49 protein-coding genes, 1 tRNA gene and 1 pseudogene (2 of these 51 only partly in view) are annotated in these 57,223 nt (G+C 72.9%); 34 read left to right on the forward strand and 17 right to left on the reverse strand.

Annotated elements, in window-relative coordinates:
• Together ACWDD7_RS09510 and tsaE are read left to right on the forward strand one after the other, a co-directional pair.
• On the forward strand, positions 1-41 hold the end of the coding sequence (locus ACWDD7_RS09510; protein WP_450456933.1) for an alpha/beta fold hydrolase. It extends 1,210 nt beyond the left edge of the window; 41 of the gene's 1,251 nt are visible here — the last part of the coding sequence; its start codon lies off the left edge, out of view; its stop codon occupies positions 39-41.
• On the forward strand, positions 4-534 hold the full coding sequence (gene tsaE, locus ACWDD7_RS09515) for a tRNA (adenosine(37)-N6)-threonylcarbamoyltransferase complex ATPase subunit type 1 TsaE (RefSeq protein ID WP_392218445.1): 531 nt from the start codon (positions 4-6) through the stop codon (positions 532-534). The genes ACWDD7_RS09510 and tsaE overlap by 38 nt, the downstream gene beginning before the upstream one ends.
• A gap of 420 nt (positions 535-954) precedes the next feature.
• Here tsaE and ACWDD7_RS09520 read toward each other — a convergent pair whose 3' ends face one another.
• Positions 955-1,515, reverse strand: a complete 561-nt coding sequence (locus ACWDD7_RS09520) for a hypothetical protein (RefSeq protein ID WP_351880231.1) — start codon at positions 1,513-1,515, stop codon at positions 955-957.
• 113 nt (positions 1,516-1,628) lie between these two features.
• On the opposite strand from ACWDD7_RS09520, the gene tsaB reads away from it, so the two are divergent.
• From tsaB to ACWDD7_RS09545, 5 genes are all read left to right on the forward strand, one after another.
• Positions 1,629-2,285, forward strand: coding sequence for a tRNA (adenosine(37)-N6)-threonylcarbamoyltransferase complex dimerization subunit type 1 TsaB (gene tsaB, locus ACWDD7_RS09525; protein ID WP_285561803.1), 657 nt, complete (start codon positions 1,629-1,631; stop codon positions 2,283-2,285).
• Positions 2,286-2,302: 17 nt separating this feature from the next.
• Positions 2,303-2,779, forward strand: a complete 477-nt coding sequence (gene rimI, locus ACWDD7_RS09530) for a ribosomal protein S18-alanine N-acetyltransferase (RefSeq protein WP_351881672.1) — start codon at positions 2,303-2,305, stop codon at positions 2,777-2,779.
• Complete coding sequence (gene tsaD / locus ACWDD7_RS09535; protein ID WP_450456934.1) at positions 2,772-3,860, forward strand: tRNA (adenosine(37)-N6)-threonylcarbamoyltransferase complex transferase subunit TsaD; 1,089 nt, start codon at positions 2,772-2,774, stop codon at positions 3,858-3,860. Before rimI ends, tsaD begins: the two co-directional genes overlap by 8 nt.
• Complete coding sequence (locus tag ACWDD7_RS09540) at positions 3,857-4,114, forward strand: hypothetical protein (protein ID WP_351881669.1); 258 nt, start codon at positions 3,857-3,859, stop codon at positions 4,112-4,114. Before tsaD ends, ACWDD7_RS09540 begins: the two co-directional genes overlap by 4 nt.
• 104 nt (positions 4,115-4,218) lie before the next feature.
• Positions 4,219-4,291: transfer RNA gene (locus tag ACWDD7_RS09545), tRNA-Arg, on the forward strand.
• Positions 4,292-4,476: 185 nt separating this feature from the next.
• Here ACWDD7_RS09545 and ACWDD7_RS09550 read toward each other — a convergent pair.
• The 4 genes from ACWDD7_RS09550 to ACWDD7_RS09565 form a co-directional block, all read right to left on the reverse strand.
• Positions 4,477-6,780, reverse strand: a complete 2,304-nt coding sequence (locus tag ACWDD7_RS09550) for a beta-xylosidase/alpha-l-arabinosidase (protein WP_450456935.1) — start codon at positions 6,778-6,780, stop codon at positions 4,477-4,479.
• 34 nt (positions 6,781-6,814) lie between these two features.
• On the reverse strand, positions 6,815-7,714 hold the full coding sequence (locus tag ACWDD7_RS09555; RefSeq protein WP_450456936.1) for a carbohydrate ABC transporter permease: 900 nt from the start codon (positions 7,712-7,714) through the stop codon (positions 6,815-6,817).
• Between the two features lie 4 nt (positions 7,715-7,718).
• The gene (locus ACWDD7_RS09560; protein WP_450457053.1) at positions 7,719-8,534 is read right to left on the reverse strand and encodes a carbohydrate ABC transporter permease; all 816 of its coding nucleotides are present in this window, start codon (positions 8,532-8,534) and stop codon (positions 7,719-7,721) included.
• Positions 8,535-8,629: 95 nt separating this feature from the next.
• Positions 8,630-9,967 carry an ABC transporter substrate-binding protein gene (locus tag ACWDD7_RS09565; protein ID WP_450456937.1) on the reverse strand — a complete coding sequence of 446 codons (1,338 nt, stop codon included), beginning with the start codon at positions 9,965-9,967 and terminating at the stop codon, positions 8,630-8,632.
• Positions 9,968-10,072: 105 nt separating this feature from the next.
• Between ACWDD7_RS09565 and ACWDD7_RS09570 the strand changes: the two genes are divergently transcribed.
• On the forward strand, positions 10,073-11,110 hold the full coding sequence (locus tag ACWDD7_RS09570) for a LacI family DNA-binding transcriptional regulator (protein ID WP_351879188.1): 1,038 nt from the start codon (positions 10,073-10,075) through the stop codon (positions 11,108-11,110).
• Positions 11,111-11,224: 114 nt separating this feature from the next.
• A complete protein-coding gene (locus ACWDD7_RS09575) occupies positions 11,225-12,262 on the forward strand; it encodes an LCP family protein (RefSeq protein WP_450456938.1) in 1,038 nt (345 codons plus the stop codon).
• A gap of 27 nt (positions 12,263-12,289) precedes the next feature.
• Here ACWDD7_RS09575 and ACWDD7_RS09580 read toward each other — a convergent pair whose 3' ends face one another.
• Complete coding sequence (locus tag ACWDD7_RS09580) at positions 12,290-13,471, reverse strand: THUMP-like domain-containing protein (protein WP_450457054.1); 1,182 nt, start codon at positions 13,469-13,471, stop codon at positions 12,290-12,292.
• A 91-nt stretch (positions 13,472-13,562) separates the two neighbouring features.
• Between ACWDD7_RS09580 and ACWDD7_RS09585 the strand changes: the two genes are divergently transcribed.
• The 4 genes from ACWDD7_RS09585 to groL all read left to right on the forward strand — a co-directional run bounded on the left by ACWDD7_RS09585 (position 13,563) and on the right by groL (position 17,575).
• Entirely contained in the window at positions 13,563-14,465 is a 903-nt protein-coding gene (locus tag ACWDD7_RS09585; protein ID WP_450456939.1) for a polysaccharide deacetylase family protein, read from the forward strand.
• 122 nt (positions 14,466-14,587) lie between these two features.
• Complete coding sequence (locus ACWDD7_RS09590; RefSeq protein WP_450456940.1) at positions 14,588-15,181, forward strand: hypothetical protein; 594 nt, start codon at positions 14,588-14,590, stop codon at positions 15,179-15,181.
• Between the two features lie 332 nt (positions 15,182-15,513).
• Positions 15,514-15,822, forward strand: coding sequence for a co-chaperone GroES (groES, locus tag ACWDD7_RS09595; protein WP_070026284.1), 309 nt, complete (start codon positions 15,514-15,516; stop codon positions 15,820-15,822).
• 124 nt (positions 15,823-15,946) lie between these two features.
• Positions 15,947-17,575, forward strand: coding sequence for a chaperonin GroEL (gene groL / locus ACWDD7_RS09600; protein ID WP_450456941.1), 1,629 nt, complete (start codon positions 15,947-15,949; stop codon positions 17,573-17,575).
• A 60-nt stretch (positions 17,576-17,635) separates the two neighbouring features.
• On the opposite strand, the gene ACWDD7_RS09605 is transcribed toward groL, so the two are convergent.
• The 3 genes from ACWDD7_RS09605 to ACWDD7_RS09615 all read right to left on the reverse strand — a co-directional run bounded on the left by ACWDD7_RS09605 (position 17,636) and on the right by ACWDD7_RS09615 (position 19,932).
• Positions 17,636-18,343 carry an ester cyclase gene (locus tag ACWDD7_RS09605; RefSeq protein ID WP_351880320.1) on the reverse strand — a complete coding sequence of 236 codons (708 nt, stop codon included), beginning with the start codon at positions 18,341-18,343 and terminating at the stop codon, positions 17,636-17,638.
• A gap of 83 nt (positions 18,344-18,426) precedes the next feature.
• Positions 18,427-19,200, reverse strand: a complete 774-nt coding sequence (locus ACWDD7_RS09610) for an SDR family NAD(P)-dependent oxidoreductase (protein WP_450456942.1) — start codon at positions 19,198-19,200, stop codon at positions 18,427-18,429.
• 63 nt (positions 19,201-19,263) lie between these two features.
• Positions 19,264-19,932 carry an MOSC domain-containing protein gene (locus tag ACWDD7_RS09615; protein WP_351880326.1) on the reverse strand — a complete coding sequence of 223 codons (669 nt, stop codon included), beginning with the start codon at positions 19,930-19,932 and terminating at the stop codon, positions 19,264-19,266.
• A gap of 80 nt (positions 19,933-20,012) precedes the next feature.
• Between ACWDD7_RS09615 and ACWDD7_RS09620 the strand changes: the two genes are divergently transcribed.
• On the forward strand, positions 20,013-20,915 hold the full coding sequence (locus tag ACWDD7_RS09620; protein ID WP_392218459.1) for a LysR family transcriptional regulator: 903 nt from the start codon (positions 20,013-20,015) through the stop codon (positions 20,913-20,915).
• A gap of 129 nt (positions 20,916-21,044) precedes the next feature.
• On the opposite strand, the gene ACWDD7_RS09625 is transcribed toward ACWDD7_RS09620, so the two are convergent.
• Positions 21,045-21,374: a WhiB family transcriptional regulator gene (locus ACWDD7_RS09625; protein ID WP_285561784.1), complete on the reverse strand. Its 330-nt coding sequence runs from the start codon at positions 21,372-21,374 to the stop codon at positions 21,045-21,047.
• A gap of 381 nt (positions 21,375-21,755) precedes the next feature.
• Here ACWDD7_RS09625 and ACWDD7_RS09630 point away from each other — a divergent pair, with 381 nt between their 5' ends.
• The 4 genes from ACWDD7_RS09630 to ACWDD7_RS09645 all read left to right on the forward strand — a co-directional run bounded on the left by ACWDD7_RS09630 (position 21,756) and on the right by ACWDD7_RS09645 (position 26,283).
• Positions 21,756-22,367: a response regulator transcription factor gene (locus ACWDD7_RS09630; RefSeq protein WP_003948568.1), complete on the forward strand. Its 612-nt coding sequence runs from the start codon at positions 21,756-21,758 to the stop codon at positions 22,365-22,367.
• 452 nt (positions 22,368-22,819) lie between these two features.
• Positions 22,820-23,407, forward strand: a complete 588-nt coding sequence (locus ACWDD7_RS09635) for a sigma-70 family RNA polymerase sigma factor (protein ID WP_450456943.1) — start codon at positions 22,820-22,822, stop codon at positions 23,405-23,407.
• Positions 23,408-23,536: 129 nt separating this feature from the next.
• Positions 23,537-25,042, forward strand: coding sequence for an IMP dehydrogenase (gene guaB / locus ACWDD7_RS09640; RefSeq protein ID WP_450456944.1), 1,506 nt, complete (start codon positions 23,537-23,539; stop codon positions 25,040-25,042).
• Positions 25,043-25,158: 116 nt separating this feature from the next.
• Entirely contained in the window at positions 25,159-26,283 is a 1,125-nt protein-coding gene (locus tag ACWDD7_RS09645) for a GuaB3 family IMP dehydrogenase-related protein (RefSeq protein ID WP_392218460.1), read from the forward strand.
• Between the two features lie 78 nt (positions 26,284-26,361).
• Here the strand turns inward: ACWDD7_RS09645 and ACWDD7_RS09650 are convergent, their stop codons facing one another.
• On the reverse strand, positions 26,362-26,910 hold the full coding sequence (locus ACWDD7_RS09650) for a hypothetical protein (protein ID WP_351879484.1): 549 nt from the start codon (positions 26,908-26,910) through the stop codon (positions 26,362-26,364).
• Between the two features lie 161 nt (positions 26,911-27,071).
• Positions 27,072-28,280: a nucleotide sugar dehydrogenase gene (locus ACWDD7_RS09655; protein WP_450456945.1), complete on the reverse strand. Its 1,209-nt coding sequence runs from the start codon at positions 28,278-28,280 to the stop codon at positions 27,072-27,074.
• 279 nt (positions 28,281-28,559) lie between these two features.
• Between ACWDD7_RS09655 and ACWDD7_RS09660 the strand changes: the two genes are divergently transcribed.
• The 6 genes and pseudogenes from ACWDD7_RS09660 (at position 28,560) to ACWDD7_RS09685 (ending at position 40,379) form a co-directional block, all read left to right on the forward strand.
• A complete protein-coding gene (locus ACWDD7_RS09660; protein WP_392219002.1) occupies positions 28,560-30,269 on the forward strand; it encodes a glycerol-3-phosphate dehydrogenase/oxidase in 1,710 nt (569 codons plus the stop codon).
• Between the two features lie 373 nt (positions 30,270-30,642).
• Positions 30,643-32,568, forward strand: a complete 1,926-nt coding sequence (locus tag ACWDD7_RS09665; protein WP_450456946.1) for a serine/threonine-protein kinase — start codon at positions 30,643-30,645, stop codon at positions 32,566-32,568.
• A gap of 170 nt (positions 32,569-32,738) precedes the next feature.
• Positions 32,739-35,315: a protein kinase gene (locus tag ACWDD7_RS09670; protein WP_450456947.1), complete on the forward strand. Its 2,577-nt coding sequence runs from the start codon at positions 32,739-32,741 to the stop codon at positions 35,313-35,315.
• A gap of 163 nt (positions 35,316-35,478) precedes the next feature.
• Positions 35,479-37,140, forward strand: coding sequence for a serine/threonine-protein kinase (locus tag ACWDD7_RS09675; RefSeq protein WP_450456948.1), 1,662 nt, complete (start codon positions 35,479-35,481; stop codon positions 37,138-37,140).
• A 121-nt stretch (positions 37,141-37,261) separates the two neighbouring features.
• Entirely contained in the window at positions 37,262-38,914 is a 1,653-nt protein-coding gene (locus tag ACWDD7_RS09680; protein ID WP_450456949.1) for a serine/threonine-protein kinase, read from the forward strand.
• Positions 38,915-39,004: 90 nt separating this feature from the next.
• Positions 39,005-40,379, forward strand: a pseudogene (locus tag ACWDD7_RS09685) (serine/threonine-protein kinase).
• Between the two features lie 32 nt (positions 40,380-40,411).
• On the opposite strand, the gene ACWDD7_RS09690 reads toward ACWDD7_RS09685, so the two are convergent.
• Positions 40,412-41,317, reverse strand: coding sequence for an AraC family transcriptional regulator (locus tag ACWDD7_RS09690; protein ID WP_450457055.1), 906 nt, complete (start codon positions 41,315-41,317; stop codon positions 40,412-40,414).
• Between the two features lie 80 nt (positions 41,318-41,397).
• On the opposite strand from ACWDD7_RS09690, the gene ACWDD7_RS09695 reads away from it, so the two are divergent.
• From ACWDD7_RS09695 to ACWDD7_RS09710, 4 genes are all read left to right on the forward strand, one after another.
• Positions 41,398-42,303 carry an MBL fold metallo-hydrolase gene (locus ACWDD7_RS09695; RefSeq protein WP_450456950.1) on the forward strand — a complete coding sequence of 302 codons (906 nt, stop codon included), beginning with the start codon at positions 41,398-41,400 and terminating at the stop codon, positions 42,301-42,303.
• Between the two features lie 47 nt (positions 42,304-42,350).
• Positions 42,351-43,376 carry a serine/threonine-protein kinase gene (locus ACWDD7_RS09700; protein ID WP_450456951.1) on the forward strand — a complete coding sequence of 342 codons (1,026 nt, stop codon included), beginning with the start codon at positions 42,351-42,353 and terminating at the stop codon, positions 43,374-43,376.
• Positions 43,377-43,512: 136 nt separating this feature from the next.
• Entirely contained in the window at positions 43,513-45,126 is a 1,614-nt protein-coding gene (locus ACWDD7_RS09705; RefSeq protein WP_450456952.1) for a succinic semialdehyde dehydrogenase, read from the forward strand.
• Positions 45,127-45,153: 27 nt separating this feature from the next.
• Complete coding sequence (locus ACWDD7_RS09710) at positions 45,154-46,986, forward strand: GMC family oxidoreductase N-terminal domain-containing protein (protein ID WP_450456953.1); 1,833 nt, start codon at positions 45,154-45,156, stop codon at positions 46,984-46,986.
• A gap of 569 nt (positions 46,987-47,555) precedes the next feature.
• On the opposite strand, the gene ACWDD7_RS09715 is transcribed toward ACWDD7_RS09710, so the two are convergent.
• Positions 47,556-47,834 carry a chorismate mutase gene (locus tag ACWDD7_RS09715; protein WP_351876410.1) on the reverse strand — a complete coding sequence of 93 codons (279 nt, stop codon included), beginning with the start codon at positions 47,832-47,834 and terminating at the stop codon, positions 47,556-47,558.
• A 335-nt stretch (positions 47,835-48,169) separates the two neighbouring features.
• Between ACWDD7_RS09715 and guaA the strand changes: the two genes are divergently transcribed.
• Positions 48,170-49,744, forward strand: coding sequence for a glutamine-hydrolyzing GMP synthase (guaA, locus tag ACWDD7_RS09720; protein WP_392218410.1), 1,575 nt, complete (start codon positions 48,170-48,172; stop codon positions 49,742-49,744).
• A 13-nt stretch (positions 49,745-49,757) separates the two neighbouring features.
• On the opposite strand, the gene ACWDD7_RS09725 is transcribed toward guaA, so the two are convergent.
• The gene (locus tag ACWDD7_RS09725) at positions 49,758-50,225 is read right to left on the reverse strand and encodes a pyridoxamine 5'-phosphate oxidase family protein (RefSeq protein ID WP_351876414.1); all 468 of its coding nucleotides are present in this window, start codon (positions 50,223-50,225) and stop codon (positions 49,758-49,760) included.
• A 140-nt stretch (positions 50,226-50,365) separates the two neighbouring features.
• Here ACWDD7_RS09725 and ACWDD7_RS09730 point away from each other — a divergent pair, with 140 nt between their 5' ends.
• The 3 genes from ACWDD7_RS09730 to ACWDD7_RS09740 all read left to right on the forward strand — a co-directional run bounded on the left by ACWDD7_RS09730 (position 50,366) and on the right by ACWDD7_RS09740 (position 53,339).
• On the forward strand, positions 50,366-51,160 hold the full coding sequence (locus ACWDD7_RS09730; RefSeq protein WP_351876416.1) for a class II aldolase/adducin family protein: 795 nt from the start codon (positions 50,366-50,368) through the stop codon (positions 51,158-51,160).
• A 220-nt stretch (positions 51,161-51,380) separates the two neighbouring features.
• Positions 51,381-52,661, forward strand: coding sequence for a hypothetical protein (locus tag ACWDD7_RS09735; protein ID WP_450456954.1), 1,281 nt, complete (start codon positions 51,381-51,383; stop codon positions 52,659-52,661).
• A 165-nt stretch (positions 52,662-52,826) separates the two neighbouring features.
• A complete protein-coding gene (locus ACWDD7_RS09740; protein ID WP_450457056.1) occupies positions 52,827-53,339 on the forward strand; it encodes a DoxX family membrane protein in 513 nt (170 codons plus the stop codon).
• Between the two features lie 301 nt (positions 53,340-53,640).
• On the opposite strand, the gene ACWDD7_RS09745 is transcribed toward ACWDD7_RS09740, so the two are convergent.
• Complete coding sequence (locus ACWDD7_RS09745; RefSeq protein WP_351876422.1) at positions 53,641-53,850, reverse strand: hypothetical protein; 210 nt, start codon at positions 53,848-53,850, stop codon at positions 53,641-53,643.
• Positions 53,837-55,432 carry a PspC domain-containing protein gene (locus ACWDD7_RS09750; RefSeq protein ID WP_450456955.1) on the reverse strand — a complete coding sequence of 532 codons (1,596 nt, stop codon included), beginning with the start codon at positions 55,430-55,432 and terminating at the stop codon, positions 53,837-53,839. The genes ACWDD7_RS09745 and ACWDD7_RS09750 overlap by 14 nt, the downstream gene beginning before the upstream one ends.
• 221 nt (positions 55,433-55,653) lie before the next feature.
• On the opposite strand from ACWDD7_RS09750, the gene ACWDD7_RS09755 reads away from it, so the two are divergent.
• Positions 55,654-56,943: an ATP-binding protein gene (locus tag ACWDD7_RS09755; protein ID WP_450456956.1), complete on the forward strand. Its 1,290-nt coding sequence runs from the start codon at positions 55,654-55,656 to the stop codon at positions 56,941-56,943.
• Positions 56,940-57,223 carry the 5' end (the start) of a LuxR C-terminal-related transcriptional regulator gene (locus tag ACWDD7_RS09760; RefSeq protein WP_450456957.1) on the forward strand. The gene runs 463 nt beyond the window's last position, so the window shows 284 of its 747 coding nt (coding positions 1-284); the start codon lies at positions 56,940-56,942; the stop codon falls past the right edge of the window. The genes ACWDD7_RS09755 and ACWDD7_RS09760 overlap by 4 nt, the downstream gene beginning before the upstream one ends.

Raw genomic sequence — 57,223 nt, forward strand, 5'->3', positions numbered from 1 at the left:
CCTATGGAACGTCCAGCAGCAGCACCGTACGACCCCGCTGAGCACGGCCCCGCCGAGACCCGGCTGACGATCACCTCGCCCGAGCAGATGCGTGAGCTGGGCCGACGCCTCGCCAAGCTGCTGCGCGCCGGTGACCTGGTGATGCTCTCCGGGGAACTGGGCGCCGGCAAGACCACGCTGACCCGGGGGCTCGGGGAGGGGCTCGGGGTGCGGGGCGCGGTCACCTCGCCGACCTTCGTGATCGCCCGGGTGCACCCCTCCCTCGGCGACGGCCCGCCGCTCGTGCACGTGGACGCCTACCGGCTCGGCGGCGGCCTGGACGAGATGGAGGACCTGGACCTCGACGTCTCGCTGTCCGACTCGGTGGTCGTCGTGGAGTGGGGCGAGGGCAAGGTCGAGGAGCTGACCGAGGACCGGCTCCAGCTCGTCATCCACCGCGCCGTCGGCGACACCACGGACGAGGTGCGGCACGTGACCGTCACCGGGCTCGGCGAGCGCTGGGCCGAGGCGGGCCTGGAGACCCTCACGGCCTGAACGGCGGGTTTTCCGACAGGCCGTCGGCAAGATGTTGCGTGGTCTTCCCGGGCGTGATGGCATGGTGTCCAGCCCGTGGTCAGGCGTGCTCTCACTACGTCGCCCCGCACCTCAGGAGGCGTCCATGACCGCTTCTCGCCCTCCGGAGCAGCCCCGGCCGTCCGGGCCGGTGCCCATGCGCGACCTCCTGGCGGCGTGCGCCGCCGCGGCGGCGGTCTCCCGCCCGCCCCGGCCCCCGGAGCCCCGTGCCCCCCGGCGGACCGAAGAGCCGCGACAGGCCGCCTGACGCCTTTGGCGGTGTCCGGGAGGCCCGGGAACCGGGAGGCCCGGAAACCGGGAGGCCCGGAAACCGGGAAGCCCCGCGACCGGGCGGGCCCCGGCCGGAGTGTTCCCGTAGCCGGTTCCTCCCGGGCGGAGCCCTCAGCGGATCACGATCACCCGCTCGCCGATCGTCGCGAACTTCCACATCGCGTCGCCGTCGGGGCGGGTCTCGCGGATGCCGCCGGTCTTGGCGCCCGCGTCGGTGTCCGGGACGGCGTCGCTGGTCACCGGGGCGCTGAAGCCGATGGTGACGCCGTCCACCGTGGTGAAGCGGACCACGTGTTCGATCGGGATGCCGTCGGTGCCGGTGACCGCGTGGGAGCGGGAGGTGACCCAGTACGTGCCGGTGGGCGGGTCCACCGTGCCGGGCCGGACCCTGAAGGTGCGCAGGACCCGGTTGCCGCCGCCGACCAGCCAGACCCGGTCGTCGTCCACCGAGTACACGACCCGTTCACCCTTGCCGGAACCGCTCGGCAGCGCGGTCGGGTGACGCCGGTCGCGGGGCGCCTTGGTGGCCTGTCCGCCGGGCGAGCCGCTCACCGCGGAGCGGCCGCCGAGGCCCGCCGGCGCGGTCGCGTGCGCCTCGTAGGCCAGGAAGCCGACGACGCCGACGGCCGCCGCGGTGAGGCCGGCCACGATTCCCGAGCTGGTCCCTGTCACCCGCGCCCTCCTCCGTCGTGCGTCATATGTCGTACTTCGTACAGACCGTAGCAGCCGGTGACCGTCGGCCCCGGGCGGCCGTGCACGAGGCGCGGGCGCCGTAGGCTGTTCGCGTGCTCTTGCTCGCTCTGGATACCGCAACACCCGCCGTCACCGTCGCGCTGCACGACGGCACGGACGTCATCGCCTCGTCGAAACAGGTGGACGCGCGCCGGCACGGGGAGCTGCTGCTGCCGGCCGTCGACCGGGTCCTCACCGAGGCCGGCCTGAAACTGGAGGCGGTCACCGGGATCGTCGTCGGCACCGGGCCCGGCCCCTACACCGGGCTGCGGGTCGGTCTGATGACCGCCGACACCTTCGGCCTGGCGCTCGGCGTCCCCGTGTACGGCGTGTGCACCCTGGACGGCCTCGCCTACGCCGCCGACATCGAGAAGGGCCCCTTCGTCGTGGCGACCGACGCCCGGCGCAAGGAGGTCTACTGGGCGACGTACGCCGACTCCCGCACCCGGCTGACCGGCCCGGCCGTCGACCGCCCGGCCGAGATCGCCGAGAAGGTCGCCGGGCTCCCGGCGGTCGGCGCGGGCGCCCTGCTCTACCCGGACACGTTCCCGCGCGCCCACGAGCCCGAGCACGTGTCCGCCGCCGCGCTGGCCGCGCTCGCCGCGGAGCGGCTCGCCGCGGGCGAGGAGCTGCCCGCGCCCCGGCCGCTGTACCTGCGCCGCCCGGACGCCCAGGTCCCCAAGAACTACAAGGTGGTCACCCCGAAGTGACCGTGGAACTGCGCGAGATGCGCTGGTGGGACATCGATCCGGTCCTGGAGCTGGAGAAGGACCTGTTCCCGGAGGACGCCTGGTCCCGGGGCATGTTCTGGTCCGAGCTGGCCCACTCCCGGGGCCCCGCGGCCACCCGCCGCTATGTCGTGGCCGAGGACGGCACCGGCCGGATCACCGGCTACGCGGGCCTCGCCGCCTCCGGCGACCTGGCCGACGTCCAGACCATCGCCGTCGCCCGCGACCAGCAGGGTTCGGGCCTCGGCGGACGGCTGCTGACCGACCTGCTGAGGGCGGCCACCGCGTTCGAGTGCCGCGAGGTGATGCTCGAATGCCGGGTGGACAACGTGCGCGCGCAGAAGCTCTACGAGCGTTTCGGCTTCGCCCCCATCGGGTTCAGACGCGGCTACTACCAGCCAGGGAACGTGGATGCCCTGGTGATGCGCCTGACCGACCCTTCCGCATCTGTTCAAGGAACCGAGATCAATGGCTGACGAACCCCTCGTCCTCGGCATCGAGACCTCCTGCGACGAGACCGGCGTCGGCATCGTGCGCGGCACCACCCTGCTGGCCGACGCCGTCGCCTCCAGCGTGGACGAGCACGCCCGCTTCGGCGGCGTCGTCCCCGAGGTGGCGTCCCGGGCCCATCTGGAGGCGATGGTCCCGACCATCGAGCGCGCCCTGAAGGAGGCCGGGGTCAGCGCCAAGGACCTCGACGGCATCTCGGTGACCGCCGGGCCCGGCCTCGCGGGCGCCCTGCTCGTCGGCGTCTCCGCCGCCAAGGCCTACGCCTACGCGCTGGGCAAGCCCCTCTACGGCGTCAACCACCTCGCCTCCCACATCTGCGTGGACCAGCTGGAGCACGGCCCGCTGCCCGAGCCGACGATGGCGCTGCTGGTCTCCGGCGGCCACTCCTCGCTGCTGCTGTCCTCGGACATCACCGCCGACGTACGGCCGATGGGCGCGACCATCGACGACGCGGCCGGCGAGGCCTTCGACAAGATCGCCCGCGTGCTGAACCTGGGCTTCCCCGGCGGTCCGGTCATCGACCGGTACGCGAAGGAGGGCGACCCGGAGGCGATCAGCTTCCCGCGCGGTCTGACCGGCCCGCGCGACCCGGCGTACGACTTCTCCTTCTCCGGCCTGAAGACCGCCGTGGCCCGCTGGATCGAGGCCAGGCGCGCGGCCGGCGAGGAGGTCCCGGTGCGCGACGTGGCCGCGTCCTTCCAGGAGGCCGTGGTGGACGTGCTCACCCGCAAGGCCGTGCGCGCCTGCAAGGACGAGGGCGTCGACCACCTGATGATCGGCGGCGGTGTCGCGGCCAACTCCCGGCTGCGCGCCCTCGCCCAGGAGCGCTGCGAGGCGGCCGGCATCCGGCTGCGGGTGCCGCGCCCCAAGCTGTGCACGGACAACGGCGCGATGGTGGCCGCGCTCGGCGCCGAGATGGTCGCGCGGGGCCGGGCCGCCTCCAGCTGGGACCTGTCGGCCGATTCCTCCCTGCCGGTCACCGACCCGCATGTGCCGGGCGACCACGACCATGTGCACGAGGTCAGCAAGGGGAACCTGTACTCATGACCCTCGCGCTGATGTGGGAGGCGCGCGCCGCCGCGGGCCGGGGCGAGGAACTGCTCGCCTGGGCCCGCGCACAGCGGCTCGACCCGGCGCCGTCGCGCCGCGAGACCTTCCGCGCGCCGCAGGACCGGGTGCTGGTCATCACGTGGTGGGAGGCGCCGTACGACGCGGTGGTGCCGGAACTGCCGGAGCCGGAACCCGAGTTGGTCACCCGGGCCGTGCACCGCTGGCGCTTCGAGGCGGTCCCGTCCGAGTAGGGGCGACTGAACCCCCTTTGTCCCGGCCGGGTTTGCGGTCGCCGTCCGCGGCGGTCTATGATCATCACACAGCGAACGGCCGGGAAGCCCGGTACGAACGCAGTGCGTTGGTGGTCCAAGGAAAGACGTCCCGCTTCCTGCGGGGAGATGCAGGTGCAAGGCCTGCCCGGCGCTCCATTCACACCCCGTCTCCGGTGTTCCGGAGGCGGGGTGTGCGCGTTGCCCCCGAGGGGCCGTCGGCCCGAGCAGCACCCTGCGCGGCACCGCCGAGGAACCGGCCGGACGCCGTCCGGAGACGCGACGCGTGGGGCCTGGTCCTCGCCGTGGGTTCGAGCCCCCGGCGACGACCAGGCCCCGGCCGGTCAGACCTCCGCGACCTCCGCCTCGCAGCGCAGCTCCCGCCCGGCGCCCAGCGTCCGCACCGGTCCCGTCAGCCGCAGCCGCGCCCGGTGCCGTACGTCCGTGCTCGACGCGGCGAGACGCAGCTCCAGGTCGCCCGGCTCCACGATCCGCCTGCCCGCGCGGTCGGGGAAGGAGGAGAGGTCGGTGTGGAAGCGGAAGGCGAGGCGGCGGGACTCGCCCGGGGCCAGCTCCACCCGCTGGTAGCCGATCAGGCGGACGTCCGGGCGGGTCACCGAGGCCACCGGGTCGTGCAGATACAGCTGGACGACCTCGGCGCCCGCGCGGTCGCCGGTGTTGCGGACGGTGAGCGAGAGGTCGTACGACCCGTCCGTCGGGACCTCGGCCTCGGGCCCGTCGAAGTCCTCCCAGGCGAACGTGGTGTACGAGCCGCCGTACCCGAACGGGTAGAGCGGGGTCGGGTCCAGGTTGCTGACCTCGCCGGCCAGGCCGAGCGGCGGCTGGAGGTAGGTCCAGGGCTGGCCGCCGGGCCGGTGCGGCACGCTCACCGGGAGCCGTCCGGAGGGGTTCACCCGGCCGGACAGCACCCCGGCCAGCGCCGGACCGCCCTCCTCGCCCGGGAAGAACGCCTGGACGACCGCGGCGAGCCGGCCCTGCCAGCGCCCCAGCGCGTACGGGCGGCCGGTCAGCAGGACGAGCACCACCGGGACCCCGGTCGCGACCAGCGCGTCCAGCAACTCGGCCTGCGCACCCGGCAGCCGCAGGTCCTCCGCGTCGCACCCCTCGCCGGAGGTGCCGCGCCCGAACAGCCCGGCGCGGTCGCCGAGGACGGCCACGCACACGTCCGCCTCGGACGCCTGCGCCACCGCCTGGGTGAACCCGGAGGTGTCCGGGTCCGACACCCCGCAGCCCTGCGCGAAGGTGACCTTGGCGTCGGGGAGTTCGGCCTTCACGGCGTCCAGCACGGTCGGGATGTCGATGCCCAGCGGCACCTCGGGGTGGTGGGTGAGCACATGGGACGGGAAGGAGTAGCAGCCCAGCATCGCCAGCGCGTCCGCCGCGCGCGGCCCGACGACCGCGATCCGCGCGTCCGGGGCCAGCGGCAGCACCCCGTCCGGGTTGTCCAGCAGCACCACCGATTCCTCGGCGAGCTGCCGGGCCAGCGAGCGGTTCCCGGCCGAGTCCAGGTCGATCTCCTCGTCGGTCTCCGGCGACCAGTCCGGGTCCAGCAGGCCCAGCTCGCACTTCTGCAGCAGCACCCGGCGCACCGCCCGGTCCACCAGCGCCTCGGGAATCCGGCCGTCGCGCACGGCGGCCACGAGCGGTTTGCCGTAGCAGTTCACCGTGGGCAGCTCGACGTCGATGCCCGCCTCCAGCGCGACATGCGCGGCCTCGGCGGGGTCGGCGGCCACCCGGTGCAGGGACTGGAGGAAGCCGATGCCGAAGTAGTCGGCGACGACCGTGCCGGTGAACCCCCAGTCCTCGCGCAGCAGTCCGGTCAGCAGCCGGGGATCGGCCGAGGCCGGGACGCCGTCCGTCTCGGTGTAGGCCGCCATCACCGAGCGGGCCCCGCCCTCGCGCAGCGCCATCTCGAACGGCGGCAGCGTCACCTCCGCCAGTTCCCGGCCGCCCGCCCGGACCGGCGCGAGGTTGCGCGCGCCCGCGGAGGACGCGTACCCGGCGAAGTGCTTGAGCGTGGCGATGATCCCGGCCGACTCCAGGCCCCGGACGTACGCCGTGCCGATGGTGCCGACGAGGTACGGGTCCTCGCCGATCGTCTCCTCCACCCGGCCCCAGCGCAGATCCCGGACCACGTCCAGGACGGGCGCGAGGCCCTGGTGGACGCCGGCCGCGCGCAGATCGCGGCCGATGCGCCCGCCCAGCTCCTCGACGAGCGCGGGGTCGAAGGTCGCGCCCCAGGCCAGCGGCACCGGGTACGCGGTCGCCTGCCACGCGGTGAAGCCCGCCAGACACTCCTCGTGGGCGACGGCCGGGATGCCGAAGCGGCTCGCCTCGGTGATCCGGCGCTGGGCGTGGGCCAGCGCCTGCGCGCCGAGCGCCGGCTCCACCGGGGCGGTGCCGAAGGAGCGGGTCAGCTGGCCGAGCCCGTGGGTGATCAGCTCGTCCCAGTCGTAGTCCGCGGACATCTCGCTCTGCAGCGGCGCGACCCCGTCGCCGTCCGTGGCCGCGCCCACCCACACGCCGTACAGCTGGGCTGTCTTCTCCTCCAGGGTCATCCGCGCCATGAGGTCGTTGACACGGACGGTGGCGGGCAGGGCGGGGTCGCGCCAGGGGGCGGTGCTCATGAAACTCCTGTCAAGAAGGGGGGCCGGGCGGCGGTCACTTGCCGCCCACACCCATCAGGCCGCCCACCAGGGCGCGACGGGCCACCAGGTACACGACGAAGATCGGGATGCCGGAGAGGACGACCGAGGCGAGCAGGGCGGGGATGTTCACGCCGAACTGGCTCACGTAGTTGAACAGGCCGAGGGTCAGCACGCGCGGCCCCTCGGACTGGGTGAAGATCAGCGGGAAGAGGAAGCCGTTCCACGCCTGGAGGGCCGAGTAGATCCCGACGGTGCTGATGCCGCCCTTGGACATCGGGATGACCAGCTGGAACAGCATCCGCAGGGGCGAGGCGCCGTCCAGCGCCATCGCCTCGTACACCTCCTCGGAGATGTCCCGGAGGGTGCCGGTGAGCACCAGGATGGCCACCGGCATCGCGAACGCCGCCGTCGGCAGGATGATCGCGAGCAGGCTGTCGTAGAGGTTCAGCTTGGCGATCATCAGGTACAGCGGTACGACGACCGCCTGCGCCGGGATGGCGACGCCCAGCAGGAACAGCCGGAAGGCCGCCCCGGACCAGAAGCCCCGGGTGCGCACGGCCACGTACGCGAGCGGCACGCACAGCACGAGCACGATCGCGACGACGGCCACCGCCGCCACCACGGTGTTCCACAGGTAGTGGAAGAACCCGTTGTGCAGCACGGTGCTGTAGTTGGCCAGCGTCGGATGGGACGGTGGCTTCAGGGCGTTGTGGCCCAGCGCCTCGTCGCGCGGGGTGAGCGAGGCCGTGATCATCGCGTAGACCGGGACGATGACGACGACCAGCCAGACGATCGAGCCGAGGCCGGCCAGCGGGTTGGGCCGCTGGGTCCAGTGCCGGCGGCGGCGCCCGTCCGGCCGGGCCGCCGGGGCGGCGCCGGTCTTCACGGGGTGGGGCAGCGTGTCGTGTGACACCTCGTCACATTCCTTCCCGGGTACTGCGCATCGTGCCGAAGCCGGACAGCCGCACCAGCAGCAGCGACAGCGCGGTCGCGGCCACCACCAGGAAGGAGGCGATGGCGCTGGCGTAGCCGAAGTCGTAGCTCTTGAAACCGGCCTCGTACATCAGGTACGGCAGGATCGCCGTGTCGGTGCCGGGGCCGCCCTGGGTGAGGATCAGGACGGTCTCGAAGTAGGTCAGCGAGCCGACCACCATCAGCACGCCCGAGGTGGTCGCGGTGTTGCGCAGCTGGGGCAGCGTGATGGAGAAGAACTGGCGGTAGCGGCCCGCGCCGTCGATGGCCGCCGCCTGGTAGAGGACCTCGGGGATCTGCCGGGCCCCGCCCTGGTAGATCAGGGTGTGGAAGGGGATGAACTGCCAGCCGCCGACGAACACGATCGCGAGGAAGGCGCCGTTGGTGGAGCCGAGGGTGTCGCCGTGGATGATCCCGAAATTGGGGTCCAGCAGGGCGTAGAACAGCAGCGAGATCGCCGTCGAGGACAGCAGGAACGGCACGAAGAAGATCGCCGACAGGATCGCGCGGTTGCGCTGCCGGCCCGCCGCCCACACCCCGAGCAGGATCGAGACGACCGTCTGGAAGGCCCAGCTGACCACCGTGAGCAGCACGGTGACCGTGAGGGACTGGGTGAGGCGGCCGTCGTCGAACAGCTTGCGCCAGTTGGCGAGGCCGACCGGCTGGGGGTTGCCGAGGCCGTTCCACTGGGTGAAGGAGAGGCAGAAGGCCAGCACCATCGGGACGGCGGCGAAGAACAGGAAGAACAGGACGCCGGGCAGGGCCAGGGCGGCGTGCGGGCGGCCCGCGTTCGCCCCGGTGGCCCGGCGGGGGCGGCCCGCGCCGGTGCGCGAGCCGCCCTTGGTCGCGCTGGTGCTCACTTCAGCCCCTGCAGCGCCGAGACGAACTGGCTCGGCGAGGACTTGCCGACGAACAGCTTGTTGACCTCGGTGAGCATCGGCGTCGACACGTTCGGGTCGACGGCCTGGTCCCAGCTCAGCGTGAACGCGGGGGCCTGCTGCACCATCTGGTACTGGAACTTGGCGAACGCCGGGTTCGGCGAGGCGTCGAGGAGCTTCTCGGCGTTGGTCGTGGTCGGGATGTCGCCGTTGGCGATCAGGGCCTTGGCGTACGTCTCCGAGGCGCAGTCGCGCAGGAAGGCGAGCGCCGCGTCCTTGTTGGACGTGCGGGCGTTGATCGACCAGTAGTTGGTGGGGTTGCCGACGACGTTGCGGATGTCGCCCGCGCCGCCCTCGATGGTCGGGAACGCGGTCCAGCCGAGGTCCTTGCGGGCGAAGTCCGGGAACTTGCCGAGCTGGGTGGAGTACTCCCACGAGCCCATCAGGTGCATCGCGGCCTTGCCCTTGGCGAACACGGCCGGGGCGCCGCCGTTGGTGTAGGCGACCGAGTTGAAGCCCTTGCCGAAGGCGCCGTCGTCGATGAGCTGCTTGACCGTCTGGGCGGCCTTGAGGACGGCCGGGTCGCCCCAGCCGGAGGCGTCGCCGTTCTTGATGCGGTCGAAGACCTGGGGGCCGCCGATCCGGTCGACCAGGTACTCCAGCCACATCAGCTCGGGCCAGATGTCCGCGCCGCCCAGCGCGAAGGGGGTGATCCCGGCCTTCTTCAGCTTGGTGTTGATGTCCAGCAGCTGGTCCCAGGTGGTGGGCGGCTGGAGCTTCCGCTCGGCGAAGAGCGTCTTGTTGTAGAAGAGGATCACGGGCTGCATGCCGCGCATGGGTATGCCGTAGTTGTGCCCGCCGAGGCCGCCGGCCGTGATCACCGAGGGCAGGAAGCCGTTCTTGAGGACCGGGTCGGACTTGATGGTGTCCGTGAGGTCCACCAGCTGCTTGGCGTCCCGGTAGGCCTTGATCGAGCCGCCGCCCCAGTTGAAGAAGATGTCGGGCGCGTTGGGCGAGCCCATCGCGGTGCGCAGCTTGGCCGGGTACTCGGAGCCGGGCACCTTCTCCAGCTTGATCTTGCCCTTGGCCTTCTTCGCGGCGGCCGAGGAGTTGAACCGGTCGATGGCCGCGACCTGGATCTTGGCCGCGTCGTCGCCGTATACGAACGCGGTGAGGGCGCCACCGCCCCCGGACCCCCCGGAGGAGCCGCAGGCCGTGAGTCCGGCGGTGCCGGCGGCGACAAGTGTGGTGGCACCGGCGCCGAGCACCCAGCGCCTGCTGAACGTGCGCCCGCCGTTGGACGTGGTGGACTCCATGACCCTGGCCTCTCGCAATGTTTCGGGTGTGATTCCGAATGTTCCGGGAACGTATGGCGGAACAAGGGCTTCGTCAAGGGGTCGTGCAGGGATTACGATCGCGGCATGAAGCCTGGGAAGTCCGTGGAAACGCAGACCGCGACGCTCGCGGAGATCGCCCGCGAGGCCGGGGTGTCCGCACCGACTGTTTCGAAGGTGCTCAACGGCAGAGCCGATGTCGCGCCCTCGACCCGTACCCGCGTCGAGGAGCTGCTGCGCGCCCACGGCTACCGGCGCAGGCGCGCCGAGGCCTCCCGCTCCCCGCTGATCGACCTGGTCTTCCACGAACTGGAGAGCGCCTGGGCGATGGAGGTCATCCGGGGGGTGGAGAACGTGGCGCAGTCGGCGGGGCTCAGCGTGGTGCTGTCCGAGTCCGCCGGGCGGCTCACCCCCGGACGCTCCTGGGCCGACCAGGTCGCCGCCCGCCGCCCGCACGGGGTGGTCCTCGTCCTGTCCGAACTGGACGGCGCCCAGCAGGCGCTGCTGACCAGCCGGTCCATCCCGTTCGTGGTGGTGGACCCGGCCGGCGACCCGGGCCCGGACGTGCCGTCGATAGGGGCCACCAACTGGCAGGGCGGGCTGGCGGCCACCCGGCACCTGGTCGAGCTGGGCCACACCCGGATCGGCGCGATCAGCGGCCCGTCCCGGATGATGTGCAGCCGCGCCCGCATCGACGGCTACCGCGCCGCCCTGGAGACGGCGGGGCTGCCCGTCGACCCCTCGCTCGTCGTGGCCGGGGACTTCCACCACGACGCCGGGTACCGCCTGGGCATGGAGCTGCTGCGCCGCCCCGACCGGCCCACCGCGGTCTTCGCGGGCAACGACCTCCAGGCCGTGGGCCTGTACGAGGCCGCGCGCGAGCTGGGGCTGCGCATCCCCGAGGACCTCAGCGTGGTCGGCTTCGACGATCTGCCGGTGGCCCGCTGGGTGGGCCCGCCGCTGACGACCGTACGGCAGCCGCTGACCGAGATGGCCGAGGCCGCGGCCCGTCTGGTGCTGGAACTGGGCAGCGCGCCCGAGGAACGGGCGGCCACCCGGATGGAGTTGGCGACCAGTCTGGTGGTGCGGTCGAGCACGGCGGAGCCGCGCACGCCGGCCGGGTGATCGAAACTTTCGAAAGGGCGTCAACTACCCGCCGCCGATGAGAATTTCAGAAGAAAAACCGTCCGGGCGGCTCCCGCTAACAGTCCCCTAATAATTCGGACTTACGTTCCTGCCGTGACGCGACACGAGGTACACGGGCGGCGTTCGAGAGTGCTGCGGTTCGCCGGTCTCATCCTGGCGGGCGCCCTGGTCGTGGGCGTGGCCACGGCCGGCTACGCCTACTGGCACCTGGACCACAACATCAAGGGTGTCGACATCGACACCGCGCTCGGCGACGACCGTCCCGCGCACGCGATGATCGCTCCGTCCCCGAGCGCCGCCACGGCCGCGGCGGCCCCGCTCCCGGCCGGTTCCCTCAACATCCTGGTGCTCGGTTCGGACTCGCGCAGCGGCAAGGCCGACCGGGAGCTGGGCGGCGGCGACAGTTCGGGCGCCCGCTCGGACACCGCGATGGTGGTGCACCTCGACGCGGGCCGCACCCGCGCCACCGTGGTCAGCATCCCGCGCGACACCCTCGTCACCCGCCCCTCCTGCCCGCTGCCCTCCGGGGGCTCGACGGCGCAGGCGTACGGCTCGATGTTCAACAGCGCCTTCGCGGTGGGCGGTCCGGTGTGCGCGGTCAAGACGGTCGAGTCGATCACCGGCGTGCGCATGGACCACTTCATCGAGATCGACTTCGCCGGCTTCGCCAAGCTGGTCGACGCGCTCGGCGGGGTCGACGTCACCACGGGCCAGGACATCGACGACGACAAGAGCCACCTCCACCTGAAGGCCGGGTCCCATCACCTCGACGGCAGGCAGGCGCTGGCCCTCGCCCGCACCCGGCACGGCATAGGCGACGGCAGCGACCTCGGTCGGATAGGGCTCCAGCAGCTGCTGGTGAAGGCCCTGTTGGAACGGGTCTCCGGCACGGACCTGCTCACCGACCCGGCCAGGCTGTACCAGGTCGCCGACGCGGTCACCAAGAGCCTCACCACCGACACCGGCCTCGACTCCCTGGGCGAGCTGACCGAGTTGGGCAAGAGCCTGAAGGGGCTCGGCGCGGACCGGGTGAAGACCGTGATGATGCCGGTGGTCACGGCGCCCTCGGACCCCAACCGGGTGATCGCGAAGGAACCCGACGCGCAGAACCTGTGGGCGTCCTTGCGCTGACCGCCGCCGACCGCCCGACGACGCCGGTCACGGCCCCGCCGGCGGCCGGGCGGGCCCGCCGACCAGCATCGTCGGCGCACCCGCGACCCGGGTGAGGAACACGGTCGCCGCGTTCGGCCCCTGCGGCCTGACCTTGCGCCGCAGTTCCTCCGGCTCGACGGCCGACCCGCGCTTCTTCACGGTCAGCGTCCCGACCTCGCGCTCGCGCAGCAGGGCCTTCAGCTTCTTGACGTTGAAGGGAAGCAGGTCGGTGATCTCGTAGGGGGTGGCGTACGGGGTCGGGTGCAGCTCGTCGGCGGTGACGTACGCGATGGTCGCGTCGATCAGCCCGCCGCCGACCTCCTCGGCCACCTCGGCGACCAGGTGCGCGCGGATCACGGCGCCGTCCGGCTCGTACAAGTACCGCCCCACCGGCCGCACTCCGGGGTCCGGCAGCCCCCGCCCGAGCAGGGTGCGCGGGCCGGGCAGCAGGGTGGCGCGCACCGCACCCGGCGCCCCGGTCCCGAACCAGAGCACCGCCTCCTTCACATCGCCGCCGTCCGAGATCCACTCCGCCTCGGCCTCGGCGGGCACCGCCTCGTGCGGGATGCCGGGGGCGATCTTCAGCGCGGCGTGCGGCGCGGTGCGGGCGGCGGCCACGGCCCAGGACAGCGGCGGCGAGTACGCCTCGGGATCGAAGATCCGGCCTCGGCCGCCCCGCCGCGCCGGGTCCACGAACACGGCGTCGTACCCGGCGGTGTCCACCTCCGTGACGTCGGCCTCCCGCACCTCCATCAGGTCACCGAGCCCCAGGGCCTCGGCGTTCGCCCGTGCCACGGCCGCCGTCAGCGGGTCCCGGTCCACGGCGAGCACCCGGATTCCGGCCCGCGCCAGCGCGATGGCGTCCCCGCCGATCCCGCAGCACAGGTCCGCCACCGAGGTGACCCCGAGATCGGTCAGCCGCCGCGCCCGGTACGCCGCCACGCTCGCCCGCGTCGACTGCTCGACCCCGTTGGGCGTGAAGAACATCCGCTCCGCGTCCGCCGCCGCGAACTTGGCCGCCGCCCGCTGCCGCAGCCGGGCCTGGCCGAGCGCGGCCGACACCAGGTCGGCGGGGTGGTCGCGGCGCAGCCGGGTGGCGACGGCGAGTTCGTCGGCCGGGGCGGTGCCGCGGACCTCTTCGAGGAGGGCCCGGCCTTCGGGAGTGAGGAGGGGAGCGAGGTCGTTCACCGGGTCATTGTGGGCCAGTCGGTGGATGGTGTGCGCGCGGGCGGCGTCGTCGCCGGGGGAGCGGCGGCGGGGACTGCGAAGATCCAGCACCATGCGACTAGTAGTACAAAATGACAAAAGTCGGGCGCGGATCGCCCTCGGCTGCGGTGCCGCCGTCCTCGCCTCGACCGCCCTCGTGACCGGCTGCTCCGGCTCCGGCCCGCACGCCGCCCGCCCGGCGGCCGGCCAGGGCGCGGCCGCCCACCCCGCCCCGGACCTCCGTGCCGCCGAACACGCCCGCATGGTCGCCGCGGCGAAGCGCTGGGGCCTGGACGAGGTCCCGATCGCGCCCCCACGGCCGCCCGCGGTGAAGCCGCGCATCACCGCGCGCGCGGGGTTCGAGGTGGACCACCAGGACGACTGGGACCTGCCGCCGGTCTTCACCACGGTCCCGACCAAGGACAAGGTCGTCTTCCTCACCATCGACGACGGCTCGGAGAAGGACCCCCGGTTCCTGCAGATGATGCGGGACCTGAAGATCCCCTACACCGCGTTCCTCAGCAACTACCTGGTCAAGGACGACTACGGCTACTTCCGCAAGGCCCAGTCCTACGGCAACACCCTCAACAACCACACCCTCACCCACCCCTACCTGCCGGGGCTCTCCTACGAGGAGCAGAAGCACGAGATCTGCGACATGCAGGACATCATGCGGAAGCAGTACGGCAAGCGCCCGACCGTCTTCCGCCCGCCCTACGGCAACTACAACCAGGACACGCTGGTCGCCGCCAAGTCCTGCGGCATCAAGTACGCCCCGATCTGGAACGAGGAGGTGTACGTCGACCACTGGGAGTACCGCGAGGACGACCAGCGACTGCGCCGCGGCGACATCGTCCTCACCCACTTCCGGGGCCGCAGCGACTGGGACGGCACGATGGTCGACGACATGCGCCGCTTCCTGAACAAGGTGACGCGCGAGGGATATGCGGTGGCACGGCTGGAGGACTACCTGTGAGGCGCCCGGAGGGACGGCGGTGAGGCGCCCGGAGGGCCGCTCGTGACGGCGTGTTCGCGGGGCGGGTGCCCGGGGCGCCCGCGGGGGCACCGGTGAGGCGGTGGGCGCCGGGAGGGAGCGTCGTGCTCGCCGGGGCGCTCGCCTCGACCCTGTTCCTCGGGGGCTGCGCCCAGCCCGTCGCCCCCATCGAGCGCCTGGGCAAGAAGGCCGCCGAGGGGGTGCGCCCGCACGCCCGGCCCCTCGCGGCGCCCCCGTCCGGCCGCGCCCTGCCCCCGGTCGTGGACCACATCCCCACCCGCGACCGGGTCGTCTTCCTCACCTACGACGCCCCCGTCCGGGACCCCGGCCTCACCGCCGCGCTGCGCGAACTCCGCCGCCCGGTGAGCCGGTTCACCCCCGGGCGCGTGCCCCTGGCGGGAGCGTCGTACGCCAGCCAGCGCGCCACCCTCTGCGCCCGCCGCACCCGCCTGCTGCGCCCGCCCGGCGGGGAGTACGACCCGACGACCCTGCGCGCCGCCGCCGACTGCGGCGTCACCGCCGTCGTCCTCTGGCGCGCCGCCCTGACCCCGGCGGGCCTCACCTATCCCCGGGGTCCCCGCCACCTCCGCCGCGGCGACATCGTCCGACTGGTGCCCGGCGCCGCCACGGACCCTCTCCTGCGCACCCTCCGCAAGCGGAACCTGACGGTGGCCAGGCTGGAGGACTACCTCGGCTGACCGGCGCCGGCCGGTCCACCGGCCCGTCCGGCGTTCGAGGACGAGGACGCGGACCGAGGACGGGGCTTCCGGGGCGCGCGCCCCCCCGGGGGACGGCGGGCGGACCCCGGTGCGAAACGCCCTCCGGTCGCCCGAGATCGTCCGACGCGCCGCACGGCATTGGCACTCCGCTTGACCGAGTGCTAATCCCGGTCATAGTCTCGGCTCTGGCACTCCCCCCTGGAGAGTGCCAACAACGCGACGGGCAGGTCCGGCACCCGCGACGACGGATCGACCTGGTCGCCACCTCAGACAGTTAACCCCGTGAGATCTCCGAAGGGGGAGGTCGGATCGTGACGACCGCCAGCTCCAAGGTTGCCATCAAGCCGCTCGAGGACCGCATCGTGGTCCAGCCGCTGGACGCCGAGCAGACCACGGCCTCTGGCCTGGTCATCCCGGACACCGCGAAGGAGAAGCCCCAGGAGGGCGCCGTCCTCGCCGTGGGCCCGGGCCGTTTCGAGAACGGCGAGCGCCTGCCGCTCGACGTCAAGGTCGGCGACGTCGTCCTGTACAGCAAGTACGGCGGCACCGAGGTGAAGTACAGCGGCGAGGAGTACCTCGTCCTCTCGGCTCGCGACGTTCTCGCGATCATCGAGAAGTAATTCACCCCGAGCGAACCTTTGCTCTGAACTGCGCCCCTGGCCCCCTGCGACCGATAACGAAGCCGGGCGCCCGGGGCGCAGTTCGTCTTTTTCACCCACAGATTTCGAGAGGGCTCCCGCTGTCATGGCGAAGATCCTGAAGTTCGACGAGGACGCCCGTCGCGCCCTTGAGCGCGGCGTCAACAAGCTGGCCGACACGGTGAAGGTGACGATCGGCCCCAAGGGTCGCAACGTCGTCATCGACAAGAAGTTCGGTGCCCCTACCATCACCAACGACGGTGTCACGATCGCCCGCGAGGTCGAGATCGATGACCCGTACGAGAACCTCGGCGCGCAGCTGGTGAAGGAGGTGGCGACCAAGACCAACGACATCGCGGGTGACGGCACCACCACCGCCACCGTGCTCGCCCAGGCGCTGGTGCGCGAGGGCCTGCGGAACGTCGCCGCCGGCGCCTCCCCGGCCGCCCTGAAGAAGGGCATCGACGCCGCCGTCAAGGCCGTCTCCGACGACCTGCTCGCCACGGCCCGCCCGATCGACGAGAAGTCCGACATCGCCGCCGTGGCCGCGCTGTCCGCCCAGGACCAGCAGGTCGGCGAGCTGATCGCCGAGGCGATGGACAAGGTCGGCAAGGACGGTGTCATCACCGTCGAGGAGTCCAACACCTTCGGTCTGGAGCTGGACTTCACCGAGGGCATGGCCTTCGACAAGGGCTACCTGTCGCCGTACTTCGTCACGGACCAGGAGCGTATGGAGGCCGTCCTCGACGACCCGTACATCCTGATCCACCAGGGCAAGATCGGCTCCATCGCGGACCTGCTGCCGCTGCTGGAGAAGGTCATCCAGGCCGGCTCCAAGCCGCTGCTGATCATCGCCGAGGACGTCGAGGGCGAGGCCCTGTCGACCCTGGTCGTCAACAAGATCCGCGGCACCTTCAACGCCGTCGCGGTGAAGGCCCCCGGCTTCGGCGACCGCCGCAAGGCGATGCTTCAGGACATGGCCGTCCTCACCGGCGCCACCGTCATCTCCGAGGAGGTCGGCCTCAAGATCGACCAGGTCGGCCTCGACGTCCTCGGCTCCGCCCGCCGCGTCACCGTCACCAAGGACGACACCACGATCGTCGAGGGTGCCGGCAAGGCCGAGGACCTGAACGGCCGCGTCGCGCAGATCAAGGCCGAGATCGAGAACACCGACTCCGACTGGGACCGCGAGAAGCTCCAGGAGCGCCTCGCGAAGCTGGCCGGCGGCGTGTGCGTGATCAAGGTCGGCGCCGCCACCGAGGTGGAGCTGAAGGAGAAGAAGCACCGTCTGGAGGACGCCATCTCCGCGACCCGCGCCGCGGTCGAGGAGGGCATCGTCTCCGGTGGTGGCTCCGCCCTGGTGCACGCCTCCAAGGTCCTTGAGGGCAACCTCGACAAGACCGGCGACGAGGCCACCGGTGTCGCCGTGGTCCGCAACGCGGTCGTCGAGCCGCTGCGCTGGATCGGCGAGAACGCCGGCCAGGAGGGCTACGTCATCGTCTCCAAGGTCAAGGACCTGGAGAAGGGTCAGGGCTACAACGCCGCCACCGGCGAGTACGGCGACCTGGTCAAGGCCGGCGTCATCGACCCGGTCAAGGTGACCCGCTCCGCCCTGGAGAACGCCGCCTCCATCGCCTCCCTGCTGCTCACGACCGAGACCCTGGTCGTCGAGAAGAAGGAAGAGGAGCCGGAGGCCGCCGCGGGCCACGGCCACAGCCACGGCCACGCCCACTGAGCCCCACCGCTCCGACCGAAGGCCCGGCACCCCGCGAGGGGTGCCGGGCCTTCGGCCTGCCTACTGCTCCAACTCGTCCAGCGCGCCCAACTGCTGCATCAGCCCCAGCTGGTCGTGCTGCCACCAGGTCTCGGTGATCTTGCCGTCCGGGGTGAAGCGGAAGAAGGTCATGCCGGTCATGGTGACGCGGCGGCCGGTGGGGGCGATGCCGAGGAAGTCGCCCGTGTGGATGGCCCGCCAGGTCCAGCGGGCGCAGGCGCGGTCCTCCTGGGCGAGGACGTCCTCGACGGTGAAGTCGGAGTCGAAGGCGGCCCGCCACATGCGGTACTCGGCGCGGGCGTTGTCCAGGCCGATGGTGTCCTGCGGGTTCACCGGGTCGTGGCTGTGCACGTCCTCGTCCAGCAGGTCGTTGAGCGGGGGCAGCTCGCCCGGGGCCGCGAGGGTGGTGAAGAACCGCCGCACGGTGCCCTCGGCCGACAGGTCGTCCCGAACGACGTCGAGATCCATGAACACGGGCGACTCGTCGCACAGGGCGGCCATCTCCCGGAAGACCTGCTCGGTCTCCGGCAGGCCGGAGTTGCGCAGCGCGTCCTCGTACGAGGCGAACTCCACGACCTCCACGAGGTGCGCGGCGTCCGAGCGGTCCCGGCCGACCAGTGTGTGGGTCGCCGTCCGCCGTCCCCTGGTCCGCGCGATCCAGTCGTCCATGAGCCGGTTCATCTCGTCCGGCCGGCTCGTCCTGCAGTCGATGAGCTGTACGAAGGTCATGGCGCCGCCTCCGGCCCCCCTGGTCCGGTCTTCCCTCCCATTTTCGCACCGGACCGCCGACGGCACCCGCCTTGCGCGAACGGCTACTGCGGGCCGTACTTGCGCCCGGTGCGGGCGGTGACCCCGCCGAGGAGCCCGCGCGGGGCGATCTTCACCAGGCCCATCAGCGCCTTGTAACGGGGGTCCGGGATGGACAGCGACTTGCCGCGCGCCAGGTCGGCGAGGCCCGCCGCGACCAGCTTGTCGGCGTCCAGCCACATCCAGCCGGGGATGTTGTCCGTGCCCATTCCGGCCCGCTGGTGGAACTCGGTGCGCACGAACCCGGGGCACAGGGCCATCAGCCGGACGCCGCTGCCGGCCAGGTCCCGTGCCGCGCCCTGGGTGAACTGCACGACCCACGCCTTGGACGCGCCGTAGGTGCCCCGGGGCACGAAGGCCGCCACCGAGGCGACGTTGACCACCCCGCCCCGGCCGCGCTCGCGCATCGCCTCCGCCGCCGCCGAGGTCAGCCGCAGCACCGCCTCGCAGTGCACCTTGAGCATCGTCAGCTCGTCGGCCATGGAGACGTCCAGATAGCGGCCCTTGTTGCCGAAACCGGCGTTGTTGATCAGCAGGTCGACCGGGTTCTTGCGGTCGCCGAGCCGGTCGGCGACGGTCTCGATGCCCTTGTCCCCGGAGAGGTCGGCGGCCAGCACCTCCGCCTCGATGCCGTGCCGGTCGTGCAGCTCGGTCGCCTGTTCGTGCAGCCGGGCGGCATTCCGCGCCACCAGGACGAGGTCGTGCCCGTCAGCCGCCAGGCGCCGCGCGAAGGCGGCACCGATCCCCGCGGTCGATCCCGTAATCAGAGCCGTTGTCATGGCCCAAGGGTAGTGACCGCGGGGGATACCGGCAGGTGGTGTCCGCCATGCGGTGACGGGGCCTCAGCGGGCCTGCGCGGCGACGTACTTGCGGGCCGCGGCCAGTGCCTCCGGATGCAGGTGCTCGGCGGCGGCGAGAAGCCGGGGCAGCAGGTCCCGCTCGGTGGTGGTCGCCCGGAACTCCATCGCCGCGGTCACCCCGTGGGCGGGCCGGTGGACGATCTCGACGCGGTCGCCCGCGCGTATCTCGCCCGGTTCGATCACCCGGAGGTAGGCACCCGTTGCGCCCTTCCGGGTGAACCTGCGGACCCAGCCCTGTTCGCCCAGGTGGCCCTGGAAGGTGCGGCAGGGGATACGGCCCGAGGACACCTCCAGGACCACGGTCGGACCGATCCGCCAGCGCTCGCCGATCAGCGCCCCGGAGACGTCGAGCCCGTCGGTCGTGATGTTCTCCCCGAAGCAGCCGTTGGCCAGGGTGCGGCCCAGTTCGCGCTCCCACTGGTCGAGATCCTCGCGCGCGAACGCGTACACCGCCTGGTCGTTTCCGCCGTGATGCTTCAGGTCGCACACCGCGTCCCCGGCGAGCCCGCTCCCGGCGGTCCCCTTCGGGCCCGGCGCGGACACCCTCACCGGGCCGTCGACCGGCCTCTTGTCGATGCCCGTCAGGCCGTCCGGCTGACTGGTGTACGGCACCGGGCGCGCCTGCCCGACGTTGACCGAGAGAAGCTTCATGCCGGCACCGTACGGGGCCGCGCCTCAAAGTGTCGAGCAAATTTCGAGCGTCGTCCCCAAGAAGGCCTTATGCTTGAAGGGTGATCGAGGCCCGTCATCTCCGTGTCCTGCGCGCCGTCGCCGCCACCGGCTCGTTCTCGGCGGCGGGGCGCGAACTGGGCTGCACCCAGCCCGCCGTCAGCCAGCAGATGAAGGCCCTGGAAAACTCCGTCGGTACTCCGCTGCTGGTCCGCGCGGGCCGCGAGATGCGGCTGACCCAGGCCGGGGAGGCCCTGGTCAGGCACGCCTCCGGCATTCTCGCGGGGCTCACCGCCGCCGAGGAGGAGGTCGCCGCCATCGCGGGCCTGCGGGCCGGCCGGGTCCGGCTGGTCTCCTTCCCGAGCGGCAGCTCCACCCTGGTCCCCACCGCGCTCGCCGCCCTGCGCGCCGCCCACCCCGGCACCCGGGTCTCCCTGGAAGAGGCCGAACCCCCGCGCTCCGTCGAACTGCTGCGCGAGGGCGACTGCGATCTCGCCCTGGCCTTCCGCTACGAGGGCGCGGCGGTCGCCGAGGACTGGGACGACCTGGTCGTACGCCCCCTGCTGACCGACCGCCTGGTGGCCCTGGTGCCCGAGCGGCACCGGCTCGCGCGCGCCGAGAGCATCGCCATCGGGGAGCTGGCCGAGGAGCCCTGGATCGCGGGCTGCCCGCGCTGCCGGGGCCAGCTGGTGGAGGTCTGCGAGGGGGCCGGGTTCGTGCCGCGCATCGACTTCGCCACCGACGACTATCCGGCGGTCGCGGGCCTGGTGGGCGCGGGTCTGGGCGTGGCCGTCCTGCCGCAGCTGGCGGTGGAGTCGGTGCGGCCGCGTGGGGTGCGCGCGGTGCGGTTGGAGCCGGCGGTGCGGCGGGAGATCGTCGCGCTCACCCTGCCCGATCTGGCGCAGGTGCCGGCGGTCGCGGCGACGCTGGGGCAGCTGGCGCGGGCGGCCGGGCGCGCGGTGTAACGCACCGTAGCGATCCCTCGGCACGGCAGGGCGCGGAGCGGCGCAGAGTCGCGGGCACGCGCTCGGCGTGCCCGGAGGGTGGGGGTATCAGGCACCCGACGGGCGGCGGGTGCTTGCAGAAACGTTCCTTCAGTGGTTCTGGGCGGTGTCACCGCTGGTGGTCGAGGCCGCCACCAGGCGGTTGCGCGCCCGCCCCATCAACTCCTCGCGCTCGTCCTCGGTCAGGCCGCCCCAGACGCCGTACGGCTCGCGCACCGCCAGCGCGTGCGCCGCGCACTCCGCACGGACCGGGCACCTCATGCAGACCTCCTTGGCCGAGTTCTCGCGAGCGCTCCGAGCCGCCCCGCGCTCGCCCTCCGGGTGGAAGAAGAGCGAGCTGTCCACGCCGCGGCAGGCAGCCAGCAGCTGCCAGTCCCACAGGTCCGCGTTCGGTCCGGGAAGGCGGGAGAAATCTGCCATTACGTGACCCCTTGTAGCCGTTCTGGGCGGATACGGTGCCAACGACCGTACATCTCCGGTCTAAGGAGATGTAAATATGACTCATTGCGAATCTAGCCCCGAACACTACGAAACGGGAAGAAAAGCAGCTGAATGGGGCATAGGTTGTGATGAAAAGTTGAGGGTCCGTTGGGCATGTCTGCACCGTGCCGACGCCCTCACGTAGAGTGCCGATGACGGCGTGCAGCCCCGTAACTCTTTCGAGTGACCGTCGTTGAGAGTGCGGAGGCGGTTGAGAACACAAGCGCTCGGGCAGGCGTCCGAGACGGTCGACCGCACAGGTGACGATTCCGTACCAGCCTGGAGGCTCAAGGTGACGCGCATCAGCTGCGGAGGGCGGTCATGACATCCGTCCTCGTCTGCGACGACTCCCCGCTTGCCCGAGAAGCGCTCCGCCGCGCGGTCGCGACCGTGCCCGGTGTCGAGCGTGTGACGACGGCGGCCAACGGCGAGGAAGTCCTCCGCCGCTGGGGCGCCGACCGCTCCGACCTCATCCTGATGGATGTCCGCATGCCCGGCCTGGGCGGCGTGGAGACCGTGCGCCGGTTGCTATCCGCCGACCCCGGCGCGCGCATCATCATGCTGACCGTCGCCGAGGACCTGGACGGCGTGGCCCTCGCGGTCGCCGCCGGCGCCCGGGGCTATCTGCACAAGGACGCCTCGCGCGCCGAACTGCGGGCCACGGTGACGCAGGCCCTCGCCGACCCGACCTGGCGGCTGGCCCCGCGCCGGCTGCGCTCGGCCGAGATGGGCGCCGCGCCCACGCTCACCGCGCGCGAGATCCAGGTCCTGGAGGGCATGAGCCACGGCCGCTCGAACGCCGAGATCGGCCGTGAACTGTTCCTCTCCGAGGACACCGTCAAGACCCACGCCCGGCGCCTGTTCAAGAAGCTCGGCGCCTCGGACCGCGCCCACGCGGTGGCCCTCGGCTTCCGCTGGGGCCTGGTCAGGTAGGACCCGGCGGGCCCCGCGCGACGTGCCGCGCGGGGCCGGGCCTTCCTCCGGGGGGCGCCGCGCATGCCCCTGCCGCCGTTCGGCTTCGCGGGGCGAATCCGCGGTGAACCCCCCGGTCGGGGTGGCGTGCCCCCTGCCGGCGCCGCCGTGCGCGTCGTCATGCCCCGCCGGATCAACGGCGGGCCGGTGTCCGTCGCGGTCGGCCGGCGGCACCGCGTACGCTCCGCCGGGACGCGCCGTGTGGCGGCGCGCAAGGCGGCCCACCGGACGGGCGCTGCTCGTTTCGGCGCGCATGCCGCATCCTTGAGGGTGTGGAGTCTCTCGGGGACGAGTCGGTCGAGCGGAAGGGGAGGGCGCAGGGGATGAGTGCCGGCGCACCTGCTCATAACGCTTCGGTGCACAACCACCAGCACGATGCGACGGACCGGACGGCCGCAGGGCACCATGGACCGATGGGCGACGACGAGGCGGGCACGGCCCAGGGGGCGATCGGCTCTCTCGTGCTTCGTGCCGTCGACGGGGACGAGCAGGCCACACACGACCTGCTCGCGCACGTCCACCCACTGGCGCTGCGCTACTGCCGCACCCGGCTGTCCAGGCTGCCCGGCGACGCCCGTCACTTCGTGGAGGACCTCGCCCAGGAGGTCTGTGTCGCGGTCCTGCTCGCGCTGCCCCGCTATCGCGACACCGGCCGCCCCTTCGAGGCGTTCGTCTTCGCCATCGCCTCCCACAAGGTCGCCGACCTCCAGCGCGCCGCGATGCGCCACCCGGGTTCGACCGCCGTGCCCTCCGACGAGATGCCCGAGCGGCCCGACGACTCGCTCGGCCCCGAGGAGCGCGCCCTGCTCAGCAGCGACGCCGAGTGGGCCAAGAAGCTGCTGGCCAACCTCCCCGAGAACCAGCGCGAACTGCTGCTGCTGCGCATCGCGGTGGGCCTCACCGCGGAGGAGACGGGACAGATGTTGGGAATGTCACCCGGCGCCGTCCGGGTCGCCCAGCACCGGGCCCTGAGCCGTCTGAGGGCACTGGCCGAGCAGTAGCGGCGACCTCCCGTCGAACACCGTATGAACATACGAAGCCGAAGGTGATCTTCCGCCGTGGAATTTGCTGGCCACGCTTCCCGTTAGCATGGACATCCGCACCGATCAAGGCCATTTGGGGAAGGTGTCATGACTGCCAACGTCGACGGAGTGCCCGGAAAATTCGCGACACTCGGGCTGACCTACGACGACGTGCTGCTGCTGCCGGGCGCATCCGAAGTGCTCCCCAACGCGGCCGACACCTCGTCCCGCATCTCCCGCAACGTCCGGGTGAACATCCCGCTCCTGTCGGCGGCGATGGACAAGGTGACCGAGTCCCGGATGGCGATCTCGATGGCCCGCCTGGGCGGCGTCGGCGTGCTGCACCGCAACCTCTCCATCGAGGACCAGGTCAACCAGGTCGACCTCGTGAAGCGGTCGGAGTCCGGCATGGTCACCGACCCGATCACCGTGCACCCGGAGGCCACGCTCGCCGAGGCGGACGCGCTGTGCGCCAAGTTCCGCATCAGCGGGGTCCCGGTCACCGACGCGGCCGGCAAGCTCCTCGGTATCGTGACCAACCGCGACATGGCCTTCGAGAGCGACCGCAGCCGCCGCGTGCACGAGGTCATGACCCCGATGCCGCTGGTCACCGGCAAGGTCGGCACCTCCGGCCCGGAGGCCATGGAGCTGCTGCGCAGGCACAAGATCGAGAAGCTGCCGCTGGTGGACGACGAGGGCGCCCTCAAGGGCCTGATCACGGTCAAGGACTTCGTCAAGGCCGAGCAGTACCCCAATGCCGCGAAGGACGCCGAGGGCCGGCTGCTCGTCGGTGCCGCGGTCGGTGCCAGCCCGGAGGCGCTGGAGCGCGCCCAGGCCCTCGCCGAGGCCGGTGTGGACTTCCTGGTCGTCGACACCTCGCACGGTCACAACAGCAACGCGCTGAGCTGGATGGCGAAGATCAAGTCGAGCGTGAACGTCGACGTGGTCGGCGGCAACGTCGCCACCCGCGACGGCGCCCAGGCGCTGATCGACGCCGGTGTGGACGGCATCAAGGTGGGCGTGGGGCCGGGCTCCATCTGCACCACCCGTGTCGTCGCCGGCATCGGTGTCCCCCAGGTCACCGCCATCTACGAGGCGTCCCTCGCGGCCGGTCCCGCCGGCATCCCGCTGATCGGCGACGGCGGCCTCCAGTACTCCGGTGACATCGGCAAGGCGCTGGCCGCCGGTGCGGACACGGTGATGCTGGGCAGCCTCCTGGCCGGCTGCGAGGAGTCCCCGGGCGAGCTGCTCTTCATCAACGGCAAGCAGTTCAAGTCGTACCGGGGCATGGGTTCGCTGGGCGCCATGCAGTCCCGCGGCCAGGCCAAGTCCTACTCGAAGGACCGCTACTTCCAGGCCGACGTGACCACCGACGAGAAGCTCGTGCCCGAGGGCGTCGAGGGCCAGGTGCCCTACCGCGGTCCGCTCGCCAACGTGCTGCACCAGCTCGTCGGCGGTCTGCGCCAGACCATGGGCTACGTCGGCGCGGCCACCATCGGGGAGATGGCGTCCAAGGGCCGCTTCGTCCGGATCACCTCCGCGGGCCTCAAGGAGAGCCACCCGCACGACATCCAGATGACGGTCGAGGCGCCGAACTACAGCAACAAGAAGTGACGCGCCGACGCGCGTGACGTCGTACGAAGGCGGTCCCGGAGCATCCGGGGCCGCCTTTGCCGTACTCGTCGGCGATACTGGAAGGCGCTGAAACGCAACAGGGAAAGGCCACAGACGTGACTGAGATCGAGATCGGGCGCGGCAAGCGCGGCCGCCGGGCGTACGCCTTCGACGACATCGCCGTCGTCCCCAGCCGCCGTACGCGGGACCCGAAGGAGGTCTCGATCGCCTGGCAGATCGACGCCTACCGCTTCGAGCTGCCCTTCCTGGCGGCCCCCATGGACTCCGTGGTCTCCCCGGCCACCGCGATCCGCATCGGCGAGCTGGGCGGCCTCGGCGTCCTCAACCTTGAGGGCCTGTGGACGCGGTACGAGGACCCGCAGCCGCTGCTGGACGAGATCACCGAGCTGCCGGCCGAGCGCGCCACCCGCCGCCTCCAGGAGATCTACGCGGCGCCCATCAAGGAGGAGCTGATCGGCGCGCGCATCAAGGAGGTGCGCGACTCCGGCGTGGTCACGGCCGCCGCGCTCTCCCCGCAGCGTACCGCCCAGTTCTCCAAGGCTGTCGTGGACGCGGGCGTGGACATCTTCGTCATCCGCGGCACCACCGTCTCGGCGGAGCACGTCTCGTCCTCGCACGAGCCGCTGAACCTGAAGCAGTTCATCTACGAGCTGGACGTCCCGGTGATCGTGGGCGGCTGCGCCACCTACACCGCCGCGCTGCACCTGATGCGCACCGGCGCGGCCGGCGTCCTGGTCGGCTTCGGCGGCGGCGCCGCGCACACGACGCGCAATGTGCTGGGCATCCAGGTTCCGATGGCCACCGCCGTCGCCGACGTGGCCGCGGCCCGCCGCGACTACATGGACGAGTCCGGCGGCCGCTACGTGCACGTGATCGCGGACGGCGGCGTCGGCTGGTCCGGCGACCTGCCCAAGGCGATCGCCTGCGGCGCCGACGCGGTGATGATGGGCTCCCCGCTGGCCCGCGCCACGGACGCGCCCGGCAAGGGCCACCACTGGGGCATGGAGGCGGTCAACGAGGAGCTGCCGCGCGGCAAGAAGGTCGACCTCGGCACCGTCGGCACCATCGAGGAGGTCCTCACCGGCCCGTCCCACACCCCGGACGGCTCGATGAACCTCTTCGGCGCCCTGCGCCGCGCCATGTCCACCACCGGCTACAGCGAGCTCAAGGAGTTCCAGCGGGTCGAGGTGACGATCGCGGACAGCCAGCACAAGCGCTGACCCGCCGTACACACGCGCAGGGGCCCGGCCACCGATGCGCCGATGCGGTGGCCGGGCCCCTGCGCGTGTGTGCGCCCCTTACTGGGCGGCCTTCTTGGCGGCCGAGAACGCGGCGAAACCGGCGAGCGCGAAGAACAGGAAGGTCAGCGGGTCGGCGTCCGCCTTCCATGCCTCCTGCACCACGCCGAAGTGGCCGAAGAAGACGTCGGTGAAGTTCACGCCGAGCGCCTTGGCGCCGATCATGGCCTCGCCCACCAGCTGGCCGAAGTACACCGAGACCAGCGCCAGCACCACGGAGGCGACCGGCAGGACGGCGTTGCGGCCGCCCGCCTTGCCCGCCGCGAGGCCGACGACGAAGCCGACACCCACGGCCGCGTAGCCGATCTCGTGCTTGGTGGCGCCGATGATGAGGCCGTAGAGCCCGGCGGCGACCACGGCGGCCACCACCGCGGCGATCAGGCCGAGGGCCGCGTTGCCGCGGACCGGCGCGGGTGCGGCGGGGGCCATCGGCCCGGGAGCGCCGAGGCCCGGCTGCGGCGGGTACGGAGCCTGCGCCTGCTGGGCGTACGGGCCGGCGTCGACCGGGCCGGACTGCGGCGGCTGCGGCGGTGGTGCTGACTGGCTCATGACAGGAATCCCCCCGTGCTGCGGTACAACTGGATGAGGTGGAACGGAAGACCGGCTCGCATCTGTGTGCGGCAAGTCCGGGGGAGACTAACAGGCAGGACCGACAACGCCCGGCTTGTTTTCCTATCGTGATCTCGTGCGAGGTTTCGGCGCCCCGCCGCTCAGAGCCGGTGCGCCGCTCCCGTCGGGGTGGCTCCCCGGGTGTCCAGGAGCAGTTGGGCCTTCACCGACAGACCCTGGAGGTCGTAGGTGCGGTGCTGTTGGAGCAGGATCGTCAGGTCGGCGGCCGCGGCGGCCTCGTAGAGCGAGTCCGCGCGCGGGACCGGGCGGTCCAGGACGCTCCACGCGGGCACGTAGGGGTCGTGGTAGCTCACGGTCGCGCCGAGTTCCATCAGGCGTACGGCGATCTCCCGGGCCGGGGCGCCCTGCTGGTCGGGGAGGTCCGCCTTGTAGGTCACGCCGAGCAGCAGCACGCGGGCGCCCCGGGCGGACTTGCCGTGCTCGTTGAGGAGGGTCGCGGCGCGCTGCACGACGTACCCGGGCATCCGGTTGTTGACCTGCTGGGCCAGTTCCACCATGCGCAGGGCGCGGCTCGCCTGCCCGGCGAGGTCCTGCGGGACGGCGTGGCCGCCGACGCCGGGGCCCGGCCGGAACGCCTGGAAGCCGAACGGCTTGGTCTCGGCGCAGCGGATGACGTCCCACAGGTCGACGCCGAGTTCGTGGCAGAGCACCGCCATCTCGTTCACCAGCGCGATGTTGACGTGCCGGAAGTTGGTCTCCAGGAGCTGCACCGCCTCCGCCTCGCGCAGCCCCCGCGCGCGGACCACCTTGTCGGTGAGCCGGCCGTAGAAGGCGGCGGCCGACTCGGTGCAGGCGGGGGTGAGCCCGCCGATGACCTTGGGGGTGCCGGCGGGGGTGTGCGCGCGGTTGCCGGGGTCGACCCGGCTGGGGGAGTAGGCGAGATGGAAGTCGCGGCCCGCGCGCATGCCGGAACCCTCTTCCAGCAGGGGGCGCAGGAAGTCCTCGGTCGTCCCCGGCGGCACGGGCGACTCCAGGATGACGGTGGTGTGCGGGCGCAGCCGTCCGGCGAGGGCGCGGGCGGCGGCCCCGACCTGGCCGAGGTCCGGGCCGCCGTCGGCGCCGCGCGGGGTGGGCGCGCAGATCACCGCGGTGCGCACCCGCCCGAGCTGGGCGGGGTCGGTGGCGCGCCGGAACCCGGAGGCGTGCATCCGGCGCAGCTCGGCGGGGCTCAGCGGCCCCGCCTCGGGTCCGGTGGCATAGCCGAGCGTGGGGATGCCGGCGGCCACCGCGGCCTGGGCGAGCGGCAAACCGTAGGGGCCGAGTCCGATGACGGCGAGGTCTGCGGGCATGGCGTGGGCCGTCCTTCCCAGTAACCGAAGGGGAGCGGGTGCGCAACCGCTGTGGACAGGATGAGCGAGCGCACTGTCACACTAGGAGTAAATATGACCGTTATGTGGGATTCTGTTCGTGTGTCTCCCGGGGATGTGCGCTGGTTATCCACAGGTCGCGGGTGCGTGGTGGCTGAAGTCGGGCAAGCCGGTCAGAATTTGGGCATGAGGTGGTGGTGACCGGGCCTCGCCCTCCGGGTGCGGCCGACGCGAGCGACTCAGCGACAGCGGGAGGCAGCGGTGAGGACAGCGACTCTGGGACCGGTGCAGCGCGCCGAGGCACTGGCGGCGATGGCCGAGCACGAGCTGGACGTCCTGGTGATCGGCGCCGGCGTCGTGGGGGCGGGCACCACGCTGGACGCCGTCACCCGCGGACTGTCCACCGGCCTGGTCGAGGCCCGGGACTGGGCGTCCGGCACCTCCAGCCGCTCCAGCAAGCTCATCCACGGCGGACTGCGCTATCTGGAGATGCTCGACTTCGCGCTCGTCCGCGAGGCGTTGAAGGAGCGCGGGCTGCTCCTGGAGCGGCTCGCCCCGCACCTGGTCAAACCGGTGCCGTTCCTCTACCCGTTGCAGCACCGCGGCTGGGAGCGGCTGTACGCGGGGTCAGGTGTCGCGCTCTACGACGCGATGTCCATGGCCCGCGGCCACGGCCGGGGCCTGCCCGTGCACCGGCACCTGAGCCGTGGTCAGGCCCTGCGCGTGGCGCCCTGCCTGCGCAAGGACGCCCTCGTCGGCGCCCTCCAGTACTACGACGCCCAGGTGGACGACGCCCGCTTCGTGGCCACCCTGGTGCGCACGGCGGCGTCGTACGGCGCGAAGGTGGCCAACCGGGCGCGCGTCACCGGGTTCCTACGGGAGGGCGAGCGGGTCGTCGGCGCCCGGGTGCAGGACGTCGAGGGCGGCGGGGAGTACGAGGTGCGCGCCCAGCAGATCGTCAACGCCACGGGGGTGTGGACCGACGACACCCAGGCCATGGTGGGCGAGCGCGGCCAGTTCCACGTCCGTGCCTCCAAGGGCATCCACCTGGTCGTGCCCAAGGACCGCATCCACTCCACCACCGGACTGATCCTGCGCACCGAGAAGTCCGTCCTGTTCGTCATCCCCTGGGGCCGGCACTGGATCGTCGGCACCACCGACACCGACTGGGACCTCGACAAGGCCCATCCGGCCGCGTCCAGCGCCGACATCGACTACCTGCTGGAACACGTCAACTCGGTGCTCGGCGTGCCACTCGGGCGCGACGACGTGCAGGGGGTGTACGCGGGACTGCGGCCGCTGCTGGCCGGCGAGTCCGACGCCACCAGCAAGCTGTCCCGCGAGCACACGGTGGCCCATCCGGCGCCGGGCCTGGTGGTCGTGGCGGGCGGCAAGTACACCACCTACCGGGTGATGGCGAAGGACGCCGTCGACGAGGCGGTGCACGGCCTCGACCGGCGCGTCGCCGACTGCGTGACCGAGGAGACCCCGCTGCTCGGCGCGGAGGGCTACCAGGCGCTGTGGAACGCGCGGGCCCGCATAGCCGCCCGCACCGGGCTGCACACGGTCCGGGTCGAACACCTGCTGAACCGGTACGGGTCGATGGCCGAGGAGATCTTCGACCTGGTGGAGGGGGACCCCGCGCTCGGCGAACCGCTGCGCGCCGCCGACGACTATCTGCGCGCCGAGGTCGTCTACGCCGCCTCGCACGAGGGCGCCCGGCACCTGGACGACGTCCTCACCCGGCGCACCCGCATCTCCATCGAGACCTTCGACCGCGGCACCCGCAGCGCCCGCGAGGCCGCCGAACTGATGGCGCCGGTCCTCGGCTGGGACGAGGACCGGATCCAACGCGAGGTGGAGCACTACGAGAAGCGCGTGGAGGCCGAACGCGAGTCCCAACTCCAGCCCGACGACCAGACGGCGGACGCGGCGCGGCTGGGGGCGCCGGACATCGTGCCGCTGAGTTGAGGGGCGGGGGGTGAAGGGGCGGGGGGTGAAGGGGCGGGGGTGCTCGTCGGGTGATGGGGGGCGGGCCGGTTTGTCGAGGGGGGCGGGGTAGCGGGCTGCTCTGTCGGGGGAGGGGCGGGGAGGGGGCGGGGGAGGGGGGAGGGCCCCCGGGGGGTGAGGTGTTTCGGGGTGGTGGCCGCCCCCCCCCGGCGCAGCGGTTTGGGTGGGTGTGACCGGAGGGTCGGCACCGGGGGTCGCCGGGTTCTCACGGGCCGTCATGCCGGGCGGGGGAAGGGCGGCTTCGCGGAGGTCCGGGGAGGGCCCCACGGCGTGGAGCACTTGTCGGGTGAGAGACAATGGAGGCTCTGTCAGGGCGGGTTGTATGAGGGGACGCATGTCGGAGGCGGATCGGGCGGGGACACCTCGTCAGGAGACTCGGCAGGGCAAGAGCGGACGGCGTCTCCTCGCCGGGCGGTACCGGCTGGGAGACGTGCTGGGCCGCGGCGGCATGGGCACGGTCTGGCGCGCCGAGGACGAGACCCTCGGCCGTACGGTCGCCGTCAAGGAACTCCGGTTCCCGACGAACATCGACGAGGAGGAGAAGCGGCGCCTGATCACGCGCACCCTGCGCGAGGCCAAGGCGATCGCCCGGATCCGCAACAACAGCGCGGTGACGGTCTTCGACGTGGTCGACGAGGACGACCGGCCATGGATCGTCATGGAGCTGGTGGAGGGCAAGTCCCTCGCCGAGGTCATCCGCGAGGACGGCGTGCTGGAGCCCAGGCGGGCCGCCGAGGTGGGCCTCGCCGTCCTCGACGTGCTGCGCTCCGCCCACCGCGAGGGCATCCTGCACCGGGACGTGAAGCCGTCCAACGTGCTCATCGCCGACGACGGCCGCGTCGTCCTCACCGACTTCGGCATCGCGCAGGTCGAGGGCGACCCGTCCATCACCTCCACCGGCATGCTCGTCGGCGCCCCCTCCTACATCTCCCCGGAGCGCGCCCGCGGCCACAAGCCGGGCCCCGCGGCCGATCTGTGGTCGCTCGGCGGGCTGCTGTACGCGGCGGTCGAGGGCGTGCCGCCGTACGACAAGGGCTCCGCGATCGCCACGCTCACCGCGGTGATGACCGAGCCGCTGGAGGAGCCCAAGAACGCGGGCCCGCTGCGGGACGTCATCTACGGCCTGCTCACCAAGGACCCGGCCGAGCGGCTCGACGACGCCGGGGCGCGGGTGCTGCTCGACAAGGTGATCCACGCGCGCGAGCCGGAGCCGCTGGACGCCACCCGGGTCGTACCGCTGCCCGTGCAGCCGGGCGACGGCGAGGGCAAGCGGAACGAGGAGGCCGCGGAGAAGCTGCGCGGCGCGCTGCGGTCGGTGCGCAAGGCGGCGGGGGCGGCCGGTGCCGCGGCCGGTGCCGGTACCGCTTCCGGGGCGGCCCCCGAGGCCGTCGCCGCGCCGAGCTCCGCCGGGAACCCGCCCGGCGACAAGGGCAACGGCAACGCCGGCGCGGCCAGGCCCAGTTCGGGCTGGCCCGTCATGCCGCCGCCGGATCTGGACCTGCCGCCGCGGCCGGTGCCGCGCGCCTCGCTCACCGATGTGGTGCCCAGACGCACGCTGGTGATCGTCGCCGTGGTGGTGGCGCTCGCGGTGATCGGCACCGTTCTGGCCGTCGCCCTCAGCGGCAGCGACAAGAACGGCAAGGGCGCCGCCCGGACCACGGCCGGTGCGAGCGCGTCCGCCGAGGGCGGCCACGGCACATCGCCGGGGAGCGGTACCCGCACCGACGGCGGGAGTTCGGCGCCCACCGGCCCGGGGACCGGGGCCGCGACGGGAACGGGTTCCGCGACGGGCGCCGGCGCGAGCGCGTCCGCCTCCGCCGGGAGCGCGCCGGCCGTCTCCACCCGCAAGGGCGGGCAGGGCTACTCGATCGGGCTGCCCCGGGGATGGTCGTACCAGTCCCACGGACCGGCCGGTGACCGTTACACCGGTCCCGGCGGGCAGAAGCTGCTCGTCGCCTGGACCGACACGCCCAAGGACGACCCGGTGGCGGACTGGAAGAGCCAGGAGCACTACATGGTGCGCGCGCAGTACCACCGGATCCGGATCGAGCAGGTGGACTACCGCGGCTGGAACACGGCCGACTGGGAGTTCACCTACGTCGACGGAGGCACCGGGTACCGCACCATCGACCGCGGCTTCGTGGTCGACGGCCACCTCGGCTACGCGCTGATGTACACCGCGAAGGCCGACGACTGGCACGGCGACCTGCGCAAGGACACCTGGCGGACGCTGACGGCGTCGTTCCGGGCCAAGTCCTAGGACCCGCCCGCCGGTTCATGGCGCCGGAATCCGGCATCCGCGCGGTGCGGGTTGCCTCCGGCACGTATCGTGAATGGTTGAGGACCGTACGGAGCCGGGTGCCGGCGCGGAACGGCCCGTGACGCGAACGGATGTGACCAGACCGGGCGGCCGGGGGAGGGGGAGGCGGAATGGACGACTACGCGGGCCGGGTACTGGCCGACCGCTACCGCCTGCCGCTGCCGCCGTCCGACGCGTACGAGCTGACGGAGACCCGCGCCTTCGACACCTACAGCGGCCAGGAGGTGCTGGTCCGTCAGGTGCCGTTGCCCGAGGTCGTCGAGGCCGAGGTGATCGACGCGGAGGGCCTGCCCGAGGGGTTCGCGCGCGGGCGCGGAGCGCGTTCCGTGCCGGCCGCGAGGGGCGCGACGCGGCAGCCGACCGAGCCCGCGGTGCGGCGCGCCGTCGAGGCCGCGCAGGCGGCGGCCCGCATCCCCGACCATCCACGCCTCGACCAGGTGTTCGACGTCTTCGCCGAGGGCGGCTCGCTGTGGATCGTCAGCGAGTGGGTCGCCGCCCGCCCGTTGTCCGCGCTCCTCGCCGAGCGCCCCCTCACGCCGTACCGCGCCGCCGAGGTCGCCTCCGACGTCCTCATGGCCCTGCGCGTCCTGCACGCCCACGGCTGGGTCCACCGCAACGTCACCGCCCGCACGGTCCTCGTCTGCGACGACGGCCGCGTGATGCTGACCGGCCTCGCGTCCGGCGCCGCGGAGGAGGCGCTGTGCGGGTACGACCCGGTGCCGGGGGCGGAGGACGACGAGGGCCCCGGCGAACACGCGTCCGGGGCCGTGCCGATCGCCGGGCGGCCCGGTGACGTCGTCGCGTCCGATGCCGTGGACCCCGAGGCCGCGCGGCGGGCCGCCATCCAGGCGCGGGCGGCCGGCGGGCCGGCGGTGCCGGGGGCGAACGGGGCGGTCGGCGGGCCCGAGGCGTCCGGTACGGCGGGGCAGCGGGCGGCGGACAGCGGTGCCGACATCCGTGCCGCGCGGGCCGGGGCGATCGCCGCGTACCGGGCGGGGGCCCGTGCCGCGGCCCGGGTGCAGGAGGCGAGGCAGGGCGAAGGCGCCGCGCTGCCCGGGGCCCGGCGGGCCCCGGAGGACGACGGGGGCGCCGACCTGCCGGCCGGGAGCGAGGGGGCGTCGTCGCACTCCCGGGCGCCCTACCCCGGGGGGCCCGCCCGGCCCGTCGAGGACGCCGGTGCGGCGCGGTCGCCGTACCCGACGGGGCACGCGCCGTACGCCCCGGGACCCTCGCCGCACGACCCGCGGCCGTTGCCCCAACGCCCCTCCTCCGGCCTGGCCGCCCGGTCGCCGTACCCCTCGGTTCCGGCCCCCCGCCCCGACACCCCTGGCCGCTCCGTCGACCCCTACGGGGTGCGCGGCGCCCGGACCCCCGCCCCGCACGGCCTCGAACCCGCCCGGCACGACACCCCGGCCCCGGCCCCCGCCCTACCGCCCAGGACGCACGCCCGCTGGGACGAGTCCGCGCCCGGTGCCGGTGCGCGGCGGCCCGGCGGGGCGCTCGCGGCCGAGCGGGCCCGGCAGGCGCGGATGGCCGTGGTGGGGCCGGTGACCGAGCGGTGGGCGCCGGAGCAGGCCGGGCCGGTGCACGAGAACTGGCAGCTGGCGGCGCCGGTCGGGCCCGCCACCGATCTGTGGGCGCTGGGCGCGCTGTTGTTCCGCGCGGTGCAGGGGCATGCGCCGTATCCCGAGGAATCCACCGCGGAACTGGTGCAGTTGGTGTGCGCCGAGCCGCCCGCCTACGCCGAGGAGTGCGGTCCGCTGCGGCCGGTGGTGGAGTCGCTGCTGCGCCAGGACCCCACCGAGCGGCCGGACTTCGAGGAACTGGGCGGCTGGCTGCGCTCGCTGGTGCGGTCCGCGCCCGAGCCGGAGGCCGGTGCGCGCGTGGTGCCCGTACCGCCCGCCGATCCGCGCCGGCTGCCGATCATCCGGCGCCGGGGCGAGCTGGTGCGACGGCGGCGCCCCGGGCTGCCCGAGCCGCACGCCCGGCACAAGCGGGGGCGCGAGGGCGGGAGTTCGCCGAACCGCCTGGGCCGGGTCCTGCTCGTGCTGATCCTGCTCCTGCTGGCCGGCGCGGTCGCGTACGCGATGCTGTTCATGCCCCGGCAGCACGCGCGGCACGGGCAGAGCGGGACCGGCACGAACCGTTCCGCCGGCCAGGCGAGTCCCGCGCCCGCCCGCTCCCAGCACAGCCCCACCGCCTCCGAGACCCAGACCGGCACCACCTCCTCCGTGCCCGACGGCTTCGCCCTGCGCAAGGACCCCGAGGGCTTCGAGATCGCCGTGGCCAAGGGCTGGACACGCGCACCGAAGAACGGCAGCGGCGAAGTGGTCTACGCGCACGGCGACTTCGAGCTGACGGTCGTACCCGGGCGGGACGGCGCGTCGACGTACGGCAGCGATCCGATGGCCTACCAGCGGGACAAGGAACGCGAACTCCAGCCGTACCGCGACTCCAGCTGGGCCACCGCCACCGGGCTGCGCACCATCGAGGTGGGCGGACGGACCATGGCCGAGGGGCAGTTCACCTGGACCGACGGTCAGGGCCGCGATCTGTACGTGCGCAACATGGCGATCCTGCTGAACGGGCGGTACCACATCCTCCAGGTCCGCGGCCCGGACGCCGACCGGGACGAGGTGACACGGCTGTACGAGGAAGCTACCGCGACGTACCGCTACACCGGTTGAGCATGGCGTACACAACGGGCCGTGCCCGGCGCGCCGGTTCCCGTTTCCGTGCGGAAATGACCATCGTCACAGTGCGGTTTCCTTGGGACCCCGCTTGTTCCCTGAGAACGAGCCGGTCCTTAGTCTGACCCTGACAAGAGCATTGCGGGGCAACGTGAATCAGATGCAGGGCCTGCTCATAGCGGGCCGCTACCGGCTTGCCGACTCCATCGGCAGCGGTGGCATGGGCCGGGTGTGGCGCGCCCACGACGAGGTGCTGCACCGGACGGTCGCCGTCAAGGAGTTGACCGCCGCGCTCTACGTCTCCGACAGCGACCAGGCGGTCCTGCTGGCCCGCACCCGGGCCGAGGCGCGGGCCGCGGCGCGCATCAACCACTCCGCCGTCGTCACCGTGCACGACGTGCTCGAACACGACGGCCGGCCCTGGATCGTGATGGAGCTGGTCGAGGGCAACTCGCTGGCCGACGCGGTCAAGGAGCAGGGGCGCATCGAGCCGCGCGAGGCCGCGCGGATCGGGCTGTGGGTGCTGCGGGCGCTGCGCGCCGCGCATTCCGCCGGCGTACTGCACCGGGACGTCAAGCCTGGCAACGTTCTCCTCGGCCGCGACGGCCGGGTGCTGCTCACCGACTTCGGCATCGCCCAGATCGAGGGCGACTCCACCATCACCCGCACCGGAGAGGTCGTCGGCTCGGTCGACTACCTCGCGCCCGAACGGGTGCGCGGCCACGATCCCGGCTCCGCCTCCGACCTGTGGGCGCTCGGTGCGACGCTGTACACGGCGGTGGAGGGGCGCTCGCCGTTCCGCCGTACCTCGCCGCTGAGCACCATGCAGGCGGTCGTCGAGGAGGAGGCCGAACAGCCGCGCAACGCCGGGCCGCTCGGACCGGTCATCTCCGCGCTGCTGCGCAAGGAACCGGAGCTGCGGCCGGGCGCGGAGGAGGCCGAGCAGATGCTCGCCGAGGCCGCGGAGGGGCGGCGGCCCCCTGCCGCCCAGGCGTTCGTGCCGACCCAGAGCACGGGCCTGCACGGACCCGGGGACACCGGCGGCTACGGCGCCCCGGCCGCGGCGGGTCCGCCCCCGGCCGGCCGGTCGGCCCTCGGGCCGACCGTCGTGGGCCCCGTGCCGGGACACGGCGCGGGAGGGCCCGCGCGCCCCCGGCGCAGGCTGCGCACGCTCGCACTCGTCGTCGCCGTCGCGGCCGTGCTCGGCGGTGGCGCGGCGGTGGGCTTCCAGGAGTGGAACAGCAGCCGTCACCACACGACGGCGGGCGGCGGCACGGACGCCGGCCCGACCTCCTCGGCGAGCCCCGGCGGCGGCCACGGCCAGGAGGGCACCGGCACCGTCCCGGACAACTGGGAGACCCACCACGACCCGCTGGGCTTCAGCATCTCCCTGCCCAAGGGCTGGAAGCGCCAGGTGTACGGCATCGACGGTCCCCTGAAGCAGATCGACTACACCCCCGACGGCGGCAAGCACTTCGTGCGCATCTCCATCGACAGCTCGCCGGACTTCCTCGACGCCCACGAGCACCAGAAGGATCTCGAACAGCAGCTCCAACGGCTCGTCGGCTACCAGCGCGTGACGCTCGAACAGAACGTCTACCGCGACCGGAACGGCTCGCTGTGGGAGTACACCTGGACCGCGCTGAAGAAGGACCCGCCGTACGTGGCGGGCCCGCGGCACGCCATCGAGGAGACGTACTTCTCGCGCGAGGGCACCGAGTACGCCATCTACATGTCCGGGCCCGCCGCCGACTGGCCGCGGATCGGCAAGCAGTTCAAGTGGGTGCTCCAGAGCTGGCAGCAGCCGGCCGCGACGCGATGAGGGGCCTTGAGCCGAACGGGTGCGCTTTGCGACTGAAACGGCTGAAAACGAGTCACTGAACAGCGTGGCTTGGCCGATCGAGGCCCCGGAGCGGATGGGTCCGTTGCGGCATGATGGGCGCATGGGGACCGAGGGCGCCGACTTCCGGGTGATCGCCGGCCGTTACCGCCTCCAGGCGCGGATCGGGCGCGGCGGCATGGGCGTCGTATGGCGGGCGAGCGACGAGCTGCTGGGCCGGCTCGTCGCGGTCAAGGAGATCCTCGCGGACGACTCGCTCCCGGAGGACGACGCACGGCGGCGCCGCGACCGTACGTTCCGGGAGGCGCGCGCGGTCGCGCAGCTGCGGCACCCGCACATCATCGTCGTGCACGACGTGGTCGAGCAGGACGAACGCCCGTACCTGGTCATGGAGCTGATCGACGGCTGCTCGCTCGCCGACCGGATCGCCCGGCACGGTCCGGTGACCCCGGTCGAGGCCGCGCGGATCGGCATCGCCCTGCTCAGCGCCCTGGACACCGCGCACGAGGCCGGGGTGCTGCACCGGGACATCAAGCCCGCGAACGTCCTGATCGAGTCGGGCACCGACCGGGTCGTGCTCACCGACTTCGGCATCGCGCAGGTCGAGGGCGCCACCACGCTCACCGAGACCGGCTCCTTCGTCGGCTCGCCCGAGTACACCGCGCCCGAGCGGATGTCCGGGGTGCGTACCGGCCCGGAGTCCGATCTGTGGTCGCTGGGCGCGCTGCTGTGCACGGTGCTCAGCGGCGAGTCGCCGTTCCGGCGCGACTCGCTCGGCGGCATCCTGCACGCCGTGGTCGCCGCCGAGATCAGGCCGCCCGTCGAGGCCGAGCCGCTGCTGCCCGTCGTGCGGGGGCTACTGGAGCGCGACCCGGACCGCCGGCTCGGCGCGGCGGAGGCCGAGTGGATGCTCCGCGTCTATCTGGAGACCGGGCGGGCGCCGGAGGCGCCGGGTGCGCCGCGCGGGCACCGGCTCGGGACGGGGCGTCCGCCGAAGCCCGTGCCACAGCCGCCCGCCCGGCCGGGCGTGTCCGGCGCGCCCGGGGGCACGGCGGAGGCGCCGCCCGGACGCTCCTCGACGCGCGCGGTGCTGCTGGCGGCGCTGCTCGTCGCGGCGCTCGCGGCGGCGGGCGGGTCGGCGGCGACGCTGCTGCTCAACCGGGACGAGAGCGGGGGCGGCGGGAGCCCGGGGGGCACGGCGACGACGCCCGCGACCGGGAACGGGACCGGCACGCGCCCCGCGCCGTCGTCCTCCGCCCCGGCCCCGTCCCGGCCCGGCTCCCCGACGCCGAGCCCGGGTCCCGGCACCGCGCCCTCCGGCTACCGCACCGCCAGGGACCCCGCCGGGTTCTCGCTCGCCGTGCCCGACGACTTCACCCGCAGTCCGCAGGGCGAGCGGGTCTTCTACCTCTCGCCGGAGGGGACGTACCGCCTCGGCGTCAAGGTCGGCACGCCCGGGCCCGGCGGTCCGCAGGCGGTGATGCAGGCGCAGGCGGCGGGCGGGCAGGTCACCAACCCCGGTTACCGCGACGGCCGGGTCACCCGCACCACGCACGCCGGACACCCCGCCGCGCTCTGGGAGTTCACCTGGAACGGGTACAGCGCGGCGGAGGGCCCCCGGCACACGTACGACCTGTGCTGGGAGGAGTCCGGACGGCTGTACGACGTGTGGGTGTCGGCGCCGGTCGGGAAGGTGCGCGAGGCGCGGGAGTACTTCGACGTCGCGCTGGACACGTTCTCGGCGACACCCTCCTGACCGCCGTGCGCCGGTGCGCCGCGTCACGGGTTCGTGACCGGTGCCGCCGGCGAGTGGCTCGGCGGCGCGAGGGAGCGACAGGGATGGTGCATGCAGAGTGACGGGGGAGCGGGCCGGCCGGCCGACGACACGACGAGCTTCGTCCTTCGGCCGCCGAGGCCGCGCACACGGCAGGACGCGATACCGGTGCCGGGCCCGGCCGCCGCACCCGGGCCCCTGATCGCGGGGCGTTACCGGCTGACGGCCAGGCTGGGCCGGGGCGGGATGGGCACGGTGTGGCGGGCCCGGGACGAGACCGTGGACCGCGAGGTCGCCGTCAAGGAACCCCGGGTACCGGACCACCTTCCCGAACGGGAACGCGCCAACGCCTTCGAACGGATGCGCCGCGAGGCCCGCGCCGCGGCCCGCCTCGACCATCCGGCCGTGGTGAACGTGTACGACGTCGCGGTGGTCGACGGCCGCCCCTGGCTCGTGACGGAGCTGGTGCACGGCCGCACGCCGGGCGATGTGCTCGACGAGGGCACGTTGGACGCGCGCGAGGCGGCCCGGGTCGGCCTGGAGGTGCTCGGCGGGCTGGAGGCGGCGCACGCGGCGGGCGTCCTGCACCGGGACGTGAAGCCCGACAACGTGCTGCTGGGGCGGCACGGCCGGGTGGTGCTCACCGACTTCGGCATCGCCCGGATCGAGGGCGACACGCGGCTCACGGACACCGGGGGCTTTGTCGGCTCGCCCGAATACGTCGCCCCGGAACGGGTGCTGGGGCAGCTGCCCGGACCCGCGAGCGACCCGTGGTCCCTGGGCGTGCTGCTGTACACCGCGACGGAGGGCGTGTCGCCGTTCCGGCGCAGCAACACCCCGGCGACCCTCCAGTCCGTCCTCAACGCGACCCCGGCCCCGCCTGCCGCGACCCCGGCCCCGCCCGCCGCGACCCCGGCCCCGCCCGCCGCGACCCCGGCCCCGCCCGCCGCGGCTGCGGGCCCGCCGGCCGAGGTCATCGACGGGCTGCTGAGGAAGGACCCGGCGCAGCGGCCGTCCGCGGAACGGGTGCGCGCGCTGCTGACGGAGGCGGTCGGACCGCCGGCGCCCCAGCGGGTGGTCCGGCCTTCGGCCCCGTCGGCGCCGGCCGCAGCGCCCGTGTCGTGCCGCCGGCGTCGCGGTCGTACCGCCTGGCTGGGGTCGGGCGCCGCGGTGGCGGCCCTCCCTGGACATGCCCGAGGGCGCGAAGACGCGCCCGGACGACACCGCCACCTACAAGGGCCGGGAGGCCGCGCGCAACACGGTCACCTACACGACCGACGACAGCCAGGACCCGCGCCCTCGCGAACTCCAGGTCTTCTACTACCGCACGCGCTCCGGCGACATGTACAAGCTGGTCGTCGGCTACCCGGGCAAGGGCGACTTCACCGAGCGGGGCCGCGAGGTGGCGAGGGCGGCGATCGCGGATCTGGAGGTCGGGAAGCTCTGAGGGGCGAGGTGCCGGGGGCCGGGCCCGGCAGGTCAGGGGCTCGGGACGCCGGGAGCGGGGATCTCGTGGACCAGGGGCTCCGAGGCCCGGTCGGGCGCCGGGGCGCCGCGGTCCCGGTACCGCCCCGGCGTGACCCCGAACTCCCGGCTGAAGGCGTGCGAGAGGGCGTACGGGCTGCCGTACCCCGTCTCGCGCGCCACCGTCGCGAGCGGCGCGTCGGACTCCCGCAGCCGGGCCGCGGCCAGCGTCAGCCGCCACCAGGTGAGGTAGGCCATCGGCGGCCGGCCGACCAGGGCGGTGAAGCGGCGCGCGAGGGTGGCCCGCGAGACCCCGGCCTCGGCGGCCAGCCGCTCGGCCGTCCAGGGGGCCGCCGGATCGGAGTGCAGGGACCGCAGCGCGGCCGTCGTCACCGGGTCGTTCAGCACCGCCGGCCACGCCCCGGTGCGCGCCCGGCCCATCCAGGCGCGGACCATGTAGACGAGGAGCAGGTCCAGCAGGCTCGGCAGCGCGAGACAGCCACCCGGCCGCTGCTCCTCCAGCTCCCGGGCCAACAGGTCGACGGCGGATCGCAGTTCGGGATGCTCGCCGACCCGGTGCGGCAGATGCACCACCTGCGGCAGCTCCGCCATCAGCGGATGCGTACGGCTGCGGTCGAGCCGGTACTTGCCGCACAGCAGCTCGACCTCGCCGCCGTCCCGCACGCTCGTCAGCGCATGTGCCGCCCCGTGCGGCAGCAGCGTCACGTCCCCCGGGCCCAGGGTCACCGGATCGCCGCCGTCGCCGTCCCGCAACAGCCGGCAGCTGCCGCCGAGGACGACATGGAAGCCCGCCCCCTCGTACGGCGGCAGCCGCACCCGCCACTCGCCGCTCACCCGGAGCCGGTCCGAGGAGGGGCTGCCCACCCGCACCGCGGAGATCGCGTCGCTCACCACATCCATGCCCTCCATGAGACGACGGCGTATCCGGATGAGCAAGAAGAGCATTGGAATGCTCACACCGAGTTCCTAGATTCGGGGACATGGAGGACGAACAGGACGTACGGACATTCGTGGTCGGCGATGTCGAGGTGCTGCGGATCGTGGAACGGCAGGGGCCCCTCGTGCCGGCGCGGCGGTTGGTCCCGGACTGCGGGGCAGAGGTGTGGCGGGAGCACGCGGGCGAGCTGGCGCCCCGGTACTGGGAACCGGACCGGGACATGGCGGTGCTGGCGGTCCAGACCTGGGTGGTGCGCAGCGGCGGCCGGACGGTGCTGGTCGACACCGGGGTCGGACGGGACCGGGAGCGGCCCGGCAGCCCGCTGTTCCACCGGCAGCCGGGCGATCTCCCGGGACGGCTGCGCCGGGCCGGGGTGGACCCGGCGGAGGTCGACGTCGTCGTGAACACCCACATCCACGGCGACCACGTCGGCTGGAACACCCACGACGAGAACGGGGAATGGACGCCCACCTTCCCGCGCGCCACCTATCTGCTCCCGGCTCCCGACGACCGCTACTTCGGCCCCGAGGGCGGCTACGCGGGCGGCGCCCGGGTGGATGACCGGCTGCTGTACGAGGACAGCATCGCCCCCGTGCACCGGGCCGGGCAGGCCGTCGTATGGGAGGACGGGTACCGCGTCGACGAGCATCTCCGCCTGGAGCCCGCCCCCGGGCACACCCCGGGATCGTCCGTGCTGCGGATCTCCTCCCGGGGTGAACACGCGGTGTTCGTCGGCGACGTGCTGCACAGCCCGGTGCAGATCCTGCGGCCCGGGTGCAACAGCTGCTTCTGCCTCGATCCGCGGCAGGCGGCCTCGACCCGGCGGCGGGTGCTGCAACGGGCGGCGGACGAAGGAGCCTTGGTGATTCCCGCGCACTTCCCGGGTACCGGTGTCGTCGAAGTGGGCGCGGAGAACGGCGGGTTCACGCTGCGGCGGTGGGCCGTCTGACGGTCCCGCTTCGACAACGGCGTGGTGCGCGCGGTACTGATGGGGACATGGCTGAAGACGGCGAACACCCGCTCGGCGCACGTGTGATCGGCGGCCGCTACCGGCTGGCCGACCGCCTCGGCACCGGACCCGCCGGAACCGTCTGGCGTGCCTGGGACGAGGGCGACGGGGGGCACGGCCGCGTCGCCGTCAAGGAGCCTTCGCTGCCCGGCGATCCGGCCGAGGACGAGGAGAGCCGACGGCTGGCCCACCGGCTCCACCACGAGGCCCGCGCGGCCACCCGGGTGCGGCATCCGTCCGCCGTCACCGTGTACGACGTCGTCACCGAGGCCGGTGTGCCCTGGATCGTGATGGAACTGGTGGAGGGCGAGTCCCTGGGCGAGGCGCTGCGCCGCGGGCCCCTGCCGCCCGCCGAGGCCGCTCGCGTCGGGCTCGCCGTGCTCGGCGCCCTGCGCGCCGCGCACACCGTGGGCATCGTGCACCGCGATCTCAAACCGGCCAACGTGCTGCTGGAGTCCGGCACCGGGCGGGTCGTCCTCACCGACTTCGGCATCGGGGACGGGGCCGGCGGGGGTGCGCTCGGCGGCGGGTCCGGTGGGGGCAGGCATGGTGGGGACGGGTCGGGTGGCGACCGGTCCGATGCGGACCGGCTCGGCGGGGAGCGGTCTGATGCAGGTGCCTCCTTCGTCGCTCCCGAGCGCGCGGCCGGTCCCGGTGCGGGGCCCGCCTCCGACCTGTGGTCGCTGGGCGCCCTGCTGCGCGCCGCTCTCGGCGACACCGACCCCGGCGCGCTCGGCCCCCTCCTGGACCGGCTGCACGCGGAGCGGCCCGAGGCCCGGCCGGGTGCGGAGCAGGTGGCGGCGGAGCTGCGGGCGTACCTGGGGGTGGCGGACGTACCGGAACCGGCCGGCGTACGGGGCGGGCGGGACCTCGGCGTCGTACCGCAGCCGCAGCCGCAGCCGCAGCCGCAACCGGACCCCGGGCGGCGGTCGGACCCCCGGCCCGCACCCCGTCGCCGCACCCCCTTCACCACTCTCACGCTCTTCCGCGCGAAAAAACCCGCGGGCGACTGATCGGGCGGGTGTTCGAACCGGCAACCCCCTGATCAGGCCATTTGTTGCCAGTGATCACTGGCAGAGTGTGAGTACTCCGTGAATCCCCGTTACCGACGGGTACACAAAGTGTTCGCCGCGGCATACCCTGCGCCTCATGACGGACACGCAGGCCCCGGACATCGCCGGTACCAACCCCCTCGCGCCCTCCCCCGAGGGGGCCCGCACCGCCGCCGACGTGGTCACCCCGGAGCTGGTGGCCCGGCTGACCAAGGGCGTCGCCGGCTCCGGCCGGACCGCCAACCACATGCCGTTCACCGGCGAGAAGCTGGCCGACCTGCCCGAGTCCGCCCCCGAGGACGTGCTCACGGCCTTCGAGGCGGCCCGCGCCGCGCAGGCCGTGTGGGAGCGGACCCCGGTGCGGCAGCGGGCCGCCGTCCTGCTCCGCTTCCACGACCTGCTCCTGGAGCGCCAGGCCGAGGTCCTCGACCTCGTCCAGCTGGAGACCGGCAAGGCCCGGCTGCACGCGCACGAGGAGGTGCTGGCCGTCGCCGTCGCGGCCCGCCACTACGGCCGCAAGGCCCCCGCCTATCTGCGCCCCAAGCGGCACACGGGCGCCGTGCCGACCCTGACGAAGGTCACCGAACTGCGCCACGCGCGCGGGGTGGTGGGCCAGATCGCGCCCTGGAACTACCCGCTGGAGCTGTCCGTCGGCGACGCGCTGCCCGCCTTCGTCGCGGGCAACGCCGTCGTGATGAAGCCCGACACCGAGACCTGCCTCACCGCCCTGTGGGCCCGCGATCTGCTGATCGAGGCCGGGCTGCCCGCGGGCGTCTTCCAGGTCGTCATCGGTGAAGGCCCGGTCGTCGGACCCGAGTTGGTCAAGCACGCCGACTACGTCTCGTTCACCGGGTCCACCCGCACCGGCCGCGAGGTGGCCCAGGGCGCCGCCGCCCGGCTGATCGGCGTCTCCCTCGAACTCGGCGGCAAGAACGCCATGCTGGTCCTGGACGACGCCGACATCGAGAAGGCCGCCGCCGGCGCCGTACGCGCCTGCTTCTCCTCCGCCGGCCAACTCTGCATCTCCATCGAGCGGTTGTACGTCCACGAGTCGATCGCCGACGCCTTCCTGGAGCGCTTCGCCGCCCGCACCAAGGCCATGCGGCTCGGCAACTCCCTCGCCTACGGAGCCGAGATGGGCTCCCTGGTCGGCGAGCGCCAGCTGAAGACCGTCGAACGGCACGTGCGCGAGGCCGTCGACAAGGGCGCCAAGGTGCTCGCGGGCGGTGTGGCCCGGCCCGACATCGGCCCCTACTTCTTCGAGCCCACCATCCTCGACGGCGTCGAGGGCTCCATGGCGGTCTGCGAGGAGGAGACCTTCGGTCCGGTCGTCTCGGTCTACCGCTTCTCGGACGTGGACGAGGCCGTCGAGCGCGCCAACGCCACGCCGTACGGCCTCAACGCCTCCGTCTGGACCAGGGACGCCCGCCGCGGCCGCGCCGTCGCCGCCCGGCTGCGCACCGGCACGGTCAACGTCAACGAGGGCTACGCCCCCGCCTACGGCAGCGTCCAGTCCCCGATGGGCGGCATGAAGGACTCCGGCCTCGGCCGCCGCCACGGCTCCGAGGGCATCCTCAAGTACACCGAGGCCCAGACGGTCGCCCAGCAGCGGCTGCTGCCGATGGCGCCCTCCCTGGGCATGACGGACGAGGGCTACGCCCGCTTCATGACCACGAGTCTCCGGCTGCTGAAGGCATTCCGGTTCCGTTAGAAACCCCGTTCTCGACGAGGAGAGCACGTGTCGCAGGAGAAGTCTGTCCAGACCCGGGACGAGAACGGGCACGACGGGGAAGGCGCGCATGACGGGTACGACTACGACGTCATCGTGGTCGGCTCCGGCTTCGGCGGGTCCGTGTCGGCCCTGCGCCTGACCGAGAAGGGCTACCGGGTGGGCGTGCTCGAAGCCGGGCGCCGCTTCACCCGGGAGTCCCTGCCGAAGAACTCCTGGGACCTGAAGAACTACCTCTGGGCCCCGAAGCTCGGCATGTACGGCATCCAGCGCATCCATCTGCTGGGCAACGTGATGGTGCTGGCCGGCGCGGGCGTCGGCGGCGGCTCGCTCAACTACGCCAACACCCTCTACGTGCCGCCGAAGGCGTTCTTCGACGACCCTCAGTGGAAGGACATCACCGACTGGCAGGAGGAGTTGAAGCCGTACTACGACCAGGCCAAGCGGATGCTCGGCGTGCGGCTCAACCCGACGACGACCCCTTCGGACGTCCACCTGAAGGCGGCGGCCGAGCGGATGGGCGTCGGCGACTCCTTCCACTTCGCGCCGGTGGGCGTCTTCTTCGGCGACGGCAAGGACGCGGACGGCACGGCGAAGGCGTCACCGGGGCAGCGGGTCCCCGACCCGTACTTCGGCGGGGCGGGCCCGGAGCGCAACGCCTGCACCGAGTGCGGCGAGTGCATGACGGGCTGCCGCCACGGCGCCAAGAACACGCTGAACGAGAACTACCTCCACCTCGCCGAGAAGGCGGGCGCGGTGGTCCACCCGATGACCACGGTGGTGTCCGTCACCGACGACTCGCGCGGCGGGTACGCGGTGGCCACCCTGCCGACGGACCGCAGGAAGAAGGGCGCGGGCCGGCTCTTCACCGCGCGCCGGGTCGTGATCGCCGCCGGTACCTACGGCACCCAGACCCTGCTGCACCGGATGAAGGCGAACGGCCAACTGCCCTATGTCTCGGCCCGGTTGGGTGATCTGACCCGTACCAACTCCGAAGCGCTGGTCGGCGCGCAGACCGACGACCGCCGGTACCGCAAGGCGCACGGCGCCCCGCGGGCCGACTTCACCAAGGGCGTCGCGATCACCTCCTCGATCCACCCGGACGAGAACACCCACATCGAGCCGGTCCGCTACGGCAAGGGCTCCAACGCGATGGGCGGGCTGTCCATCCTCCAGGTGCCGTACACCGACGGTTCCTCGCGGGCGCTGGCCTGGCTGGCGAACGCGGCCCGGCACCCCGCGCTCGTCCTGCGCTCCCTGTCCAACCGGCGCTGGTCGGAGCGGAGCATCATCGGCCTGGTCATGCAGTCCCTGGACAACTCGCTGACGACGTACCTGAAGCCGGGCGGCATCGGAAAGGGCCTGCTCACCGCGCGGCAGGGGCACGGCGCGCCCAATCCCAAGCAGATCAGGGCCGCCACCGAGGCCGCCTCCGCGCTCGCCGCCGAGATCAACGGTTTCCCCGGCAGCAACGTAGGCGAGCTGATGGGCACCCCGCTCACCGCGCACTTCCTCGGCGGCTGCCCGATCGGCGACTCGGCCGACACCGGGGTGATCGACCCGTACCACCGGCTGTACGGCCACCCCGGCATCTCGGTCGTGGACGGCGCCGCGGTCTCCGCGAACCTGGGCGTCAACCCCTCGCTGACGATCACCGCGCAGGCCGAGCGGGCCATGTCCTTCTGGCCGAACAAGGGCGAGGAGGACCCGCGGCCGGCGCAGGGAGCGGCGTACGAGCGGCTGAAGCCGGTGGAGCCGCTGTCCCCCGCGGTCCCGGCGGAGGCGTTCGGCGCGCTGCGGCTGCCGTTCCTGGGGATGCCGACGGTGCGGCCGAAGGAGTAGCGGACGAGGGGCGGGCTTCACCGGCGCTCGTGGGCTCCTCTGGTGCCCGCGGGTCCCCTCCGGTGTGACCCGGATCACGGAGAATTCTCCGGCGCGGGCACAACCCTCCTCCGTCGCCGCAGATCAAACCTGCTGCCGGATCAAGAGGACGGTGGGAGGGACCTGCCTTCGGAGGGGGATGCAGGTCCCTTTCTTCTTGTCTGCGGTGCACAGGACGGTGCACGTGCGGATTCCGCCGGTCGGCTCCGGGCGTCCCCGGAGCCGACCGTTCTCTTGGTGACCGGGCTGCTGTCCCCTGCCGTCCGGTCACTTCCCTGGAGCGAGGTCCCACGGCGTACGGCACGACCCGTACGCCTCATCGCCCCAGTGAGCCACGCGTGGTTCTGTCGGGCCCGCCCCTGGCTGGAACGGACACCCCCCTAACGAAGCCGTGCGCGAGGCGGTCACGCGCCGTACGGGTGAGACGGCGGCCGAACTTACGTCGGATAATCAGCCGGGCTGCCTGGCCGCCGCACCGCTGGGCACCCACGGGGGCGTGGGCGGGATGGAACGCTCGGGCGCGGGTGGGGTCAGATGCGCCCCCGGCACAGCTCCAGCAGGGTCATGGCGAGCGCGGTGCCGGGCTTGCCCAGCGCTTCGCGGTAGTGGCCGAGGATCTCCATCTCGCGGGAGAGGCTGACCCGCCGGCCGCCGGAGGAGATACGGGTCTGCTGGACCACGGCGGAGACGGCCGTCCGCTCCTGGATGAGGCCGATGATCCGGTCGTCGATCGCGTCGATGCGCTCCCGGGCCGCGGCGATGGTCGCCTCGGGCGTCGCGGCCGTCTCTTCGGGGGAGGTGGTGGTCATGTCGGGGGCTCCTGATCGTGAGGTGGATGCCCCGGAACGGCGTGACCCGGAAAACGACAGGCGCCCCGGGCCTTGTCGGCCCGGGGCGCCTGGTGAAGTCGCTCAAGCGTTTCGCTGAGCAGCACGACCATGGCAGCCGGCGGGCCGGATGCCATAGGTAAAGACGAAGGTCGCGTGCTGAAGCATGCGGCCAGTATGCCACGCCCGGTACGGCGGGCGGGCCGTCCCTCTGCTGGTGGCCCCCGTCAAGGCCGTCCCGGCTCGGCGGAGGGCTGTGCGCCCGCACCGTTAGACTCGTAGTACAGACCCCCGCCCGGACCACCAGAAGGCACCCCGTGTCATCAGCGACTCCCACTGCCCCCGACACCGTCCTGGTCGTCGACTTCGGTGCGCAGTACGCCCAGCTCATCGCCCGACGCGTCCGCGAGGCGCGGGTCTACAGCGAGATCGTGCCGAGCACCATGCCGGTCAAGGAGATGCTCGCCAAGAGGCCCGCGGCGATCATTCTCTCCGGCGGTCCCTCGTCGGTCTACGAGGAGGGTGCGCCCAGCCTCGACCGCGAGATCTTCGAGGCCGGCGTCCCCGTCTTCGGCATGTGCTACGGCTTCCAGCTGATGGCGCGTGCCCTCGGCGGCACCGTCGACAACACCGGCGCCCGTGAGTACGGCCGTACCGACCTGCACGTCTCCCGGACGTCCTCCACCCTCTTCGAGGGCACCCCGGCCGAGCAGCAGGTCTGGATGTCGCACGGCGACGCCTGCTCCGCCGCCCCCGAGGGCTTCACGGTCACCGCGTCCACCGACCTGGTCCCGGTCGCCGCGTTCGAGAACGACGAGAAGAAGCTCTACGGCGTCCAGCACCACCCCGAGGTCATGCACTCCACGCACGGCCAGCAGGTGCTGGAGCACTTCCTGTACCGCGGCGCGGGCCTGGAGCCGACCTGGACCACGGGCAATGTGATCGAGGAGCAGGTCGAGGCCATCCGCGAGCTGGTCGGCGACAAGCGCGCGATCTGCGGTCTGTCCGGCGGCGTGGACTCCGCCGTGGCCGCCGCCCTGGTGCAGAAGGCCATCGGCTCCCAGCTGACCTGCGTCTACGTCGACCACGGCCTGATGCGCAAGGGCGAGACCGAGCAGGTCGAGAAGGACTTCGTCGCGGCCACCGGCGTCCAGCTGAAGGTCGTCGACGCCGAGGAGCGCTTCCTGAACGCGCTCGCCGGGGTCAGCGACCCCGAGGAGAAGCGCAAGATCATCGGCCGCGAGTTCATCCGCGTCTTCGAGCAGGCGCAGGCCGAGATCATCGCCGACGAGGGCCCGGCCGTGGAGTTCCTGGTCCAGGGCACCCTGTACCCGGACGTGGTCGAGTCCGGCGGCGGCACCGGCACCGCCAACATCAAGTCGCACCACAACGTCGGCGGCCTGCCCGAGGACCTTGAGTTCAAGCTGATCGAGCCGCTGCGCAAGCTGTTCAAGGACGAGGTCCGGATGGTCGGCCAGGAGCTGGGCCTGCCGGAGGAGATCGTCCAGCGCCAGCCGTTCCCGGGTCCGGGCCTCGGCATCCGCATCGTCGGCGAGGTGACCAAGGAGCGCCTGGACCTCCTGCGCGACGCCGACGCCATCGCCCGCGAGGAGCTGACCGCGGCCGGCCTCGACCGTGACATCTGGCAGTGCCCGGTGGTCCTGCTCGCCGACGTCCGCAGCGTGGGCGTCCAGGGCGACGGCCGCACCTACGGTCACCCGATCGTGCTGCGTCCCGTCTCCTCCGAGGACGCCATGACCGCCGACTGGTCCCGGCTGCCCTACGACGTGCTCGCCCGCATCTCGACCCGCATCACCAACGAGGTCCGGGACGTCAACCGCGTCGTCCTCGACGTCACCTCGAAGCCGCCGGGCACCATCGAGTGGGAGTGAGCCTCCCCGAGGCTCAGGTCCGCCTGAGAGTCCGCACCGGCTCTCCCGGCTTCCAGACCCGGACGACCAGATAACGATCGTCCTCGACGAAGGTCTTCACGACCTCGGTCAACTCGGTGCGGAAGAGGTGGAACGGCTCCGGCGGTTCCACCTCTTTCACGTACCCGGCCTTCGTCTCCCCGTCCCCCACCTCGTACGCCCGCCCGCTGATCCGCACGTCCCCGCCGGCCATCCCGGTCCCCTCGCCCGGATTGGCCTGGAGGGCGAAGCGAGGATCGCGCAGCAGATCGCGGGCCTTCAGCGAGCCCGGCATCATGCCGAGCCACAGCCCGCCGGCCCGGAAGTCCACCTCCAGCCCCGAGGTGCGCGGGGAGCCGTCCCGGCGGAGGGTGACGAGGACGTGGTGCCGGAAGGCGCCGAAGCGCTCCTCGACGGCCGCGGCGAGGCCCGGTTCGGACGCGATGAAGTCTGCCCAGTTCATACCGGCCGAGTGTGCTCCCCGATCCCGACACCTTCTGTCGCCTTTCTCATCTGCGCGCCATCTTTACGGAACAGCCCTGCCTTTCTGCGCTGACCGGCGGTAACTTCCGGCCGTACCGCCCTACCAGCGCTGGAGGACCTATGGCCGGGCCCACCCCGCCGCCGCCACTGCCCACCGACCAGCTGCAGTTCGCCATGCCGCCGATGCACGACTCGGTCGAGGACGAGCGCCGGCACCGCAAGGAACGGCTCGCCGGAGCCCTGCGGATCTTCGGACGGAACGGGTTCGAGGACGGCGTCTCCGGCCACATCACCGCCCGCGACCCGGAGTTCGGCGACTGCTTCTGGGTCAACCCCTTCGGCATGCCCTTCAAGCACGTCACCGTCAGCGACCTCGTCCTCGTCAACCAGGACGGACAGGTCGTCGAGGGCCGCTACCACGTCAACCAGGCCGCCTTCACGGTGCACGCCCAGGTCCACGCCGCCCGCCCGGACGTCGTCGCCGTCGCCCACTGCCACTCCGTGCACGGCCGCGCCCTCGCCGCCCTCGGCGAACTGATCGACCCCCTCACCCAGGAGAGCTGCGCCTTCTACGAGGACGCCGCCCTGTACGACGACTACACCGGAGTCACCGTGGACGCCGAGGAGGCCCGCGGCATCGCCTCCGCGCTCGGCTCCCGCAAGGCGCTCGTGCTCCGCAACCACGGGCTGCTCACCGTCGGCGACTCCGTGGACGCCGCCGCCTGGTGGTTCCTGTCCATGGACCGCTCCTGCCAGGTGCAGCTGCTGGCCCGCGCGGCAGGCCGCCCCGTCCTCATCGACCACAAACTCGCCGTCGCCACCCGCGAACAACTCGGCGGCGACCTCGTCGCCTGGATCAACTACCAGCCCCTGTGGCAGGAGGTGACCCGCAGCGAACCCGACCTGCTGAGCTGAGCCCCGGGCGGGGCGGCCGAGGGGGTGACGCCCGGGGAGCGGACGGACGTGTCAACAAACCGCTCGACGGTTCACCCGTCAGGATCATGTCGGCGGCCCCGGGACGGTCCTGGTAGGGCACAATTCGCTCTTGAGGCAGGGGAGTTGCACGGCGGCGGGACGGCTCACCGAGGGGGCCGGCGGCCGTGCCGCGAGGTCGCGGGGAAGGCGGGCGTCGGACGTGGCGGTGCAGGAGGCGAGAGAGGGCGCGGATGCCGAGGGCGTCCACGAGGGCGGCTGCGGCTGCGGGGACTGTCCGCACGGCGCCCGGGAGGGGCACCGGCGGGCTGTCGCCGCGTTCCTGCGGCGCCGCGACGAGTTCGCCGCCGGACAGGGCCTGCCCGCCGCCGTGGCCTATTCGCCCTCGGCCTCCCGCCAGTGGGTCTCCGAGGAACTGACCCAGCGCGCCGAGGCCGTCGCAGAACGGGGCCGCGCCGAGGGCGAGATGTGGCTCACCCGGCTGTGGCTGCGCACCCTGTGCACGGTGTGGGGCGCGGTCGTCGCCCTGCTGCTCGGCGAGGCGCTGACCGCGATCGGCACCGGCTGGACCGCGGCCCGTAGCGCCGCCCTGCTCGCCGCCCTCGTCGTGGCCGGTGCGCTGACCGCCGCCTGCTGGTTCCACCGGGCGCGCGGCGGCGCTCTCGCCCCGGTGATCGGCGAGGACCATCGCATGTCCACCTCCCGTTCCGTCGCCGTCTGCTGGGTCCTGTTCATCGGCTACGCCGTCCTGCTGCTCGCCGCCCGGCTGGCCGCCGCCTCCGACCACGCCGAGCGCGACGCGCTCATCTCGGGCCTCGACCTCGCCCGCGGCGCCGGCGTGGCGACCGTCCTCGCCGTGGTGTGCGGCATCGCGGTCCTGGTCCGCCGGGTGGTCGGCCTGCGCATCCTCGCCCAGCGGCTGCAGAAGGTGCCGGCCCACCGCCCGCGCGCCGCCGACCTGCTCACCGACGACTCCGGCCGGGGCGCCTTCACCGACATCCAGTACGTCGCCATCAGCGCCGTCGCCCTGGTCTTCGCCGCCGTCCGACTGGCCCGCCGCCCCGACCAGCTGCCCGACCTGCCCTGGGGGCTCGCCGTCGTCGTGCTGATCTCGGCCGCCACCTATCTGGCGGGCAAGTACGCGGAGGGCGGCCGGGCGGCCATCCTCTCCGTGGTCCGCGCCCGCGAACCCGGTGACCTGGACGGGCCGATCCGCACCGGCGACGACATCGAGATCCGCGGCACCGGCTTCGTCCCGCCCGGCGCGGGGACCGCCGAACGCCTCTCCCGCATGGTCGTCCGCATCGGCGCCGTCGATGTCCACGTCCCGCTGGTCCCGGTCACCGGCGGCTTCCGCAATCCCACGGACACCGTCCTGACCGTCCCCGTCCCGGCCGACGTCGAACCCGGTTCGGTGGAGGTCCAGGTGGTGACCGCGGCCGGCGTGCCGACCAACCGCTACACGGTCCAGATCACCGAGTGAGCGTCCCCCGCTCGCGATCCTCCTCTCATACGAACGCCTTAAATCCAGAAAAATCACCGGGAGGTGATTGAGCGTCTCCTCTTTGTCATACATATGGTCGTGAGGGCGGGAGGGGACGGCAGGGACGGCGGGCGAGAGGCGGCAGGCAGGATGACCGGTATTCGGATGGAGACGCGCACCACCCGGCTGAACGGCCGGAGCGGCTGGCGGGACACCGCCGCCCACTACGCCCTGCTGCCCCTGCGCGTCTTCCTCGGCGTCACCTTCCTCTACGCCGCCCTCGACAAGCTCACCGACAGCGGCTTCATGAAGGCCACCGGCGCCGGTTCGATCGGCGAAACCATGCGCGCGGCCCGTGGCACCGCCGCCCTCCCCGCCCTGATCGACCTCGCCCTGAAGAGCCCGGTCGGCTTCGGCTACGCCATCGCCCTCGGTGAACTGGCCGTCGGCATCGCCACCCTTCTCGGCCTTCTCGGCCGCCTGGCCGCCCTGGGCGGCGCGCTGATCTCCCTCAGCCTGTGGCTGACCATGAGCTGGGCGACGACCCCCTACTACTACGGCAACGACCTCGCCTACCTGATGGCCTGGCTCCCCCTGATTCTCGCCGGGGCCCCCTACCTCTCCCTGGACGCCGCCTGGCGCGCCCGCGGCCGGCAGCGGTCCCTCGGCTACATCTAGCCGGTCCTTGGGACCCTGCCTCCAGGGCGTCTTCGGTACATCTCCGAAGCGCGTCCGGAGCCGGCCACCGGGACTCTGACGGCCCGTCGGGACCCTGGAGGCTCGTGGGACACCCGACGGCTCGCGGCGTTCAGCGGTCCGCCGTGGATCAGCGGTTCGCCGTGGATCAGCGGTCCGCCGTGGTTCGGCGGTTCGCCAGGGTTCAACGGTTCGCCGGGGCGCGGCTGCTCATCGGCGCTCCGTCGGTCGTCCGCGATCCCGGCGCCGTCGGCCACCAGCGGCGCCGGAGGCTGTCGGTCGCCTAGTCCCTCTCGGTCCCGCCCCGCCCGCGTATCGCCCGGTCGAGGGCCGCCGTGGCCCCGGCCAGGCACATGCCGCCCACCACCAGCGGGACGACCGCGAACCACGGCGTCTCCCACAGGCCGCTCGCGTCCCCGGCGAACACCACACCGGTGGCGGCGAGGAACAGCCCGGCGACCAGCTTCCCGGGCCGGAACTCATGACGCAGCACGATCCACCTCCACCTCGCCCGCCCCGACCTCAAGCGTGAGGTCCAGGGTGCCGCCCTCCTTGCCGCCTTCGGCCGGCGCCAGCGTCACATCCCTGTGCTGCCCCGGCAGCACGTCCACGTCCTTTCCGTTCTCTCCCGGCAACCTGATGTCACCCACCCCCACGTCGATGCTCATCCGCACGATCACGTCGGCCGGCACGATCACCTTCAACTGGCCCGCGCCGATGTGCGCGGCCGTGGCGACGGTCCGCCCCCTGGCCGGGTGTACCCGGGTCAGGTCGAGGGTGCCCCGGCCCGTCCCCCACTCGTACGCCGGCCGGACCTGCGCCGCCGTGCCCGGTATCCAGGACGTCTCCCGCCAGTGTGTGGTGATGTCCCGGGGCATCGCCGCCGTTCCGCCGAGCAGCGCCGCCGTGACGATCGCCAGGAATACCGTGCCGGTACCGGTGCGGCCCAGGAAGGAGCTGACCGCGATGCCCAGGCCGAAGACGGCCAGCGCGCAGGCGAGTCCGGTCTGCAGGCTGGCGCCCAGCGCGTGGTCGTGCCACGTCAGCCCGGTGCCCAGGCCGCCCGCCAGCAGCGCCAGCAGGAACACCGGGCCGCCTATCCAGCGCGGTCCGCGCGGCCTCGGGGGCGCGGGGCGCGGCTGCCGCCGGGCGGCACCGGGGTGGGTCCAGGGGGTGGCGAGGCGGACGTCGACGACCGAGAGCAGGTCCTTCTCCCGGATGCGCGCGTCACCGGGGCCCCACAGATAGCCGGTGCCGCCGACATGGGTGCCGTCCTTGACGATCGGGTCCCGCCACCAGGAGGGGTAGACGTCGACGACCGGAGGCGCCTGCGCCTCGGGCGGGGCGTCGGCGGCGGCCTGCGCGGCGAGCGGGTCGGGATCGGGGGCGCCACGGCGCCGCGACCAGTACCCGGCGCCGGCGAGCAGCAGCGAGAGCACCGCGGCGAAGGCCAGCGTCCCGCCGTTTCTCAGCATGGTCAGGAAGACCCCGCAGCCGACCAGGGCGAACAGCACGGCGGCCAGCGCCTGGCCGTCGACCCTGCCGGTCAGCAGCTTGCGCAGCTCGTTCTCCTCCTCGTCCTCGTACGGCACCAGCAGCCACACGAAGCCGTAGAAGATGAGGCCGATGCCACCGGTCGCGGACAGGACGGCCAGGGTGATGCGGAATATCACCGGGTCCATGTCGGCCTGCCGACCGAGCCCCGCGCACACGCCCGCGATCATCTTGTACCGGCGCTCGCGCCGGTACCGGTCGGGGACGGCCTCGGCGGGACCCGGCTGCTGCGCGGGCTCCTGAGGCTGTCCCTCTTCCTGTCCCTGTCCCTGCCGCCCCTGCCCCTGCGCGTCCGTGTGGGTACGGGGGCCCGCGCCCACACGCTCCGTCTTATTCGTCTTGTCCGTCTTCTCTGCCTTCTCTGCCTTCTCCGTGCTTTCCGTGCGAGGTGCGGAGCCGCTGTCGGCCGCGCCCGTTCCTCCCGTCGCGGCGGACGCGGCATCCGTCGGCCCGGTGCCCGGGGCCGGGCGCGGGCCGGGGCCGGGTCCCGGACCCGTCGCGGCGTGCTCGTGATCCGTCATGGGTCCATGGTGACGGCCGGGGCCGTGCGGCGGCAGTCGGGACAACCCTGGGCGAACCCTGAAATCGGCCCTGAGACGGGCCGGGGACGCGTTCGAGCGGCGCGCACCGGCCGGAACCGGGTGGTGAGCGAGATCCCCGATCCGGCATCGGGGAAGATCAGGGGCGTCTCGGGGACCGACCCTGATGCCCCGCCCCGGCCGGCCGTGTGACCATCGATGCCATGCCGGAAGCCGCAAGCCTGCCACTCGACGACCCGCGGCCGCCGCGCAAGCTCTACCGCAGCGGCGACGGACGCTGGCTCGGCGGAGTGGCGCGGGGCCTCGCCGGGCATCTCGGGCTGCCCGTCATCTGGGTCCGGCTCGCCTTCGTCGGCCTGTTCATGGCCAACGGACTGGGCGCGCTGCTGTACGCGGCGTTCTGGTTCTTCGTCCCGCTCGGCGTCGGCGGCGTCGGGGGACACAAGCCGTCCCCGGCCGCCGCCGAGACGGCGCCCGGTGGCCGCAGAAGATTCGTGGCCCGCAAGCCGGACCGCGGTCAGATGGTCGCGCTGCTCCTCATGGTCATCGTGTCCATGGTCTTCGTGGGCAGCGTCAACCTGACCGGCGCGGCCAAGGCCTATCTGGTACCGACCGTGCTCGTCGCGGCCGGTGTCGCCCTCGTCTGGCGCCAGGCGGACAACGCCCGCCGGGCCCGCTGGGTCGAGGTCGGCGGGCGCCGCCGCACCCTGAACCTGGTGCGCGCGGCCGCCGGCGTCCTGCTGGTCACCGCCGGCGTCTCGGCGATCTTCGTCCTCCAGGGTTCGGCCGCCCACCTCGGCGCCGTACTCCAGGCCGCGCTCGCCGTTCTCGTCGGGATCACCCTGCTCGCCGGTCCCTACCTGGTCCGGATGACCCAGGACCTGTCCGAGGAGCGGTTGATGCGCATCCGCGCCCAGGAGCGCGCCGAGGTCGCCGCGCATGTCCACGACTCCGTGCTGCACACCCTGACCCTGATCCAGCGCAACGCCGACAACGCGGGCGAGGTCCGCCGCCTCGCCCGCGCCCAGGAGCGCGACCTGCGCACCTGGCTGTACAAACCCGAGGGCACCGGCAAGGACGAGGCCGACGAACCGGACACGGTCGCCGAGGCGGTGCGGCGCAACGCGGCCGAGGTCGAGGACAAGCACGGGGTGCCGATCGAGGTGGTCGTCGTCGGAGACTGCCCGTTGGACGAGCGGACCGCCGCGCAGATGCAGGCCGCGCGCGAAGCGATGGTGAACGCCGCCAAGTACGGTGGCGAGGGCGGCGCCGTGCAGGTCTATGCCGAGGTCGAGGGCAGGACGGTGTTCGTGTCCGTGCGCGACCGCGGTCCGGGCTTCGATCCCGACTCGATACCCGCCGACCGCATGGGCGTCAGAGAATCGATCATCGGGCGCATGGAGCGCAACGGAGGCACGGCCCGGCTGCGGGCGGTTCCGGGCGGTGGCACGGAGGTCGAGCTGGAGATGGAGAGGGCGGAGAAGACGGCATGAGCGACGCGACCGAGGCGAACGGCACGACGGAGACGGCGGAGGCCACCGGGATCGGCGGGCCCGCGGACGGCGGCGTGAGCGGGCGGCACGTGCGGGTGGTGCTGGTGGACGACCACCGGATGTTCCGCACCGGCGTCCAGGCGGAGATCGGCCGGACCGCCGAGACCGGTGTCGAGGTGGTGGGCGAGGCCGCGGACGTCGACCAGGCGGTCACCGTCATCACCGCGACCCGGCCCGAGGTGGTTCTCCTCGACGTCCATCTGCCGGGCGGCGGTGGGGT

Source organism: Streptomyces sp. NPDC001056 (assembly GCF_053598955.1).

Coding starts and splice junctions, on each gene's coding strand:
- tsaE (WP_392218445.1), top strand. CDS start 4: ATGGAACGTCCAGCAGCAGCACCGTACGACCCCGCTGAGCACGGCCCC.
- rimI (WP_351881672.1), top strand. CDS start 2,303: ATGCGCTGGTGGGACATCGATCCGGTCCTGGAGCTGGAGAAGGACCTG.
- ACWDD7_RS09585 (WP_450456939.1), top strand. CDS start 13,563: ATGCGACTAGTAGTACAAAATGACAAAAGTCGGGCGCGGATCGCCCTC.
- ACWDD7_RS09705 (WP_450456952.1), top strand. CDS start 43,513: ATGACGGACACGCAGGCCCCGGACATCGCCGGTACCAACCCCCTCGCG.
- ACWDD7_RS09670 (WP_450456947.1), top strand. CDS start 32,739: ATGGACGACTACGCGGGCCGGGTACTGGCCGACCGCTACCGCCTGCCG.
- groL (WP_450456941.1), top strand. CDS start 15,947: ATGGCGAAGATCCTGAAGTTCGACGAGGACGCCCGTCGCGCCCTTGAG.
- ACWDD7_RS09570 (WP_351879188.1), top strand. CDS start 10,073: ATGAAGCCTGGGAAGTCCGTGGAAACGCAGACCGCGACGCTCGCGGAG.
- ACWDD7_RS09680 (WP_450456949.1), top strand. CDS start 37,262: ATGGGGACCGAGGGCGCCGACTTCCGGGTGATCGCCGGCCGTTACCGC.
- tsaD (WP_450456934.1), top strand. CDS start 2,772: ATGGCTGACGAACCCCTCGTCCTCGGCATCGAGACCTCCTGCGACGAG.
- ACWDD7_RS09695 (WP_450456950.1), top strand. CDS start 41,398: ATGGAGGACGAACAGGACGTACGGACATTCGTGGTCGGCGATGTCGAG.
- ACWDD7_RS09715 (WP_351876410.1), bottom strand. CDS start 47,834: ATGACCACCACCTCCCCCGAAGAGACGGCCGCGACGCCCGAGGCGACC.
- ACWDD7_RS09610 (WP_450456942.1), bottom strand. CDS start 19,200: ATGACAACGGCTCTGATTACGGGATCGACCGCGGGGATCGGTGCCGCC.
- ACWDD7_RS09615 (WP_351880326.1), bottom strand. CDS start 19,932: ATGAAGCTTCTCTCGGTCAACGTCGGGCAGGCGCGCCCGGTGCCGTAC.
- ACWDD7_RS09635 (WP_450456943.1), top strand. CDS start 22,820: ATGGGCGACGACGAGGCGGGCACGGCCCAGGGGGCGATCGGCTCTCTC.
- ACWDD7_RS09750 (WP_450456955.1), bottom strand. CDS start 55,432: ATGACGGATCACGAGCACGCCGCGACGGGTCCGGGACCCGGCCCCGGC.
- ACWDD7_RS09675 (WP_450456948.1), top strand. CDS start 35,479: ATGCAGGGCCTGCTCATAGCGGGCCGCTACCGGCTTGCCGACTCCATC.
- ACWDD7_RS09690 (WP_450457055.1), bottom strand. CDS start 41,317: ATGGATGTGGTGAGCGACGCGATCTCCGCGGTGCGGGTGGGCAGCCCC.
- ACWDD7_RS09665 (WP_450456946.1), top strand. CDS start 30,643: ATGTCGGAGGCGGATCGGGCGGGGACACCTCGTCAGGAGACTCGGCAG.
- ACWDD7_RS09565 (WP_450456937.1), bottom strand. CDS start 9,967: ATGGAGTCCACCACGTCCAACGGCGGGCGCACGTTCAGCAGGCGCTGG.
- ACWDD7_RS09755 (WP_450456956.1), top strand. CDS start 55,654: ATGCCGGAAGCCGCAAGCCTGCCACTCGACGACCCGCGGCCGCCGCGC.
- ACWDD7_RS09625 (WP_285561784.1), bottom strand. CDS start 21,374: ATGGCAGATTTCTCCCGCCTTCCCGGACCGAACGCGGACCTGTGGGAC.
- guaB (WP_450456944.1), top strand. CDS start 23,537: ATGACTGCCAACGTCGACGGAGTGCCCGGAAAATTCGCGACACTCGGG.
- ACWDD7_RS09550 (WP_450456935.1), bottom strand. CDS start 6,780: ATGAGCACCGCCCCCTGGCGCGACCCCGCCCTGCCCGCCACCGTCCGT.
- ACWDD7_RS09650 (WP_351879484.1), bottom strand. CDS start 26,910: ATGAGCCAGTCAGCACCACCGCCGCAGCCGCCGCAGTCCGGCCCGGTC.
- ACWDD7_RS09630 (WP_003948568.1), top strand. CDS start 21,756: ATGACATCCGTCCTCGTCTGCGACGACTCCCCGCTTGCCCGAGAAGCG.
- ACWDD7_RS09540 (WP_351881669.1), top strand. CDS start 3,857: ATGACCCTCGCGCTGATGTGGGAGGCGCGCGCCGCCGCGGGCCGGGGC.
- ACWDD7_RS09730 (WP_351876416.1), top strand. CDS start 50,366: ATGGCCGGGCCCACCCCGCCGCCGCCACTGCCCACCGACCAGCTGCAG.
- ACWDD7_RS09700 (WP_450456951.1), top strand. CDS start 42,351: ATGGCTGAAGACGGCGAACACCCGCTCGGCGCACGTGTGATCGGCGGC.
- ACWDD7_RS09740 (WP_450457056.1), top strand. CDS start 52,827: ATGGAGACGCGCACCACCCGGCTGAACGGCCGGAGCGGCTGGCGGGAC.
- ACWDD7_RS09605 (WP_351880320.1), bottom strand. CDS start 18,343: ATGACCTTCGTACAGCTCATCGACTGCAGGACGAGCCGGCCGGACGAG.
- ACWDD7_RS09655 (WP_450456945.1), bottom strand. CDS start 28,280: ATGCCCGCAGACCTCGCCGTCATCGGACTCGGCCCCTACGGTTTGCCG.
- ACWDD7_RS09725 (WP_351876414.1), bottom strand. CDS start 50,225: ATGAACTGGGCAGACTTCATCGCGTCCGAACCGGGCCTCGCCGCGGCC.